Consider the following 56,587-nt stretch of genomic DNA (forward strand, 5'->3'; position numbering starts at 1 on the left):
CCGGCCACCGAGATGTCACCGGGGACCGACAACCCGGCGTTCGGCATCTCGGCAAGCCGCGCCTGGTCGGTCTCCCGGTGCTCGATGTGGGCGATGCGGCGGTGGCCCAGCGCGGCCAGGTGCGCCACCACGAGCCCGGCACCGGCGAAATCGTCGTCGGTGACGGTGTCGTAGCCGAGCGCCGGACCGTGCCGGCCGATGACCACGGTGGGCACGGTGTCCGCGACGGCCCGCAGGCGGGCGCGGGACGAGACCGGGGCGATCAGCACCACGCCGTCCAGGCTCCGATCGATCATCGCGTCCGAGCATGTCCTGCTGCACCTTGGCGTTCGGCCAAAGCTGATCCATGAAGGGCACGGTGCGGCCGCGATTGATATAGGCGGCCAGGTCGGCCAGCGCGGGGTCGATCGTGGCGCCGGTATCGGGCAGAGCCGGCAGGCTGCCTTGCTTCTGGTTGAAAACAGACTCACCAACGTGGCGGCGGTCTTCGACGGACCGGCCGGTTCGCTGCGGGCCGCCGCCGGTGGACGTGACGGGAAGCTTCGGCTGCGGGAGGTGCGGACCGGAGCGGCGGTCGGCGGGCCGCTGCCGGTGGCGGACTGGCAGGCGGACGCGTGGCGCTGAGCCCAGACGGAGCCGTACTGGCGACGGGGTTGGGTGACGGAACCGTGCAGCTGTCGGACCTGCGCACCGGGCGGTCGATCGGTGGTCCGGTGCGCGGCGACAGCGGTCAGCAGCCGGAGATGGCGTTCAGCCCGGACGGCGCGCGGCTGGCGACCGGCGGGGCCGACGGCACCGTACGCCTGTGGGATTCGCGTACCGGTCAATTGCTCCTGGGACCGCTGAAGGGGAACGAGTATTCCGTTGTAGACCTGCTGTTCAGCCCGGACGGGAAGCAGTTGGCCGTCGTCAACGGCGGCAGCCGCGCCATCGCGTGGATGTGGGACGTGCACTCCGGCCGTCTGATCAGTGGGCCGCTGAACTCGCCCGAGGGGATGGTCTCAGCGGTGGCCTTCGGTCCGGACGGTGCGCTGCTGGCCGCGATCGGCGGCATCAATCAGCCAGTACTGGTGTGGAACCCGCGGAACGGTGCCGCCGTCGCCGGACCGCTGGCCGTCTCCACGGTGACGACCGGGGCGTTCAGCCCGGACGGCCGAACCTTGGCCCTCAACGAGGACGGCGTCGTCCGGTTGTGGGACCTCTGGCCGTTCCGGAACCCGCTGACTCACCTGTGCCAGCGTGTCGGCAGCATCAGCGCGGAGACGTGGCGCGACATGGTCCCCGGCGAGCCCGTACCGGACCCGTGTCGGTGACCCGGCGGGTCGGTCAGCGGGCGACGGCCGGACGGACGGTGGTGGTCCTGGAAACCGGGGACCGGCCGCGGCGGGTGAAGCCCCGCGCGGCGGGCACGCGGGTTTCGTCGCGCGGGGTGGCGTCCGATCTGGTGCGGTTGACGGTGCGGCGCAGGCTCGGGTGCCGGGTCTCCCACGCCTCGCGCACCCGGGAGGGCAGGTGCAGGTCGCGCCAGACCCGGCGCAGCGTGGCCGGGTTGATCAGGTCCTCGACCTCGCCGCAGCCGGCCGCCTCGCACAGGACCTGCTGGTAGGCGTGCCGCAGCTGGGCCGGGTCCTCGAGGTCGTAGCGGCGGCGGCTGGCGTGACCGCAGCTCATGTGGTGCGGCACCTCGAGGACACCGAGGCTGCTGCCGTGCAGGTCTTCGATCCGGTCGGGAACGGCGGGGGTGCGGCGTGCGGCGCTGCGGTTCTTGCGGCCGTCACGGGTGGCGACGTACGACATGACCTCAGGCTAGGGCCGCTCGAGGCCGCGGTCCTCCAACTCCCGGCCACCGGTGACGGCGGAGCAGGCTGTGGCCATTGGGTCAGGGAACGAATTTCACCTCCGGGAAGGCCGGGCTCGGACGTTCGAGCAGCCACTGCCGAAGGTGCCGCAAATGCAGATCAAAAAAGGCGAGGGGGTACGCCCGCTGGATGCGCACCGCCCGGGCCGGCGGTAGCGTGCCGATCCAGTCGGTGACCTGCTCGCCGCTCATCCCGTTGACTGCCGCGAGCTGCGGGATCAGCCACGGGTAGTCGCAGTACCCGATGTGGGTCGCGCCGGCGGTGTGCACCTGGAGCCGCCAGCCGTGCAGGAGCGGCCAGAACTCGCCGACGCCGGACTCGTCGGCGCCCGGGGTGAACGCCGCGGTCATCAGCATGAAGGGACGGTCGAGCTCGGCGGGGCGCGGGCCGGACAGCATCGGGCCGTCCAGGCTGAGCCCGGCGCGCACCCGCCGGTCGGTGTTCATCACCAGGGCGGTTGCGGTCGCGCCCTTGGAGAAGCCGAACATGCCGACGCGGTGCGGGTCGAGCGCGGCGCCGAGACCGGCCGGCAGCGGGCGGCCCTGAGCGTCGGGGTTGCGGCCGGCGGCGAGGTCCTCGATGCGGTCGAGGACGAACCGGATGTCGCGGGCGTGGTCCCAGGGCGTGACCGGAACGTCGTCGGCCGGGAGGCGGAGCCGGCCGTCGGGGAACTCGCCGAACGGGTCGTACGGGTGGTCCACGGTGACCACGACGTAGCCGTGGCTGACGAGTTCCTGGACCACGACGGTGGCCTCGGACCGCTGATCGGCGGCGCCGTGCGAGAACACGACCACCGGCCGCCGGCCGGCCGGCCGCAGCACCGGGGCTCCCTGGTGGCCGGCGGTGCGGGGCGGCGCGACGTCGGCGTCGAGCCCGGCGGACTCGAACAGCGCGTGCATCGGTGCGGCGGGCATCCACGCCTTGACGGGATGGCGCCGGGCGTCCCGGGTGGCCGGATACCAGACGTCGGCCATCAGTTCGGGGTGGTGCCCGGGCCCGGCGACGGGATCGAGGCGGGAGGTGTCGATGAGGTGCAGCGGCACGGTGCCGACGGGGTGTGGTCCGGTGGGCGGGGGCAGCATGAGCCGCTTGGGGGACGCCAGGCCGCGGCCGGCACCGAGCGGCACGGCGACGCCGGCGGCGAGCGCCGCGGTGAGCAGGTGCCGGCGGGTCAGAGAGGCGGTCATCGGTCCTCCGGGGTGTCGGTGGTCGTAGTGCCAATAGGTTTCCACAACAAACCTATCGGCGCTAGTGCGAATCCACCGCCTTGCGGCCGCCCCAGCCGGGCCACCCCCAGCCGGGCCGCCCCCAGCCGGGCCGCCCCCAGCCGGGGTGGCCCGGCCGCGATGGGTCAGGGCAGGTCGATGGGGCGCAACACCCGGTCGATGCCGTGTGCGATCTGCCGGTTGCCGCGGTTGATGTCGAACCGGTTGATCCGCGGGTTGCGATCGCTGCGGTCGGCGTCGACGAGGGCGATCCGCTGGTGCCGGCTGTGCCCGTACACCTGGACCTTGATCTTGGATCCGGTGGCCGTGGTGAGCCTGGCGCCGCCGGCCTTGAGGGCTGCCCTGCGGGTGATCGTGTTGCCCGGGACGACGTGGTAGAGCAGGACGGACTCGACGGTGTCGATGCCGAGGCCGGCGACCGCGGTGAAGGCCTTCCGCTCGCCGGGCAGCCGCCTGGTGTGCTGGAGATCGGCGACCAGCCTGCGGAACGCCAGGTCGTCGGGGAGGAACGCGGTCAGTGCGGTCTTGCCGTCGGCGAGCACGGCAACCGGGCTGGACGGCTTGGCCGCGAGTACGGCTTGCACCGCGGCGGTCAGGATGTCGTAGTCACGGCCGTTGCGGTCGAAGCCACCGGTGTCCGCGGTCAGCACGGCGGCGAGCGACCTCGTCTTCAGCGGCTTCGGGCCGTGCGCGGCGGCCGGCGCGGCGGAGAGGGCGGAGGCGACGATGGCGGCGGTCGCGACGGCGGCGGCCCGCTTACCGAGTCGGGTGATCCTCATCGTGGTGCGTCCTTCCGGATACAGGGTTGGTGGCTGCGGTGCCACCCGCCTGTACTTCGCCCGGCGCACGCCAGTTGGATGCGGGGAATCAGCGTCGGCCGCGGTGCGCGGTCGCCGCGGTGGCGGCCGCGCTGCGAACGTTGCCCAGCCACTCGCCGAGCCGCCGGCGGGCCGGCCCGCGGCGGTATCCGCCGTGCACCGCGCCGGTGGGTGGCGGATCGAACAGCGAGCCAGGACCGGGGGGCGCCGCGGCCGGCTGGGTCACGAGGGCTGCGCTCCACCGGGCGACCACCGTCTCGGTGGCGCGCGGGGCGATCCGGTGGGCGACCAGCGCCAGGTGCGAGACCACGCCGGTGGTCACCTGCCGGCGCGGGCGGCGGGCGCACGAGAGGACCGTGGCGGCCAGGCGTTCCGGTGCGTACGCGGGCGGGATCGCGCGGAGCCGGTGGCCCGAGTGGTTGGCGGCCCGCTCGAAGAACGGGGTGTCGACCGGGCCGGGTAGCAGGAGGCTGACGTGTATCCGGGGGTCGCGGGCGACCGCCTGCTGAAGGTTCAGGGCCAGCCCCCGGATGGCGAACTTGCTCATCGAGTAGAGCGGGACCATCGGATTCGGGAACAGCGACAGCAACGACCCGACCAGCACCAGAGTCCCGTGGCCCTGCGCCCGGAAGGTGGCCAACGCGGCGCGGGCGCACAGCGTGGTGCCGAGGACGTTCGTGTCCACCAGCCGGCGGATCTCGTCGACCGGCTCCGAGCCCAGCGGCCCGGCGATGCCGACGGCCGCCGCCTCGACCCAGACGTCGATCCGCCCGAACCGCTGCACCGCCAGCCGGGCCAGCGCCTCGACCGCCGCCGGATCGGCGATGTCGGCCGGTGTGATCAGCACCTGCGCGCCTCGCTCCCGGCAGTCGTGTTCGACCTGCTCCAGCGCCTCCTTGCCGCGCGAGACCAGCACCAGCCGGGCCCCCTCGGCGGCGAAGGCCAGCGCCGTCGCGCGTCCGATCCCGCTCGACGCTCCCGTGATCAACACGACCGCGTCACCGAATGTCGTTCGCCTAGTCATCACCTCCGGCGTCTACCCACTGACGCGCCGGTCAGTCCCGGCCATCCTCCCGGTGGGAGGATGGCCGCGATGGAGTCTTACGTTGAGCGTCCGCCGCTGCCGGGGCTGGCCGGGATGGTGCGGACGGTCTGGATCCAGCGCACCGGTGATACGGCGTACCGCCAGCGGCACCTGCCCACCGGCGGAGTGGAGATCCACTTTCCGATCGGTGGCGATCCGCAGCTGCTCGGACCGCTGACCGGGCCGCGCGTCGAGGTGCTGCCGGCGCGTACCACCATGGTGGGTGTGCGGTTCCGGCCGGGGGCCGCGCCGTGCCTGCCGACCGGGGCCGACGACCTGGTGGGTCAGCGGGTGGGCCTGGCGGAGCTGTGGGGGAGCGCGGTGGACCGCCTCGTCGAGGCGATCGCCCGAGCCGGTACGCCCGAGCGGGCGCTGACCGTGGTGCAGGCCCATCTGGTCCGGGAGTTGCGGGGTGCGGCGCGGGTGGATCCGCTGGTGGATGCGGCCGTGGCGGCGCTGATGCCCTGGCGCCCGGTCACCATCGACGACCTGGCCGCGCGTCTGGCGCTGTCGGTGAGCCAGCTGCGCCGCCGCTGCCTGCACGCGGTCGGGGTGAGCCCGAAGGTCCTGCAGCGTACGTTGCGGTTTCAGGGGTTTCTCGCGATGGCGCAGGCCGGCGCCGCGGCCGGCATCGCCGGGGCGGCGGCCGAGGTGGGGTACGCCGACCAGGCACACCTCGGCCGGGAATGTCTCCGGCTGACCGGCCGCACCCCGCGCCAGCTGCTCGGCGGCGACGTCGACCGGTGCGCCTGCGGGCATGACCACTCCGCCTCCTACCGGCCCTTCCTGGCGACCCGCCCGCGCGCCTGATCGTGCGCGATTTGTTCAAGCCCCGGCCGCCGGGACGCTCGTAGCTTCTTCCGGCATGAGCAAGGTTTTCAGCGCCCTGAGTGTCTCGGTCGACGGCTACCTCACCGGTCGCAACGCCGGCACCGGTCGGGGGCTCGGCGACGCGCCGATGCTGTTCGACTGGTACTTCGACGGCGACACGCCCAGCCAGGTGCTCGACGGGTTCCGGCTCAGCGCACCCAGCGCCGGCGTCTTCGACGCCCTGGCCGCTCGGATCGGTGCCAGCCTGGCCGGGCGTAACACGTACGACGACTCCGGCTGGTCGGCGGGCGGCACCCCGCACCCGGCGGCCCCGCTGGTGGTGCTCAGCCATCGCCCGCCGCCGGAGCGCCACGACCGGCAGATCTTCGTGAGCACCGGCATCCGGGACGCGATCGCCGCGGCTCGCGAGGTCGCCGGCGGCAAGGACGTCGCGCTGATGGGCGGCGGCGTGGTCACCGAGGCGCTCAAGGAGGGCCTGCTCGACGAGGTGGTCCTGCATCAGGTGCCGATCCTGCTCGGCGGCGGCCGGCCGTTCTTCCAGGCGCTGCCGGCGCACGTACGGCTGCACCTGGTCGAAGCGGTGCCGGCCCCCGGCGTGACGCACCTGCACTACGAGGTGGCCCGATGATCCTGGTCACCGGCGGGCTCGGCATGATCGGCGCGCACACCGCACGGGCTCTGGCCGACCTCGGGCACGAGGTCGTCGTCACCGCGCACGACCGGACCGAGGTTCCGCCGTTCCTGGCCGGCCAGGTCACCGTGGAACGGCTCGACGTCACCGACCGGAACGCGTTCCTGGCCCTGGCCGATCGCCACGACATCGGCGACATCGTCCACCTGGCCGGCGGCATTCCCGGTGCGGATCCGGTGTCCTTCCTCGGTGCCGAGCTGGCCGGCCTGCTCAACGCGCTGCACGCCGCCCGTGTCTGGCGAGTTCGCCGGTGCGCGGTGGCCAGCAGCCTCGGGGTCTACCTAGGCCGTACCGAGATTCCCTGGCACGAGGATCTCGCCCTGCCCACCGCACGGCTGCCGCACCTGATCATCGCGTTCAAGAAGGCCGCCGAGCCGCTCGTCACGCACGGCCTCGACGGCAGCGGCGTCCAGCCGGTGGTGCTGCGGATCGGCAGCACGTGGGGCCCGTTGATGGACCCGGAAAGCCCGTTCAACCGCATTCCGCCGTACCTCAGCGCCGTTCTTCGCGGTGAGCAGCCCGGTCCGCTGCACGCCGACGACGGCGGCGACCACTGCTACGCGCCCGACGCCGGCCGCGCGATCGCTCTGCTGATGAACGCGCCGAACCTGCGGCACGACACCTACAACGTGTCCAGCGGCCGGCCGTTCACCAACCGCGAGTTCGTCGGTGCGGTGCGGGCCGGCACGCCGGGGGTGCGGCTCGACCTGCGTCCTGGGCGGCGGGACGGGCCCGGCGACGACCCGTATCTCGACATCACCCGCCTCACCCAGGACACCGGCTTCGTGCCTGCCTTCGATATCGCTGCCGCGGTTGCCGACTACGTCGCCTGGCGAGCCGGCAACCTCCGCTGAGGGTGCGGATCAGCGCAGCGGCGGGTTCGCCAGCCGGACGAGTTCCTCGGCCTGCTGCGGGAACCAGGCGCCGGCGGCCGGGTCGGCGGTGCCGCCGCGGGCCGGGTCGACGCCCGTGCCGGTGCCGCGGTCACACTGGCCGTCGGACTGGCCGGGGGTCTTGACCCACAGGAAGGCGTCGGCCAGCGGGTCGCCGGTCCGGGTGGTCGGGCGCAGGCCCAGTCCGCGGTCCGGCGGGTTGCACCAGGTCTGCGGGTCGGGCCAGGTGACGCCGGCCGGCGCGGCCCACGGTCCCTGTCCGTTGCGGCTGGTGTCCACGATGAAGTGGGCCAGGCGGCGGGGCGAGACGTCGCCGACGTTGGCGGCGTACCAGGCGTCGCTGAGCGGCCAGGTGCTGAAGTCGCCGGGGCTGGCCGGGTAGTACTGGCTGGCGCACTGTTCGAAGTGGCCGCGCGCCTCGGCCGGCCCCTGGGTGCCGTAGTAGACGCACTTCGAGATCCAGTTGCCGAACTTCAGCTGCCGTTCGGTCGTCTCGTAGTTCGACACGTTGAGGAAGAAGCCGTCGGCCTTGCGCACCCCGGCCTTGACCAGGCGGTCGGCGATGTCACCGACGCCGAGCCAGGCACTGTGCGTGCCGTCGAGGTAGACGCTCGTCCGGGGCAGGGCGGCAAGGCGGTCCACCGCGTAGTTGAGCATCGCGAACCGCTCGGCGGCGGCGGTCGCCGGGTCGGCCTCGTCCGGCTGGCACCACTCCTGGTTGCCGTTGATCGTGGTGTACCAGGGGATGATGCCGAGGCCGTCCGGCTCGAGCACGACGGCCGCCCGCTGCCCGCCGAGGCCGGCGGCGAACGCGTCGATCCACGCCTGGTACTCGGCCACCGAGGTGGCGCCGCCGGCGGAGTACTGCGAGCAGTCCCGGAACGGGATGTTGTACGCGACGAAGACCGGCAGCTTCTTCTTGGCGGCGGCCCGGCGCGCCTCCGCCTTGATCGACTGCGTCAGCGTGCGGCCGGAGCCGCCGGTCACCCAGACCGCCTGCGGGGTTTCGATCATGGTGCGGATCTGGCCGGCCAGGGCGCGCTGACCGGCGGCCTTGAGCTGGGCGATCTGCTGGACGGCGCCGGGGTCGGGCCGCGGCGTATAGAACCGGGTGCCGTCCGGAATCACGGCACTCGCCGGGGAGGAAATCAAGATCAAGGCTGCCGCGGAGGCAGCGAGCGCGGTGGTCACCAGCCGCGCGGAACGGGATATCGACACGTCGGACTCCTGATCGGACGACGGTGGGAGCGTTCCCATCCTTACGCCCGCGCGACGCCTCTGGCAACCGGCTCCGCCGATCCCGCAACTTCCGGAATTACTCCGTAAGTTGTTGACATCGTTCCGGCGCGGTATCGATACTTCTGCCCATCGACGGCTGTCGAACGCCGTGGCTCGAGGAGGTCCCGTGAGCAGGAGTCCTGACCAGCGCCGGAAGCGGACGCGAATCGCCTGGCCGGCAGCGGTACTGCTGTTGGCCGGCGGCGCCGCGATCGTCCAGTCGACCACGCCGGCCGCCGCGGCCGAGACCACGCTGCGGGCCGCCGCCGCCAAGGCCGGCCTGTTCTTCGGGGTCGCCGCCTCGCCCGGCCGGCTCAGCTCCATCGTCGGCCAGGAGTTCAACCAGCTGACGCCCGAGAACGACATGAAGCCGTCCACGATCGCCACGTCCAGCGGCGGGCTGCAGAACACCGGCAACGCGGACACCCTGGTCAACCACGCCCAGACGAACAGCATGCTGGTACGCGGCCACACGATGGTCTGGCACTCGCAGGCCGGTGCGCTGCAGGGTGCCAGCCAGGCGACGCTCAATACGTTCATCGGCAACGCGCTGACCCGGTGGGGCAACAAGGTCGCCTACTGGGACGTCGTCAACGAAGCGCTGGACGACAACAACACCGGCAACCGCCGTACCCAGTGGCCGCACAGCCTCAACCGGGACGCGAACGGCGACGGCGACCTCTTCGACGCGACCGACACCGACGTCATCCGGGACTCGTTCACCCGGGCCAAACAGGTCGTCCAGGCCAACGGGCTGACCACCAAGCTGTGCATCAACGACTACGACGTCGAGGGCCTGACGGTCCGGGGCGGCACCGCCAACCGCAAGGCCAACGCGCTGTACGACATCGTCCGGAACTACCGGCAGCTGATCGACTGCGTCGGGTTCCAGGCGCACTTCAACGACAACCCGAACAGCATCATCTCCGACGACCTGCAGGCCAACATCCAGCGGTTCGCCGACCTCGGCGTCGAGGTGCACCTCACCGAGCTGGACATCGACGACGACCTGAGCAACAACGACATCGGCCAGGGTCAGGCGGACAACTACCGCAAGGTCGTCCGGGCCTGCCTGAACGTCGCCAAGTGCACCGGCATCACGGTGTGGGGCATCGCCGACAGCGAGTCGTGGCGGGCGTCCGAGCGGGGCCTGCTGTTCACCGGCAGCAGCGGCAACTACCAGAAGAAGGCCGCCTACACCGCGGTGCTGGACGAGCTGAACAAGGGCCGTGGGGGTTCGTCCTCCACCCCGCCGGTGCCGCCGTCCGACCCGCCGTCGTCGTCGCCCAGTTCCCCGCCCGCTCCGGCCGGCTGCACGGCGACCGTCTCGCTAAACTCCTGGACCGGCGGTTTCGTCGCCACCGTGACGGTCACCGCCGGGTCGGCACCGGTCAACGGCTGGTCCGTCGGCGTGACCCTGCCCAGCGGCGCCACCGTGTCCAACTCGTGGAACAGCTCCGCCACCGGCACCAGCGGCGCCGTGCGGTTCGCCAACGCGAGCTACAACGGCCGCCTCGGTGCCGGGCAGTCCACCGAGTTCGGCTTCCAGGGCACCGGCTCGGCCGGCAGCCTCACGCCCACGTGCACCGCCACCTGACCGGCTCAGTCCAGGCACCGGTCCAGGAGGGCGAGCAGGGCCGGCGGTCCCCAGCAGCACGATGTCACCGAGGCTGATGACCTTACCGATCGGAGCGACCGGCATGACGTCAACAGATCAAGGTACGTGCCGGTGGCGGGATGGAACTACCCTGTGTCCACAGTGTTGGTTGCGCGAACACGGGGGGTTTCGTGCACAGCCGGCTGGGGCTGCGGACCGAGGTGCGCCCGCTCGATGACGCCTGGAGCGTCCTCGAGGCGGGGCGGTGGCTGCCGTCGCCGGGCGCGCTGTCGCCGGGTTCGCTGCGGGCGATCTATCCGGACGCCCGCTGGGACTGCGCGGTGGTGCTCGCCCGGCTCGGCGAGCGGCCGGTCGGATACCTGGCCGTGCACCGGCGCCGCTTCGGTCCGTGCCGGGACGCGGACTACGACCTCACCCGGGTGTTGGGCCTCGACGGCGAGTACGCGTACCTGGGTGGCCGGCACGACCTGGCCGCCGGTGTGGTTCTCGCCGACCGGCCCGGAGCCGACCCCGGCGAGGTGCGGCGGGCGCTGCTGGCCGGCGGTCTGGCCGAGGTCGGGCGCGCGGGGATCGGCGCGGCGGCCCTGTACGTCCCGGACAGCGAGGTCGCCGACTTCGCCGCCGCGCTGGGCGCGGGCTGCGTGGTGCGCCGGCTGGGCAGCGCCGCCGTGCTCGACCTCGCGGAACCGGGCTATCCGGCCGGGCTCCGGCGGTCGCGGCGCAAGCTGGTCCGGCAGGAGCGGCGGCGCCTGGAAGCCCTGGCAATGACCGTGACCGAGGTGCCCGCGGAGGGCGCGGCCGGCGGCGCGGCGCCGCTGATCGCCGCGGTGCGGCGCGGGCACGGACTGCCCGACCATCCCCGGCTGGTGGCCCACCGCCTCGGGCAGTGGCTGGCCTGCGGCACCGGCGAGCACGTGGCGTTCGAGGTGCGCGACCGGGCCGGAATGCTGCTGGCCGTGTCGTTCGGCTGCCGCGCCGGCGACCGGCTGGACATGTACGACATCGGCCTGGTCGCCGAGCACGAGCACCGCCATCTCGCGTACGCGGCGGCCGGCGTGCACGGCCCGATCCGGCACGCGGAGCGGCACGGCTGCACCACCATCCACCTCGGACTCTCCTCGAGCGCGCCGAAGGTGCTGCGCGGCGCCCGCCTGGTCCCGGTCTGGGGTCTCGCGAATCCGGGAAAGGAATGAATGTCATGGATGTCGACCGGATCGTCCGGAACGTCTGGAGGACCGTCCTGGAAACCGACCGGGCGCAGGACGACGACAACTTCTTCGCGCTCGGCGGCGACTCGCTGAGCGCGATGCGGCTGATGGAGCAGGTCGAGGCCGCCCTGGCCATCGAGTTCCCGCTGCGTACGCTGCTCACCGACGGGCGCCTGTCGGCGCTGATCGCGGCCTGCGTGCAGCTCCATGCCGTCCGCTGAGTCGTCGTTCGCTGGGCCGGCGGCCACGCTCGCCGGCCTGGTGGCGGCGACCGTCGCCCGGCACCCGGACGCGATCGCCGTCGAACTGCCGGACGAGGCGGTCACCTACCGCCGGCTCTGGGACCTGGCCGGCGGCGTCGCGTGCCGGTTGGGTGCGGCCACCCGGGTGGGGCTCGAGGCGGGTGGCGGCCTGGCGACGTACGCCGGCTATCTCGGCGCGCTGCGGGCCGGCGCGGCCGTCGTGCCGGTCGATCCGCGCCAGCCGGCCGGGCGGGCCGCGGACATCCTCCGGCGGGCCGGCGTCGACGCGTTCGTGTCCCGGGGCGACGTCGAGAGCTACGGCGGCGAGGCGCGGCAGGAATCGGGCGCGGTCGCCTACATCCTGTTCACCTCGGGGTCCACCGGCGTGCCCAAGGGCGTGCCGATCACCCACCGGAACGCGCTCGCCTTCCTGGCCACCGCCCTGGACCGGTATGAACTCGGGCCGGGCAGCAGGGTCAGCCACACCTTCGCGCTGACCTTCGACATGTCGGTCCTCGATCTGTTCGGGGCCTGGGGTTCCGGCGCGACGCTGGTGGTGCCGTCGCCCGGCGAGCGGCTGCTCCCGGTCGACTACGTGGTGGGCCGCCGGCTCACCCACCTGGCCGCGGCGCCGTCGCTGGTGTCGCTCGCCATGCGGACCCGGATGCTGTCGCCGGGGTCGATGCCCGATCTGCGCTGGAGCCTGTTCGCCGGCGAGGCGCTCCGGCAGGACCAGGCGGCCGCGTGGTCGGCGGCGGCCGCCGGCAGCGTGGTGGAGAACATCTACGGCCCGACCGAGGCCACCGTGGTGTGCCTCGGTTACCGGCTGCCGGCCGCACCGGGTGACCGGCCGGTCACCCGGAACGGCACGGTGCCGATCGGTGCCGCCCTGCCGGGCGTCGACACGCTGATCCTGGACGACCGGGGGCGTCCGGCGGGCGAGGGCGAGTTATGCGTACGGGGTCCGCAGCGCTTCCACGGTTATCTGGACCCGGAGGATGACGCCGGCCGGTTCGTCGAGTTCGCCGGGGACGGTCCGGCCCGCGGGGTCCCGCCCGGCGTCCGGCCCGCGGATCGGCACTGGTACCGCACCGGCGACCAGGTGCGGATCGAGGACGGTTCGATCGTCTACCTCGGACGGCGGGACCGGCAGCGCAAGCTCCGCGGCCACCGGGTCGAACTGGGCGAGGTGGAGGGTGCGCTGCGGACCGTGCCCGGCGTGCTGGACAGCGCCGTCGTCTGGCGGGACACCTTCGACGGTGGTGAGTTGCTTGCGGTGTGCACGGGCGAGGAACGGCCGGAGCCGGTGCTGCGGCGCGCCCTGAAGGAGCGGCTGCCCGCGTACCTCGTGCCGGCGGGCCTGCGCTGGGCCGCTCAGCTGCCGCTCAACGCCAACGGCAAGACCGACTACGCGGCGGTCCGGGCACTGTGGCCGTGACGGCGGAGCCGCGGCTCGGGGTGGTCTTCGACGAAGGCGCCGCGACCATTCAGGACGTCGTGGCCGCCACCCGGGGGCTGGCCGAACCGGTCTTCCTGGCCCCGGACACGCCGTTCAACCGGACCATGGCTCCCATGCTGGGCGCGCTCGGCGCTGTCGACGCGGACATCCGGTCGGCCCGCGCCGCAGGTTTGGCGGGCGTTCTCACGTACAGCGAAACGCAATTGACCTTGACCTGCCGGCTGGCCACCGAGCTCGGCCTGCCCTTTCACCGCCCGCGGACGGTGGAGCAACTGACCAGCAAGCTGGCGCAGCGCCGAAGCCTGGCGGCCGCGGGGGTGGAGACCGTGCGGGTGGCCCGCATCGACCGGGTGGGCGACTGGCCGGCGGCGGTCGCGCAGGTCGGTCTGCCGCTGGTGCTCAAACCCTGCCGCGGTCAGTCCAGCGCGCACACCCACCTGATCGAGGACACCCGCGCGGGGGAGCGGCTGGTCCGGCTGATCCTGGCCGAGTCGCCGCCCGGCACCGTCCTGCTGGCCGAGGAGTTTCTCGCCGGCCTGGACTGTGCGCCGCTCGGCGACTACGTCTCGGTGGAGAGCGTCGTGCAGGACGGCCATCCGGTGCACATCGCGGTGACCGGCAAGCTTCCGCTGGCCCGGCCGTTCCGGGAGACCGGCCAGTTCTGGCCCGCCGCCCTTACCAAGTCAAACCAGGATGCCGTACGCGCGCGGACCAGCGCGGCGATCCGGGCGTTGGGCGTACGCGACGGCGTGACGCACACCGAGCTGAAACTGACCGCCGGAGGTCCACGGCTGATCGAGGTCAACGGCCGGCTCGGCGGCAACATCAACGAGCTGTCGCTGCGCGCCGGCGGCCCGGATCTGGCCCGGGCCGCCGCCTCGATCGCGCTGAGCCGGCCGGTAGTCGTCGCGCCGCACACGCCGGACCGCGTGCACTTCCAGCTCACCCACCCGGCACCGGACCGGGTGGGCGAACTGGTGCGGGTCACCGGCGTCGAGCGGGTCCGCGCCCATCCCGCGGTCCGGCGATACGTACCCCGGATGCGTCCCGGCGACCGGCTCACCGGCGCGGTCGCGACCCGCAACGTCGACCTGATCTGCGGCGACGCCGCCACCGTGCCGGAGATGGTGACCGCGGTGGCGGAGCTTGCCGCCCTGTCCGGGTACGTCTTCGACACCCCGGACGGCCGGGTCACACTGACCGGCGCGCAGCTTGCACAGTGGCTGCCGGGGTAGGCGGATCGCGCACGCGCGGTCCGGCCACGGCCAGTTCGGGTTGTGGAGCTCGCCTCTCGGTGGTCGACGGGTCAAGATCTGTCGGGTGCGACTCGAAACGGGTGCATTTGCGGCGGTCAGCGGCCGCCGCGGCTTCGGCAGCACAAAGGCTGGCCCGCGCCGGTGGGCGAGGATCCACAAAGCGGCACTATGGGAGAAGGTCCGGTGCCGGCGGCGACGCGATTGCCTCGCGGTCGGTGACCGGGGTGGCGTCGCCGGTGAAACTGTCCAGGTCGGTTACCACCTGGCCGGGGAACAGGTCGGCGGCGATCCGGGCGGACAGCTCGGCCACCGGCGGCGGGGTTCGGCCGGCTAGCGCGATCAGGTTGCCGAAGCGGCGCCCGGCCAGCACCGCGGCGCTCGTCAGCAGGCAGGCGGCGGGGAGCGCGGCGCGGATCGTGGCTACCTGGCCACGGGCGTAGCGCAGCGGCGCCGTCGACGAGGATGCGGGCGGGCCCGCTGCCGTGGGTGGGCCGTCGGCGATGTTGGCGATCAGCCAGCCGGGTGGGGTGAGCACCCGGGCGACCTCTCGGGCGAACTCAACCGAGGTCAGATGGGCGGGAGTGCGGGCGCCGGCGAACACGTCGAGGACCACCAGGTCGTACGCGGCTTCCGGGAGGCCGGCCAGGGCGGCGCGCGCGTCTGCCACGCGTACCTGGACCTGGTCCTCTGCTTTTAAGGGCAGCCGGTGCCGGACCAGCTCTACCAGTTTCCCGTCTACCTCCACCACCAGCTGTGCCGAACCGGGACGGGTGGCCGCCAGGTAGCGCGGGAGGGTGAGTGCGCCGCCGCCCAGGTGCAGCGTGCGTATCGCCCGGCCGCGGGCGGCGACCACGTCGATCGCGGCGGCCATCCGCCGGACGTACTCGAATTCCAGGTGGGCGGGGTCGGCGAGGTCGACATGGGACTGCGGGGCGCCGTCCAGCAGGAGGGTGTACGCGGTGGGGCGGCCGGCGTCGGCGATCAGCTCGGCCACCCCGGAATCGACGGTCTCGACCAGCCGCTCGGACGGCTGCCGCAGTCGGTCGAGCCGGCGCTTCCAGGCCAGCAGGTATTCCGCGGCGCCGTCCGGATCCGGCACACCCGTCATGGTTTCCACCGTCGGTCGGTACGTGAAAGGGGCGCCCACCTCGCGGTGAGCGCCCCTCGAACTTACCTACGGACTAGCGGTAGGTGATGTCGCTCTTGTTCACCTTGCAGTTGGCGTCGTTCCAGCCTTCGCCGATGTACTTGGGCTCGCTGCCCTTGGCGACACCCGTGTACTTGCCACAGGCGACGATGGTGCCGCCGATGGCCGTGACGCGGGTGATGGTGGCGGTGTCGCCCCAGTTGCTGTTGATGCCGGCCAGCATGTCGATGTTGTTCACCAGCACGTTGTCGATCTTGACGTGGCGGGTGTACGAGCTGGTGCAGTTACCGCAGCCGCGGTACAGCTTGCCGGAACCGTTCAGGTAGAAGCCCGAGATGTTCACGGTGCCGTTGCCGTTGTGCTGGAACGTCTTGTCGCTACCGTTGCGCGCGCCGCCGCCGATGACGTAGCTGGTGCCGCCGCCGGTGCCCTTGAAGGTCGCGGCGTCCTCGCCGATGTCGTTCCACCACACGTTGCGGATGGTGCAGGTGCCCTCGCAGTGCACGCCGTCACCGGCCGGGGAGCCGAGGATGACGTTCTGCAGGGTGCCACCGTTGGCGATCTTGAACATCGGGTCCTGGGACTCGTCCTGCGAACCGTCACCGATGCAGCAGTAGGTCTTCATGCCACCGTCGAAGGTGCCCGAGACGTTGACCGTGCCGGAGATGCTCACGTTGCCGGTCGAGGACGGCCACTGGCCGGTCGGCGTGCCCGGGTTGCTGGTGGGCGGCGGGGTGGTCGGGCCGGTGGTGGGGCCGGTCGTCGGGCCGGTCGTCGGGCCGGTGGTCGGGGTCGAGCCGCCACTGGAGTAGGTCTCGAACTCGGCGATCCGCGGCGCGCTGGACGCGCTGGTGATGTCGAAGGTGAGCTTCTTCAGCGACGTCGAGGAGAAGTTGATGGTGCTCGGGGTGCCGCTGCCGCTGGCCAGGACGGAACCGTTGTCGGCGTTGAGCACGCGCCAGGCGCTGATCGAGCCGCCACCGGAGGCGGTCCGGATCACGGCCGAGGACACCGAGGTGGCGCTGCTCCATTTGACCGACACGTATCCGGTCGAGCCGTTCGGCGCCCAGTAGGTGCCGGTGTTGCCGTCCTTGACGTTGCCGTAGCTGGTGCCGCTGGCCTTGCTGGAGCCGTCGGCGCCGCCGTTGAGGCTCAGGTTGTCGGCGGCCATGGCTGGGGATTGTGGCAGCGTCAGCATGATCGCGCCGGTGGCAGCAGCGGTGGCACCCGCGGCTATCCAGCGCAGGGCGACTGATCGTCTCATCCGTGTCTCACCTTAATCGTTCAAGTCTGCGGGCTGGCAGGAAAGCGCTTTCCAGCGGAGAATAGAGACGCCTCGATGTGTTTGACAAGGAGTTGCAGGATTTGCAGTAATCCGGGTCCCAGAATGGGCAAGTGTGATGTACATCATGCCCGGGGCTGACCCAATTTGCCGGTATCACCGCGGCGAAGCATTCAACCCGTTCGCACTCAGTTTCGGGCTGTTCAGGTCGATTTGGATGTAGGAGTGCACGTTTATGGTCTGACAGAGGAGTAGTGACGTGCGGCAGAGCGTTGTCAACCGGGCCGCGGCCGTCGCGCTCGCGGTTGTCGCCGGACTGCTGGTGCTGAGCGTGCTGCTGCTCGGCCGGGCGGTCGATCAGCAGCGGGTGGCGCAGGAGCGGCAGGCGGAGTTCAAGGCGCTGGGTCTTCAGTTGCAGGCGGCGTCGGATTTCCTGACCAACCAGGCTCGTGCGTACGCGGTGACCGCGGACCGCAGGCACCTGGACGCGTACTGGCGCGAGATCGACGAGACCAAGACCCGGGACCACGTGATCAACCGGCTGCAGCAGCTCGGCGCCGAGCAGGCGGAGCTGGACCTGGTGGCCGAGGCGAAGGCGAACTCGGACGCGCTGGTGGCCACGGAGACGCGCTCGCAGCGGCTGGTGCTGGAGGCCGGCGGCGCCGCTCCGGCCGAGATGCCGCCGGCCATCGCCGAATACACCCTCGGTGCCGCCGACCGGGCGCTGAGCGGGACCGGGAAGCTGGCGGTGGCGCGCCGGATCATGTTCGACGCCAAGTACGACGCCGACAAGGCGGTCATCTCCGGACCGCTGGTCAAGTTCCAGGACACCCTCAACCAGCGCGCCCAGCAGGAGGTCAACGACAGTGCCGGCCGCATCGGCACGATGGTCCAGCTGCTGTTCGGGCTGGCCGTGCTGGTGCCGGCGGTGATGGGTGCCGTGCTGTACCTGCTGCAGTCCAAGGTCGGCCGGGTGGTGGTCCGGTACACCCGGACGCTGGCGTCACGCGACCCCAACGACCTGCTGTTCCGGATCGAGCCGGCCGGCTCCCGCGAGCTGCAGGAGCTGGGCGGCGCGTTCAACGACGAGCTCGACCGCAGCCTCAACCTGGTGCGGACCGTGGCCGGCAGTGCGCAGGCGCTGGCCTCGTCCGCCAACGAGCTGTCGCTGACCAGCCAGCGGGTCGCGGTCCGGGCGGAGCAGGCCAACACCGGCACGGCCGAGGTCTCCGCCGCGGCGAACCACGTTTCCGCCAACGTGCAGACCGTGTCCGCGGGCGCGGTGCAGATGGGTGCGTCGATCCGCGAGATCGCGCAGAACGCCGACGAGGCGGCCCGGGTCGGTGCCGACGCGGTGACCGTGGCCGCGTCGACCAACGAGACGGTCGCCAAGCTGGGACAGTCCAGCGCCGAGATCGGCAACGTCATCAAGGTGATCACGTCAATCGCCGAGCAGACCAATCTGCTGGCCCTCAACGCCACGATCGAGGCGGCGCGGGCCGGCGAGTCGGGCAAGGGTTTCGCCGTCGTGGCCAGCGAGGTCAAGGACCTCGCCCAGGGAACCGCGCAGGCCACCGAGGAGATCTCGTCGCGCATCCAGGCGATCCAGTCGGACACCAGCGCCGCCGTGGAAGCGATCCGCCAGATCTCCGACGTCATCGAGCGGATCAACGACTATCAGACCGCGATCGCCGGCGCGGTCGAGGAGCAGACCGCCACGACCAGCGAGATGAGCCGCAACGTCACCGAGGCCGCGGACGGCTCCGGGCGCATCGCGGAGAACATCTCGTCGGTCACCGAGGCCACCCAGGCGGCGGTCACCGAGATCGCCGAGGCCAAGCGGGCCGCGGCGGCACTGGCCGGGATGGGCGCTCAGCTGGAGGCGCTGGTCGGCGGCTACCGCTACTAGAGTTCTCCGCAGGAATGCGATGGTTTCGCGGAAGTGTCCGGGTTGCGACGCTAGGTTGTCGGTGTGGATCGACGGCACCTGCTGACCCTCGGGATCGGCGCCGCGATCGGTGGGGCCGGCTGCGACCGGCGGCCGCCGCCCAGCGTTCCCACCGGGCCGGTCGTGGCGAAGCTGGCCGACACGGTCCATCCCTCCAACCCGTCGGTGGCGGCGGAACGCTACTTCGCCGAGCAGGTGGCCACGCTGACCCAGGACCGCTACCGCATCGACGTGGCGGCCGGCGGCCTGCTCGGCGACGACAGCCGGGTCAACGAAATGGTGCGGACCGGTCAGATCGCGTTCGCGAAAACGCTGGTGAACAATCTTTCGGCGTACGACAAAAGGCTTGGTGTGCTGACGCTGCCGTTTGCGTTCTCCGGTGAGCAGGAATGCATGGCGGCGCTGAACGGTGAGCTGGGCCGGCGCTGCACGGCGATTCTCGACGAGTCCGGCCTCATCGTGCTGGCCTATTTCTATGCCGGTGAGCGCAGCCTCTACAACGGCAAACGCCCGATCCACACCCCGGCCGACGTGCAGGGCCTGCGCATTCGGGTGCCGCAGAGCATCGTTTCGATCGACATCGTCAATGCCATGGGCGGCAGTGCGGTGCCGATGGCCAACAACGAGATCCTGTCCGCGCTCCAGGAACAGGTGGTGCACGGGGCCGAGAACAACCCGGTCTTCTATCTCACCGAGGGGCACGCGCTCTATGCGCCGTACTACTCCCGGACCCGTCACCAGCAGAGCATCGACGTGCTGATCGCCAGCCGCAAATGGTTGTCCGAGCAACCGGCCGACGTGCAGGGCGCGATCCGGGAGGCCGGGCGCCGGACACAGACCGAGGAGATCCGGCTCTGGCGCCAGGGGGCGGCGCGCGCCGCGAAACGCGCCAAGGACGAGGGCGCGATCGTGAACGACGTCGACATCGCGGCCTTCCGGCGGGTACTCGCGCCGGTCGTCCGCGAGCACCGCGGAACCTTCGGCGACCTGGCCTCGCTGCTGCCCGACGCTTGACGGCCATCGTGCGCCGGGGTTCTCTTGGGCGTGCGCGTGTCGACGGGGGGATCGGTGCTGGCCCGCCGGTTCGAGGAACGCATCGCCTTCCTGCGGCGGCTGCCGGATGCCGGCTGGCGGGTGCTCTCCGCCTACACCGCGGTCCGGCTGCTGTCGGCGCTGGTGCCGGCCGGCACGGCGCTGGCCACCGAGGCCCTGCTGAACGGGGCGGTACGCGACGCGATCCTGCTGCCGCTGCTCGCGCTCAGCGGGATCCTGCTGGCCGGCCAGTTGGGCACCGTGGCGGAGCCGCCGTTCCGGGCGGTCCTGGAGGGACGGATCAACGGCGCGCACCGCAGCCGGCTCGCCGCCCGGGTGGCCGGTGCCGGCACGATCAGCCGGCTCGAGGACGCGGCGGTCCAGGACCTGGTCCGGACGGCGACCGCGGATCCGATGGACTGGGTGGAGAAGACCCCGGCGGACGGCGCCCTGACCGAGCTCAGCCTGCTGATCCGGTTCGTCGGCCTGTTCTCCGCGGCCGCCGTCGTGGCGCGCTGGTCGCTGTGGCTGGTGCCGCTGATCGTGCTACCGGCCATGCTGGTGCGGCTGATCACCGTACGGCAATGGGTGACCCACTACCGGATCTGGACCGCGGGGATCAGCCACAGCCGGCGTTACCTCTACTGGGGTGAGGTGTCGACCACCGCGGCCGAGGGCAAGGAGCTCCGGGTGTTCGGGCTGGCCCGGTGGCTGATCGGCAAGCACCAGGGCCACATGCATCAGCATCTCGACCCGGTGTGGGCGGACGATGCGCGCTCCGCCCGGGTGGTGAGGCTGCGGCTGGTCGTCACCGCGCTGCCGCTCGGCACCGCGTACCTGGTGGTCGGGATGGGCGCCGCGCGGGGCGAGGGCGCCGTCTCGCTGGCGGCCGCGGTGCTGGCCGCGGCCTGGGGCATCTTCACGACGATGGGGCAGGCCGGGGACGCGGTCAACACCGAGGGCGCCCGGCCGGTGCTGCGGGCCGACCGGGCACTCGACGACGCGCTGGGCCGTCCGCCGGCCGCCGCGCCGGAGACCGGCCGGAGCCCCGTGGCGCCGGGCGCGCCGCTGATCCGGTTCGAGCACGTCAGCTTCCGGTATCCCGGTGCCGACCGGCCGGTCCTCACCGACGTGCACCTGGAGATCCGGCCGGGCGAGATGCTCGCGCTGGTGGGCATGAACGGGGCCGGCAAGTCGACGCTCACCAACCTGCTGGCCGGCCTCTACCCGCCGACGTCGGGCCGGATCACCGCGGACGGGGCCGGCATCGAGACGATCGACCGGTGGCAGCGGCGGATCTCGGTGGTGTTCCAGGACTTCGTGCGCTACCCGCTGTCGCTGCGGGACAACATCGTGCTGGGGCAGGCCACCGCGGTGCCGGACGAGGAGAAGATGCGGATGGCCGCGCACGACGCCGGCCTCGACCCGGTGGTGGAGCGGCTGGCGCGGGGCTGGGACACGCCGATCTCGGTGACCGTCGACGGCGGCGTCGACCTGTCCGGCGGCCAGTGGCAGCAGGTGGCCCTCGCCCGGGCCCTGTACGCCGTGCGGCACGACGCCCGCATCCTGGTGCTCGACGAGCCGACCGCCCACCTCGACGTCCGTACCGAGGCGCAGCTGTTCCAGAAGCTGATCGGCCGGACCGACGGCATCACCACCCTGCTGATCTCGCACCGTCTCTCCACGGTGCGGCAGGCGGACCGGATCATCCTGCTCGACGGCGGCCGTGTCACCGAGTCCGGCACGCACGACGAGTTGATGGCCGGCGACGGCCGGTACGCCGAGATGTACCGCCTGCAGGCCGAGCGGTTCAACCGGGGCCTGGCCGACTGGGCCGAGCCCGAGGCGGCGTCATGACGACGTACCTCCGCCTGTGGACGGAGATGTTCCGGCTGTGCTGGCGCAAGCGCCCGGGCATGACGGCGCTCGTCCTGCTCCTGCAGCTGGTCAACACGGCCGCCTTCGCGGTGGTCGGGCTGGCGCTCAAGGCCCTGGTCGACGAGATGAGCAGCGGTGGCGGCGTCGACGTCGCGGCGCTGACCGTGGCCGCGTTCGGTGCGGCGCTGGCCTTCGCCCTCGACTGGACGATCGGCGAACTCGCCGCCGTGCTGACCGTCCACCTCGTCGACAGCGTCGGCCTGACCGGGGTGGAACCGGAGATCCTCGGCATCTGCGCGGGCCTGGACGGCATCGATCATCTCGAACGCGCCGAGTTCCTGGACCGGGTGACCGCGGTCCGCGGACAGGGGTGGGCCGTCGTGGAGTCGGCCTGGTCGGTGCTGCTGTCCGTGCTCGTGGTGGTGCGGCTGCTGGTCACGGTCGCGGTGCTCGCCTCGGCCGCGGTCTGGCTGCTGCTGCTCGTGCCGGGCGCCGCCGTGCAGTTGTGGCTGGACGCCCGGGGCAAGCGGCGGGTGATCGCCACCGAGGTCGCGGTCGCCGGCGACGTGCGCCTGCAACGCGCCCTGTTCCGCCTGCTCACCGAGCCGGCCTCGGTCAAGGAGATCCAGGTCGCCGGCGTGGGGGACGAACTGCGGGCCCGGCAGCGCGCGGTCTGGGACGGCATCGTCCGCGCGCGCACCTCGGCCTGGATGACCGCCGGGATCTGGTCGTCCGCCGGCTGGCTGCTGTTCGCCGTCTCGTACACCGTGGGGCTGGGCCTGACGGTGGCCCGGGGCGGCTCGGCCGGCGCGGTGGTCCTGGCCGTCACCCTGGGCGCCCAGCTGCGCACCGTGCTGGAGTCGGCGTTGCGCAGCTCGACCGCCGCCGCCGAGTCACGCCGGGTGCTGGAACCGTTCCGGTGGTTGCGGCGGTACGCCGCGGAGCAGCGTCGCCGGCACGGCAGCGGCCAGGCACCGCCGGAGAAGCTCCGCGACGGCATCACGCTGGACCGGGTGTCGTTCCGCTACCACGGCGGTGTCGCACCCGCCGTGCACGAGGTCTCCGTGACGCTGCCGGCCGGGTCGGTGGTCGCCGTGGTGGGCGAGTACGGCTCCGGCAAGACCACCCTGGTCAAGCTGCTGGCCAAGATGTACGAGCCGACCTCGGGCGCGATCCGGGTGGACGGCGCGGACCTCGGCGACCTGGACACCGCGCAGTGGCGGCTCGCGATGAGCGCCGCCTTCCAGGACTTCGGCCGGTACGAGACCACGCTGGCCGAGGCGGTCGGCCTGGGCGACATCACGGCACCGGAAACCGCCCGGCAGGCGGCGATCGAGGCCGCGGACGCGAACGGGCTGGTCGACCAGCTGCCGGACGGACCCGGCACGCTGCTCGGCACCCGGTTCGGCGGTCGCGGGCTGTCCGAGGGCCAGTGGCAGAAGGTGGCCCTCGCGCGCGCGTGCATGCGTACGTCACCTTTGTTGTTTGTCCTGGACGAGCCGACGGCGTCACTGGACGCACCCAGCGAACACCTGATCTTCCAGCGCTACATGCGGCGGGCCGGCGAGATCGCGGCGACCTCGGGTGGCATCACCCTGATCGTCTCGCACCGCTTCTCGACGGTTGCGGACGCCGACCTGATCCTGGTGCTGGAGGACGGCCGGCTGATCGAGTCGGGCTCTCATCAGGAACTTCTCGAGCACGGCGGCACCTACGCCGACCTGTACGGCCTGCAGGCCACCGCGTACGCGCTCGGCAACGAGGGCACGCTGCCGGCGATGTGACCGCGCCGGCGCCGGCCGCGAAAGTCAACCATGGCCTTCGATGTCGCTCCATGCTAGTTTTGCCGCCATGCCCGGCAAAAGTCTCCCTAGGCAGAGGCCGAGGCTCGGGATTTCTCCGGTTATCGGGATGCGACGTCCACGCGGTCCGGTGAGCGGCGAGAGACCCGCACGTCGCCGTCGACGACGCGTGCCCCAGCGCCGCGACGGCCGTCTATTCCAGACCATCCTGATGGGAGAAATATGACTTCCCGCTTCTCCGGCGGCACGTCGCGCCGGACCTTCCTGGAGCTGGTCGGCCTCGGTGCCGTAGCGGCCGCCGCCGGACCGATCCTGGCCGGTTGCAGCTCCAAGCCGACCTCCTCCGGCACGGCTCAGAACCTCGACAAGGTCGCCGGGGTGCTGCCCACGCACAAGGACCTGTCGCTGAGCATCAAGGCCGACGTCATCGGTACCCGCCCCGTGCCGGACGGTTACACCAAGTACCCGACCTCGCTGGTCGACGCGATCACCGAGAAGCCGGGCACCAGCGGGCAGGAGATCCGGGCGATGACGCCGGCGTGGGGCCCGGCCCCGCCCGGGATCGGTAAGAGCGCGTACATCGACGCCGTCAACGCCGACCTGGGCACCCCGGTGAACTTCACCATCCAGGACGGCAACACGTATGCCGACAAGCTGAACGCGATGTTCGGCGCGCGCGACGTGCCGGACCTGCTGTGCGTGCCGAGCTGGGAGGTCGAGAAGATCCCGAGGTTCGCCGACGCCACCAAGGTGCTGTTCACCGACCTCACCGATTACCTCAAGGGTGACGCGGTCGCCAAGTACCCGATGCTCGCCTCGTTCCCGACCGGGTCGTGGCGCAACTCGGTCTGGAACGAGCGGCTGTACGCCGTGCCGAACCCGACCGACGGTCCGTTCCCGTGGGCGCTGTTCACCCGCAAGGACCTGCTCGACAAGAAGGGCCTGACCGTCCCGAAGAGCCTGGACGAGCTGCTCGCCATGGGCAAGGAGGTCACCGACCCCAAGAACAAGGTGTGGGCGTTCAGCGACATCTTCGCCATGGTGCAGATGTTCCACAAGGTGCCCGGTTCCAAGGGCGGCTGGCGTCTGAACGCCAGCGGTGCTCCCGAGTTCAAGTACGAGACCCCGGAGTACAAGGCCGCGCTCGAGGTGATGTCCAAGGTCTACAAGGACGGCCTGATCCACCCGGACATCGTCGCCAGCAAGGGCGCCGACGCCAGCCAGCTGTTCGCCCGCAACGGCGCCATCATCTTCCACCAGGCCGGTGTCGGTTTCTGGCAGGGCGCGCAGGCCGAGCACCAGAAGGTCAACAAGGAGCTGAACATCCAGCCCGTGCCGATCTTCGCGGTCGGTGGCGGCAACCCGCTGGTGTGGGGTGACGACGAGCCGATCTCTTACACCTTCATCAAGGCCGGCCTGCCCAAGGAGCGGGTCGAGGAGCTGCTGCGCATCGTCAACTGGTGCTCGGCGCCGCTCGGCTCCCAGGAGGCTCAGCTGCGCGACTACGGCGTGGCGGGCAAGCACCACACCGCGACCCCGGGCGGCCCGACCAAGACCGACCTGGCCTTCAAGGAGATTGCGAACCAGTACTTCTTCATCAGCGGCCGCAACCCCACGATCGGGCCCTTCCCGGACACCCCGAACTACGTGAACGACCTGCTGGCCTACTCCAACGAGATGGTGAAGAACCTGGAGAAGGACCCGTGGGACGGGCTCAAGCTGGAGATGCCCGCCAAGTACAAGGCCAACGCGGTGCCCACCGAGGAGAAGTTCACCGACGTGCTGCGCGGCCGCCGGCCGCTGACCGACGTCGACGCCATCGTGACCGAGTGGAAGGCCAACGGCGGCGACGAGGCCCGTGCGCTGCTGGCCAAGGCACTTACCGAGGCCGGTAAGTGAGTAGCACCCAGGAAACCGCTGTAGCCGAGCGCGGCTCTGCCGCGCCGGCTCGGCCGGTGCCCCGGGAGCGGCGCAAGCGTGTGCCGTTCAAGGATCGTCTCCGGCGGGACTGGCAGATGCTGGCCATGGTCGCGCCCGGGTTCGTGATCCTGCTGGTGTTCAGCTATGTGCCGATTCTGGGCAATGTGATCGCGTTCCAGGATTACAACCCGTACGCCGGCAGCAATCCGTTGCAGGCGTTCCTGAGCAGTGAGTGGATCGGGTTCGGCCAGTTCCAGTTGCTGTTCGAGGACCCGGCGTTCTGGGACGCGTTCCGCAACACGCTGACGATCACCCTGTTCCAGCTGGTGTTCTTCTTCCCGCTGCCGATCGTGCTGGCGATCATGCTGCACAACCTGATCTCCGGCCGGGTGCGTGGCTTCATCCAGACCGTGGTCTACCTGCCGCACTTCTTCAGCTGGGTGCTGGTGATCACGTTCTTCGTGCAGATGCTCGGCGGCGCCGGGCTGCTCGCGCAGAGCATGCGGGATCTCGGGATGCAGCCGTGGAACATCATGACCAACCCGGACACGTTCATCATCCTGGTCACCGCCGAGGCGGTGTGGAAGGACATCGGGTGGGGCACGATCGTGTTCCTGGCTGCGCTCTCCGCCATCGACCAGAACCTGTACGAGGCGGCCGCCGCCGACGGTGCGGGCCGGTGGCGACGGTTGTGGCACATCACACTGCCCGGCCTGCGCCCGGTCATCATCCTGCTGCTCATCCTGCGGCTCGGTGATGCGCTCTCGGTCGGCTTCGAGCAGTTCATCCTGCAACGCGAGGCGGTCGGCCGGCAGGCGTCCGAGGTGCTGGACACCTTCGTCTACTACTTCTCCATCGCTACCGGCAACTACGGCTACGGCGCCGCCGCCGGTCTGTTCAAGGCCGCGGTCGGGCTCTGCCTGATCCTCATCGCCAACAAGGTGGCGCACGCGATGGGCGAACGAGGGATCTACTCAAAATCATGACCGTTACCATCGCCCCCACGCCGCGCAAGCGCCGCAACCAGCGGTCGTCCTGGGAAGAGCAGCCCACCCGGATCGGCAGCACCCTCAAGGGGATCGTGCTCACGCTGCTGGCGCTCAGCGTGCTCTTCCCGCTGTGGGTAATCCTGATCACGAGCCTCTCGTCCCGCGAGATGCTCGCCGACGCCGGCGGCTTCGTGGTCATTCCGCGGGGGATCGACTTCTCGGCGTACGAGACCATCTTCGCCGGTGGAGCGGTCACCCGGGCGCTGTGGATCAGCACCATGGTCACGGTCATCGGCACGACGGTGGCGCTCACCGTCACCGTGCTGGCGGCGTACGGCCTGTCCCGGCCGCAGACCCTCGGCAACCGCTGGCTTCTCGCGTACTTTCTCCTGCCGTTCTTGATCTATCCGCCGCTCGTGCCCAAGTACCTGGTGGTCACCGGGCTCGGTCTCAAGAACACCATCTGGGCGCTGATCCTCCCGTCCGCGATCAGCGTGTTCAACCTGGTCGTCATCCGCGGCTTCTTCCAGAGCATCCCGCAGGAGCTGCTGGACAGCGCCAAGATCGACGGAGCCGGTGAGTTCCGCATCCTGTGGCGCATCGTGCTGCCGCTGTCCAAGGCCGTGGTCGCGGTGATCGGCCTGTTCTACGCGGTCGGTTACTGGAACGTCTGGTTCGACGCGCTGCTGTTCATCGACCGCAACGACCTGTACCCGATCCAGCGCGTGCTGCAGAGTTACCTGCTGGCCGGGCAGGCACCGAACACGTCCGGCGGCAGCGTCGGCAACACCATGCCGCCGAGCGAGGCGATCAAGATGGCGGTCGTGATCCTCACGGTCCTGCCGATCGTGGCGGTGTACCCCTTCATCCAGCGGCACTTCATCAAGGGTGTGCTGATCGGCGCGGTGAAGGGCTGATGAGCCGTCTCGGCGAGTATCCCGCCCGGAACGGCCCGCCGCCCGAGCGGGCCACCACCGCGGACGTACGAGCGGCCAACCTGGGTGTCGTGCTGCGCCACGTGCGCGGCGCGGCACCCTGCTCCCGGGCCGACATCGTCGCCTCCACCGGTCTCAACAAGGCCACCGTCTCCAGCCTCGTCACCGAGCTGATCCGGCGCGGGCTGCTGCGCGAGACCACCTCGGTGGGCGGGCGCATCGGGCGGCCGGTGACCATGCTGGTTCCGGACGGGCAGGTGTACGCGACCGTCGGCATCGCGGTGGGGGCCGACCAGCTCACCGCGGTGGCGGTCGACCTGTCCGGTGTGGTCCTGCTGTCCTGGCGCCGATCCTTCGCCGAGTACGCGCAGTCGACCGGCCGCGCGGTCGCGGTGATCACGGCGCTCGCCCAGCGGGTGGCGTCCGCGGTCGGGAACCGGGGACGCCAGGTGCTCGGCCTGACCGTCGGCGTTCCCGGCCTCATCGACCCGGACGGCACCATCCTGCGCTCGCCCGGGCTGGGCTGGCACGACATCGACCTGCGCGGCCGGCTGGAGACCGCACTGCGCAAGCCCGGATACCCGATCACCGTGGAGAACGAGGCCAACCTCGCGGTGCTGGCCGAACAGCGCTACGGCCCGTACGCCGAGGTGGCGAACCTGGTCTATCTGACCGGCGGCACCGGGATCGACGCGAGTGTGGTCGTCGACGGCCGGCCGTTGCGGGGCAGCCGCGGCTACGGCCCGCAGATCGCGCACCTGCCGCTGACCGAGGACGGCCCCGACTGCGAGTGCGGCCGGCGCGGGTGCCTGGAGGCGGTGGCCGGCGTGCCGGCCCTGATCCGGCGGGCGCTACCGGTCGCGAACGAGGACCTCAGCCGGGCCGACCTGCTGCCGTACGCGCAGGAGATCCTCCGCCGCGCGGAGGCCAAGGACGTCGCCACGCTGGACGCGCTGGACGAGACCGGGCGCTGGCTCGGTGGCGGCGTCTCGCTGCTGGCCCACCTGGCCGACCCCGAGCTGATCATCATGGGTGGACACTTCGCGCCGCTGACGCCCTGGCTGTCGCCCGCGATACAGACCGGCCTGGCGGAAAGCGCCGGCCCGGTGCCGGTCGGCGGCTGCCGCATCGCCCCGGCCACCCTCGGCACCGAGTCGGCCGCGCTCGGCGCCGCCGCCCGGGTTTTCGACCACCTCGAGTCGGGACGTCTGCCAGCCTGACCGATGCCAGCCTGACCGATCATTGACTAGTATCGATGCCCCGGGATCACCTCGGACGGCATGGAGGTACGGCAATGAGTCGACGTCGCTGGGCCGCCACCGCGGCCAGCCTGCTGGCCGCCGGGGCACTCGTCCTCGCCAACCCGCTGGCGCCGGAGGCGGCCGCGGAGGATTCCTCGCTGTTCGTCTATCGCGTGGCCGCGGCATCCCCGGCCGCCGCGCAGCGGCTGTTCACCGACGGCTACGACGTCCTGGAGAACCGCACGGGCAACGACCTGTTCGTTCTCGGTGACGCCGCGACCGCGGCGCGGCTGCGGGCCGCGGGCTTCCGGCCGATCGTGAGCGAGAAGCTCGCCGCCATGGGCGGCGCGGCGCCGTCGACCCGACTGGTGCCGGACGCGGCGGCGCCCACGGTGGCGGCCATCGACGAGACGTACTTCGGCGGTTACCGCACCGTCCGGGCGCAGCACGCGCACCTCGACCAGGTGGCGGCCGATCACCCCGACCTGGCCACCGTGGTCGACTACGGCGACTCGTATCTCAAGACGCGCAACGCCGCCACCGGCTACGACCTGAAGGCGATCTGCCTGACCAAGCGGGCGAGCGGGGACTGTGCCCTGACGCCGGACGCGCCCAAGCCGCGGTTCCTGTTCATGACGCAGATCCACGCCCGCGAGATCGTCACCGGCGACATCGCCTGGCGGTTCATCGACCACCTGGCCACCGGCTACGGCAGCGACGCGGCGGTAACCGCGCTGCTGGACAGCACCGAGGTGTGGGTGGTGCCGATCGCGAACCCGGACGGGGTCGACGTCGTTCAGCAGGGCGGCACCCGGCCCTACCTGCAGCGGAAAAACCTGAACACGAGCGCGGGCGGCAACTGCGCCAACCCGCCGACGTCGTCCAACCAGGGCGGCGTGGACCTCAACCGCAACTCCGGCACGCACTGGAACACCGCCGGCACCTCGTCCAACCCGTGCGCGCAGACCTATCCCGGCGCGCGGGCCGACAGCGAACCGGAGACGGTCGCCATCGAGCGCCTGTTCCGCCAGTTGTTCGCCGACCAGCGTGGACCGGCCGACACCGACGCGGCGCCGGTCACCACCCGGGGCGCGATGATCACCATGCACTCGTACGCGGGCATGAATCTCTATCCGTGGGGCTGGTCGACCCGCAACTCACCGAACGAGGCCGGCCTCCAGGCGATCGCGCAGCGGATGAGCACCCTCAACGGCTACCGGAACGGGCAGCCGGGAGACATTCTCTACAACGCCGCGGGCGGCACCGACGACTGGACGTACGGCGAACTCGGCATCGCCAGCTTCACCATCGAGGCCGCGAGCTGCAACAGCTTCACGCCCGCGTATTCCTGCACCACCCAGGACTTCAACCGCAACCTGCCGGTCCTGATGTATGTGGCGGGCATCGCCGGCGCTCCGTACCGCACCTCATGAGAAAAGTCGTGGTGAACGAAACCGGGAGGCGTGATGACTAACTGGTGATGGTCCGACCACAAAGGAGATCACCATGCGTCAGCTCACGTTCGGTGCGGTTGTCCTCATCGGCATTGTCGGTGCCGCGGCCGGGCCGGTGCGGGCCGCACCGGCTCACGCCGGCCCGGCTACCGATCGGGTCAGCGTGTCCAGCGCCGGCCGGCAGGCCAACGGCATGAGCGCCGAACAGGCGATCAGCGCCGACGGCCGGTACATCGCGTTCGAGTCGGACGCGTCCGACCTGGTGGCCGGCGACACCAACCGGTCCACCGACGTCTTCGTCCAGGACCGGAGGACCGGCCGCACCAGCCGGGTCAGCGTCGCCAACAACGGCGGCCGAGGTTCCGGTGGCGGATACCCGGCGATCAGCGCCGACGGTCGCTTTGTCGCCTTCGTGTCATATTCCGCGGAGCTGGTTCCGGGCGACACCAACGGGGTGGCCGACATATTCGTCCACGACCGCCGGGCCGGCAACACCAGCCGGGTCAGCGCGGGCAACGCGATCAGCTTTTACCCGGACATCAGCGCCGACGGCCGCTACGTCACCTTCCTGTCGGACGCCTCCGATCTGGTCCCGGGCGACACCAACGACATGACGGACGTCTTCGTCCGGGACCGGCGCACCGGCACCACCCGCCGGCTCAACGTCTCGGCCACCGGCTCGCAGGCCGACAACATCAGCTCCAGCGCGGCGATCAGCGCCGACGGCCGCCGGGTCACCTTCGCCTCCGCCGCGTCCAACCTGGTGCCGGACGACACCAACGGGATCGAGGACGTCTTCGTCCGCGACCTGGGTGCCGCCGCACCCACCCGGATCAGCGTCTCCAGCGCCGGCGCCCAGGCCAACGCGTGGGCGGCGGCACCCACGATCAGCGCGAACGGCCGGTACGTCACCTTCTCCTCGACCGCCACGAACTTGACGCCCGGCCACGACGACCAGACCTGGGACGTGTTCGTCCGCGACCTTCGCACCGGCACCACCACCTGGGTCAGCACCTCCGACAGCACCTCGGGCGACAGCATCTTCTCGGTGATCAGCGCGGACGGCCGCTACGTCGCGTTCATGTCGAACGCGGCAAACCTGGTCACCGGCGACACCAACGGCGTCGACGACGTGTTCGTCCGCGACCTGCGGGCCGGCGTCACCAGGCGGGTGAGCGTCTCCCGCACCGGCGTCCAGTCGAATGGCGAAAGCCGCCTGCCGCAGATCAGCGCCGACGGCCGCTCCATCACCTTTTGCTCGTACGCGTCCAACCTGGTCACCGGTGACACGAACGGCGTGGCGGACGTGTTCGTGCACCGCAATGCCGGCTAACCGGCGTCACCGGTCGTCGGAGCGGTCCTCCTGGTAGGAGGCGCCGCCGGTGGATTCGGCAGTCAGGGGGCGGGCGCCGCCCTCTGGCGGTCCGGCTTCCGACTGTCCACCCGCGGCCAGATGCGGGAACTTGGCGTCGAAGGCCGGGCGCTCGGAGCGGATGCGGGGCATGCGGTCGAAGTTGCGCAGCGGCGGCGGGCTGGAGGTGGCCCACTCCAGCGAGTTGCCGTGACCCCAGGGGTCGTCGACGGTGACCAACTGTCCGTATCGGTACGACTTCCAGACGTTGTAGAGGAAGGGCAGCGTCGAGGCGCCGAGGATGAAGGAGCCGATGGTGGACACCGAATTGAGTACGGTGAAACCGTCCCCGGGCAGGTAGTCGGCGTAGCGGCGGGGCATGCCCTCGGCGCCCAGCCAGTGCTGCACCAGGAATGTGGTGTGGAAGCCGATGAAGGTCAACCAGAAATGCAGCTTGCCGAGGCGGTCGTCGAGCATCCGGCCGAACATCTTGGGGAACCAGAAATAGATGCCGGCGAACACTGCGAACACGATGGTGCCGAACAGGACGTAATGGAAGTGGGCGACCACGAAGTAGCTGTCGTGGACGTGGAAGTCCACCGGGGGCGAAGCGAGCAGGACGCCGGTGAGCCCGCCGAGCAGGAAGGTCACCAGGAAGCCGAGCGCGAACATCATCGGCGTCTCGAAGCTGATCTGGCCGCGCCACATAGTGCCGATCCAGACGAAGAACTTCATGCCGGTGGGCACCGCGATCAGATAGCTCAGGAAGCTGAAGAACGGCAGCAGCACCTGGCCGGTGGCGAACATGTGGTGCGCCCACACGCTCATCGACAGCATGGCGATCAGCAAGGTGGCGGCGACCAGGCCCTTGTAGCCGAACAGCGGCTTGCGGCTGAAGACCGGAATGACCTCGGTGATGATGCCGAAGAACGGCAGCGCCACGACGTAGACCTCGGGATGGCCGAAGAACCAGAACAGGTGCTGCCACAGCATCGGGCCGTTGGTGGCCGGGTCGAACACGTGCGCGCCGAGGATCCGGTCGGCGGCGAGGGCGAACAGCGTGGCGGCCAGGAACGGGAAGACCAGGATGACCAGGAGGCTGGTGACCAGGATGTTCCACGTCATGATCGGCATCCGGAACATGGTCATGCCGGGCGCGCGCAGGGTCAGGATCGTGGTGATCATGTTGACCCCGCCGAGGATGGTGCCCAGACCGGACAGCGCCAGCCCGACCACCCACATGTTGCCGCCGACGCCGGGGGAGTTGACGCTGTCGCTCAGCGGCGTATATCCGGTCCAGCCGAAGTCCGCGGCGCCGCTCGGCGTGAAGAACGCCGCGATCGCGATGATGCCGCCGAACAGATAGAGCCAGTACGCGAACGAATTGAGTCGCGGGAACGCCACATCCGGCGCGCCGATCTGGATGGGCACCACGAAGTTGGCGAACGCGAACACGATCGGCGTCGCGAAGAACAGCAACATGATCGTGCCGTGCATGGTGAACATCTGGTTGTACTGCTCGGGCGAGAGCATCTGCATGCCCGGCCGCGCGAGCTCGGCGCGCATGAGCAGCGCCATCAGGCCACCGACCATGAAGAACGCGAAAGCCGTGGTCATATACATGATCCCGATTTGCTTCGCATCGGTGGTGCGCAGTGTTCGCGCCAGCGCGGAGCCTCTCACCTGGCGCCTTACCGGCCAGGGACGGGCGACGACGGGTTTCGGCTCGACGGCGGTCATGGCAGCCCCCGGGGGGTGACGGGAAAACCGGGCCGGCCTTGACGCTACGCCGACCGACGCCGCCCCGCAGCCCTCGCGGTCAGGCGGATGCCGGCAGCGGCTGTTCCGGCCAGTTGAGAGCCCGCGCACCGAGGACCGCTGCCTGCAGCGTGAACCGGTGCGCCGGGTCGGCGGGATCGTAGCCGGTGAGGGCATGAATGCGGTCGAGCCGGTAGGTGACCGCCCGCACGGACAGGTGGATACGTTTGGCGGTGTCGGTGGCCACCCCACCGGTGTCGAAGTAGGTCTGCAGGGTGGCGATCAGCGGTTCGGCGCCACCGCGGGCCCGGGTCAGGGGACTGAGGACGGCGTTGACCAGCTCGACAATGGCCGGTTGGTCGCGGAGCAGGACCCGGTAGATCAGCAGATCCCGGGCGCTGACCACGGCGGAGGGCAGGCGCAGGCGGGCCGCCATGGTGATGGCCTCCCGGGCCTCCTCATAGGAACGGGCGATGCCGTACAGCCCCGGGTGCGGCCGGCCGACGGCGATCCGCCACGGTCGTCCGCGCGGCAGGCGGCGCAGCTGGTCGTGCATGAGCCAGCCAAGATCGTCGGTGCCGTCGCGGCCGGGTGGTGCGGTGACCGGACCGGCGGCGTCGGCGGGCGCCAGAACGACGAGGCGCCCGTCCTTGGTGGCGACGAGGACATCGCGGTCGCCGAGCCGATCGAAAATGACCGCCTCGAGCGCGGTGATCGCGGCCTCGGTGTCCGGCAACCGCCGGCTCGGCGCGGCCAACGCGACCTGGTGAACGCGGGCGAGGTCGAGACCGAACGGCTCGGCCCGGTCGACCAGGGTGCCCAGATCGGAGTCACCGCGCAGAAGATCGTCGATCAGTTCCCGGCGCAGGGTCTCCTCGCGGCGGACCAGGTCGCGGCGGGCGACGGCGTACCCCTCGGCCAGCGTCGCGACGGCGTCGTCGACGACCTGCAGTACGGCCGCCGCAGCGGCCCGGACGACCTCGCTGTCGCGGCTGCGGGCCACGGTGGGCAGCTCGTGCCACAGGCGGCGGGCGGCGGACAGATAGAGCTGCACCACCCGGCCGGCCGAGATGCCCTGTTCCGCGGCTTGCCGGCCGAGCGCCTCGACCGCATCCAGCTCGGCGCGCTGGGGTTTACGCCCGGTGGTGGCGGCGTCGGCCAACAGCGGGAGGTAGTCGCCGAGCAGGGCCACCGGCACCCCGCCGGCCTCGCGGCTGGCCTCGGCGGCGACCCCGGCAAGCCACTGCTGGTCGGTGCCGGCCGCCGCCGGCCGCGGGTTGCGGCGTGCCCGGCTGCCTGTCACGTGTGCCCTTCCGTCCGGTGATGCCGGCGTTCAGCAGCGCCGATCCGGACCGGGGACGGCGTCATTTGGCGGCCGTCTGGAATATCCGGCCGGCGGCGACCGGCGCCGCCGCCTTGACGGTCACCTCGTTGCGGACTGCGGTTACCCCGGGCACGTCGCGGACCAGCCGCTGGACGAGCGTCGCGGTGCGGGCGTCCGGGACGGTGCCGGCGACGGTGGTCACACCGTCATACACGCCGAGCGCGAGGTCGCGGACCGGCAGGGTCGCGAGAACTTCGCGGACGCCGGCCCGGATCACCTCGTCGGAACGCTGGTGAATCTTGAGCAGGTCGCCGGCGGTGACGATACCCAGCAGGCGCCGGCCCGGCCCGACGACCAGCAGGCGGTTGACCCCCTGGCGGAGCATCAGGCGGCCGGCCTCGGCGAGGGTCGCGTCCGGCTCGACCGTCATGGCCGGCGCGCTCATCATCTGCCCGGCCGAGTGCACGGTCCACGCCGGCCCCTCGATCGGCCGCCGCCAGGGCAGCCGCGAGTGCCGGTCCGGAGCGCGCAGGTCGATGTTGCTGAGCACGTCGGTGCGGGTGACGACACCGACGACCTGGTCGTCGCGGTCGACCACCGCCACCGCGCTGACGTCGTAGCTGGTCATGGCCGTGATGACGTCGGCAGGCGGGGTCTCGTAGGCGACGGTGAGCACCTCGCCGGTCATGACATCGCGTACGGTCGACTGCCGCATGACAATTCCCCTCCGGCACCACGACGGTGCCTGTTCAAGCTGCTCTCTCTCCCTCTCATGGTGGCCGGAACGACCCGCTGACCGACATGGCCTGCGCCGGTCACCTTGACCGGTCGTCATTGCCGGTTGTCGGCAACGAAGGCGAGGCGGCCAGGTTACCGGGGCCCGGCATGGCGTCGGAATTCGTCGTCGACTTCCGGGGACCGGCAACGAACGGGGTCGTACGTCACCGGCCGCCGCTGGGGCATCTCGCTCCGATCACCGGCCAGCTCGTCGCCCAGGCGGTGCTCAAGGGCGAGACGCCGGCCGAGCTGGCGCCGTTGGATCAGCTCCGCTGATTTCGGCGATGGTTGGCGTCCGCCCGGTGGTCAACCTATGGTGGTCCGATGCCGGCCGTGAGTTCCCGCTCGCACTCCGTCACCGCGGTGACGGCGGTTCGTGCTGCCCTCCCGCCGGTGCACCGCATCGTGCCGGGGCGGCCGAGCCCGGCGCCGGCGGGGCGCGGCCCACCGGCGTCCGGGTTCATCTCACCCACGACGCCAGGGGCGAAGCCGTACGAGCTTCGGCCCTTTTCTTTTTGCCCATGCAGGTTGGCACTGCACGATTCCAGGAGGGGACATGAGCGTAGAGACTGAGGTTTCCGATCAGGGCCGGTTCGCCGGGTTGCGCGCATCGCTGAGCGAGGAGTTCGCGGTCCAGACGGCCCGGCTCAAGGAGCTCACCGAGATCTCGGCGGACACCGGCGACCCCGGCGAGGCGCACAACCGGGCGGCGCTGACGGCGGCCACCCGGCACAGCCTCGAGCAGATCACCGGTGCGCTGCGCCGCATCGCCGAGGGCAGTTACGGCCGGTGCGCCGGGTGCGAGGACGCCATTCCGGCCGAGCGGCTCGAGGTCCTGCCGCACGCCCGGTTCTGCGTGCCGTGCCAGCAGAAGCAGAACGGCTGACCGCGTCCGACCGCCGGCTGCCGTACCGGCATTGAGTCTGTCGGTACGGCAGCCCAGCAATGATGGGGATAGATGCACCATGCCCGTGAACCTTGTCTCATCCACCCCGCCGACCGCGCTCGCGGTCGACCTGGGCAGCCACACCGCCGGCGTGTGGGCGGCCCACCGGGGCACCGTCAGCGGACCGTGCGGCGATGCCCTCGCCTCCCGGGGCTCGCTGATGCGACGCGGCCGCGTCGTCGACGCCGACGGTTGCATCAACCTGCTCACCCAGCTGATCCGCCGCTACGGCGATCCGGTGCCGCCCGGCGGAGTGGTCGCCGCGTGCCGCCCGGTGCAGGCCGGCGAACCGGAACAGGCCGCGATGCGGCACGTCCTCGAGTCGGTCTTCGAACCCCGCCGCCTGGTGTTCATCGACACGGTCCGGGCCGCGGCGATCGGCTCCGGTGCGGCGGCGGGCACGCTGCTGGTCGCCGACCTCGGTGCCGAACTGACCGAGACCGCGCTGCTCGACCACGGGCGGGTCGTCGCCGCCCGCCGAGCCGAGGTGGGCACCCGCGACCTGAGCCGCGGCGCGACCCTGGAGCTGATCACCGACGTGGTCGGGCGCCATCTCGACCAGCTGCGCGGTTCCCCGGCCGGGCCCGGCCTGGCGCCCGCGATGGCCCGCGGCATGCTGCTGGTGGGTGACGGCGCCGTCCATCCCGGCCTGTCCGCGGCTCTGTCCGCCGCCCTACGCCTGCGCGTGCATCGCGCCGCGGCGCCGCGCACGGCCGCGCTCAACGGCGCCGGCCTGGCCGCCATGTCGCTGCTGCGGCACCCGGCCGCACGGGCGCGGCCGGCCTGACGGCGTTCGAGGTGTCCGGTCCCGGCCCGCCGGTCGAGCGGTGCCTGCGCGGGCACAGTCACCGTTGATATCGGCAGCGTAATGTGGGCGCAGATGTCGCTCGGCCGGCCCGGAGGGTGACCATGGCGGGTCCGTCGGTGCCTGCGCGACGTGCTGCCACCCCGGCCATCGTCGGCGCTGCCCTGCTGGTGGCGGCCGAGAGCGGACTGCATTTCGGCCTGGAGGCGCCGAAGCCGCCCCGAGCCGGGCCCGCGGACGGCCAAGCCTAGGTACCGGACGCCAGTTGGTCGGCCAGGCGTTGCATCAACGTGGCGAGTTGGGCCCGATCGGTGGCGGACCAGCTTTCGAGGGCTCGTCCGAAGAGGTGCGCACCGGCCTCGTCGATCTCCTCTAGTTTGCGGCTGCCGTCGCCGGTCGGGGTGAGCAGCGCTGCGCGCCGGTCGCCCGGGTCGCCGTGGCGGGTGACGAGGCCGCGTTCCTCGAGGCGCCGCACCTGCGGGGTCACCGTCGATTTGTCGACTCCCTGCCAGGCTGCCAGGTCCGAGACGCGGACCGGCCCGTGCTGGGTGATCAAGCGCAGGAGCGTGATGTCGTTCGGCGGGTAACCCGAATGACCGTCGTCGGCACGGGCCGCTCCGTCCTGATCGGAGCGGCTCTCGGGGCATGGCTGGGAATGCTCACCGGTCTGCTGCTCGGCGTGCTCCTTCCCGGTGCGCCGTGGCTGCTCACCGCCGCGGGCGGCCTGGCGATCGGTGCGGCCGCCGGCGGCATCCTGGGCTTGATCACCTATGGGGCCACCCGGGCACCCGATCAGGAGCCGGGTTATTCCGCGGAGCGGCCGGGTACCTCAGCGCGATCGGAGGCATAGGGGGCTGTGCATGCTGGTGCTGCTGATCGCCCACCTGACTGCCGCGTTAACTGCCCCGGCCCTGGTGCGCGGGCTGGGGCCGCGTGCCTTCTATCTGCTGGCGACGGTGCCGGCCGCCGGACTGGTCTGGGCGCTCACCCACACGTCCGCGATGGCGGAGGGACAGACCGTCGGCGAGGTCTATCCATGGGCCGGGCAACTCGACGCCGACCTGGCGTTGTGGATGACGTCGTTGTCCTGGCTGATGATGCTGCTGGTCGGCGGGGTGGGGGCACTGGCGCTGGCCTACTGTGCCCGGTACTTCCGGGCCGGTGCGGCGGGACTCGGCCGGTTCGCCGGGGTGTTCGTCGGGTTCGCCGGCGCCATGCTGGGCCTTGTCCTGGCGGACAACCTCATCGTGCTGTATGTCTTCTGGGAACTGACCACTGTCTTCTCGTACCTGCTGATCGGACACGACCCGGCCAGCCGGGCCGGCCGGCGGGCCGCTCTGCAGGCGTTGATCGTCACCACGCTCGGCGGGCTGGCGATGCTGGTGGGCATCGTGATGCTGGGCGAGCACGCCGGCAGTTACCGCTGGTCCGAGGTGATGTCCGCGCCGCCCAGCGGCGGCTACGCGGCGGTGGCCGTGATCCTGCTGCTGCTCGGCGCACTGTCCAAGTCGGCGATCTTCCCGTTCAGTTTCTGGTTGCCCGCGGCGATGGCCGCTCCGACACCGGTCAGCGCCTACTTGCATGCGGCCGCGATGGTCAAGGCGGGAGTGTTCCTGATCGGGCTGCTGGGGCCGGTGTTCGCGGACGTCGGGCCGTGGCGTCCGATCGTCCTGGTCGCCGGCACCGTGACCATGTTGTTCGGCGGTTGGACGGCACTGCGGCAGCATGATTTGAAACTGCTGCTGGCGTACGGCACCGTCAGCCAGCTGGGCCTGCTGGCCGTGGCGCTCGGAGCGGGGTTCCGGGATGCGGCACTGGCCGGCGCCATGATGCTGCTGGCGCACGCGATGTTCAAGGCGGCGCTGTTCTTCGTCGTCGGGATCATCGACCATGCCGCGGGCACCCGCGATCTTCGCGAACTCAGCGGGCTCCGGCGTTCGGCCCCGGCGACCGCGGTGGTGGCCGTGCTCGCCGCGGCATCCATGGCCGGCGTGCCGCCGCTGGCCGGCTTCGTCGGCAAGGAGGCCGTGTTCGACGCTCTCCTGAACGGCGGCTGGCCGGAGCGCGTGGTTCTGGCCGGGGTGGTCGGTGGCTCCGTGCTGACGGTCGCCTACACGGTGCGTTTCCTGTGGGGTGCCTTCGCCGACAAACCCGCGGTGGCGCCGCGTACGGTCCATCGGGTCTCCTGGCCGTTCCTCGCGCCTGCCGCGATCCTGGCGGTGGCCGGACTCGTGGCCGGACTGTTCGCGCCGGTGCTCGACCGCCTCCTGACCGGGTACGCCGGCACCTACCCCCAGGCCGGGGAGTATCACCTCGCGCTGTGGCACGGCGTGACCCCGGCGCTGGCGTTGTCCGGCTTGGTGCTGGTGGGCGGAGCCGCGGTGTTCGCCGCGACCGTGCGGGCGCAGCGCTGGCGGCTGCGGTTCCCGGTCGACGGCGGCCACGCGTACGAGCGTGCCGTCGACTGGCTGGGGCGGATCGCGGTGGAGGTCACCGGCGCGACGCAGCGTGGTTCGCTGCCGGTCTACCTGGCGACCATCCTGGTGGTGCTGGTGCTGCTCGGTGGCACCGCTCTGCTGGCCGGCGGTCCACTCCCGGCGGTGCTGCACCGGTGGGATCACCCGCTGCAGGTGGTCGCGGCCGCCGCGCTGGTCATCGCGGCCGTGTTCGCGGTGCGGACCCGCCGCCGGCTGGTGGCGGTAGTGCTGGTCGGGGTCACCGGGTACGCCACGGCGATGTTGTTCGTCCTGCACGGCGCGCCCGATCTGGCGTTGACGCAGTTCCTGGTCGAGACGTGCACGATGGTGATGTTCGTCCTCGTGCTGCGCCGGCTCCCGGGCCATTTCTCGGTCCGGCCACTGGTGTCCGGCCGGTGGCTGCGGGTGGCGATCGGGCTTGCGGTCGGCACCGTGGTGTCCACTCTCGCGTACGTGGCGACCGCCGGCCGCCAGGCCACCGCGATCTCCACCGCGTTCCCCGGTCCGGCCGTGTCGTACGGCGGAGGCCGCAACGTGGTCAACGTGACGCTGGTCGACATCAGAGCCTGGGACACGATGGGCGAGATCTCGGTGCTGCTGGTCGCCGCCGTCGGCGTCGCCAGCCTGGTCTTCGGTGGCTCGCGCCGCCTGCTGCACGGCAGCCGTCGCGCCCCGCTGCCGGATCCGCCGCGCGGGCAGGTGTGGTTGATGGCCGGGCACACACTCGACGCCGGCTTGCGCTCGCCGATCCTCGAGGTGGTCACCCGCCTGATCTTTCACACGATCGTGCTGTTCTCGATCTACCTGTTGTTTGCCGGTCACAACGCACCCGGCGGTGGTTTTGCCGGTGGTCTCGTCGTCGGGTTGGCGCTGGTGCTGCGTTACCTGGCCGGTGGCCGGCACGAGCTGAACGCGGCGGCGCCGGTCGACGCCGGCGTCGTGATGGGAGCCGGCCTGTTCCTGGCGCTCGGCACCGGTCTCGGCGCCCTGATCGGCGGCGGCGAAATGCTGCAGAGCACCATTCTCGACTGGCACCTGCCGGTGCTCGGCGAGGTCCACTTCGTCACGTCGATGATCTTCGACGTCGGTGTCTATCTGGTGGTGATCGGGGTGTTGTTGAGCATCCTGCGCAGCCTCGGCGCCGAGGTCGACCGGCACGAGCAGACCGAACGCGCGGAGGCGGCGACTCAGCGGAAGGACGAACTGGTATGAGCCCGAACCTGGTGCTGGTGATCGTCGTGGGCGTGCTGTTCGCGGCCGGCGTCACGCTCCTGCTCGAACGCAACCTGACCCGGGTCATCCTCGGTATCACGCTGCTGGGCAACGGGGTGAACCTGCTGATTCTGCTGGGCGGGGCGTACGGCGGCCCACCGATCGTGGGCGTCACGCCGGAGGCGGCGATGAGCGATCCGCTCACCCAGGCCATGATCCTGACCGCCATCGTGATCACCCTGGGCATGACCGCGTTCCTGCTGGCGATGGCGTACCGCACGTGGCTGCTGACCGGCCACGACGAGGTGCAGGACGACGTGGAGGACCGGCGGATCATGCAGCTGGCCGAACGCGACCAGGGCCTGGAAGATCAGGACGCGCCCGAGGAGATGTCGCAATGACCTGGCTCGTCCCGGTACCCGTCGTCCTGCCACTGCTCGGCGCCGCGCTCACCCTGCTGATCCGCCGGCACCCCAACCTGCAGCGCGCCGTCAGCCTGCTGGTACTGAGCACGACCGTCGCCGTCGCGATCGCGTTGCTCGCGCTGACCGCCACCGGGGATCCGCTGACCGTCGCCGTGGGCGGGTGGGCGGCGCCCCTGGGCATCGTCCTGGTCGCCGACCGGCTGGCGGCCCTGATGCTGGTGGTCTCCACGTCGGTGACGCTCTGCGTCCTGATCTATTCCATCGGCCAGGGCCTGGCGGACGGCGACGATGCCGTACCGGTGGCGGTCTACCACCCGGCATACCTCATCCTCACCGCCGGCGTGACCAACGCGTTCCTGGCCGGCGACCTGTTCAACCTCTACGTCGGCTTCGAGATCCTGCTCGCCGCCAGCTATGTGCTGATCACGCTGGGTGCCACCCCCAGCCGGATCCGCGACGGCACGACGTACGTGGTGGTCAGCCTGCTGTCCTCGATGATCTTCCTGACCGCCATCGGCATCATCTACGCCGCGACCGGCACCCTCAACCTCGCTCAGCTCGCCGGCCGGCTCGATGCGCTGCCCGGCGGCCTGCAACTGGCGTTGCAGAGCATGCTGCTACTCGCGTTCGGGATCAAGGCCGCCGTCTTCCCGCTCTCGGCCTGGCTGCCGGACAGCTATCCCACCGCCATCGCCCCGGTCACGGCGGTGTTCGCCGGCCTGCTCACCAAGGTGGGCGTCTACGCGATCATCCGTACCCAGACGCTGCTCTTCCCCAACGGTCCCGCCGCCGACCTTCTCCTGGTGGCGGCGCTGCTGACCATGATCGTCGGGATCCTCGGTGCGGTCGCGCAGCAGGACATCAAACGCCTGCTGTCCTTCACGCTCGTCAGCCACATCGGCTACATGCTGTTCGGGATCGGGCTCGCCTCGGCCGCCGGGCTCTCCGGTGCGATCTTCTACGTGGTGCACCACATCGTCGTCCAGACGACGTTGTTCCTGGCCGCCGGCCTGATCGAGCGGCGGGGCGGCACCACGGACCTGGATCGGCTCGGCGGGCTGGCCCGGTTGGCGCCGGTTCTGGGCGTGCTGTTCTTTCTGCCGGCCCTCAACCTCGCCGGGATACCGCCGTTCTCCGGGTTCCTCGGCAAGCTCGGGCTGCTGCAGGCCGGGGTGGCCGCCGACGGCGCCCTGTCCTGGCTGCTCGTCGCCGGCAGCGTAGTGACCAGCCTGCTCACCCTGTACGCGATCGGCCGCGTCTGGAACCTGGCCTTCTGGCGGACGCCGCATCCCGAGATGCCGCCGGACGGGGGTCCCGTCCCGCGCCGGGTGCTGCCGCGGCTGATGGTGGGCTCCACGCTGGCACTCGTCGTCCTGGGCACGGGACTCACCGTGGTCGCCGGGCCACTGTCCGATCTGACCAGCCGGACCGCGGTGGACCTGCTCGATCGTGAACCGTACGTGCATGCCGTCTTCGCCGAGGAGGTGCCATGACCGCGATCCGGAGCTGGCGTGACCGCGCCGTGGCGGCGACCGTGCTGGTCGTCGTATGGATGCTGCTCTGGGGTGTCTTCTCCTGGGCCCATCTGATCTTCGGAGTCCTCGTCGCGGCCGTCGTGCTGACGGTGTTCCCGCTGCCGCCGGTGACCTTCGCGGGGCGCCTGCATCCGATCGGACTGCTGCGTTTCGCCGGCCGCTTCCTCACCGACCTGGTGACCGCCAGCGTGCAGCTGGCCGTGCTGGCCTTCCGGTTCGGTCACCAGCCCCGGAGCGCGATCATCCGGGTGCCGCTGCGAGTCCCGTCGGACCTCGTGCTGACCCTGACCGGGGAGGCGGTTTCGCTGATCCCCGGCAGCCTCATCGTGGACACCGACCAGGCCTCCACCACGCTCTACATCCACGTCATCGCGGTGCGCGACCGCGAGGCCGTGGAACGTTTCCGCCGCGAGGTGTACGAGACGGAGGCCCGCATCGTCCGGGCCATCGGCTCGGATGAGGAGATCAGAATGCTCGGCGCACCGCCGCCGGTGGGGAAGGGAGAACGCCGATGATCGTCGTCGGTGTCGCCGTGTCCACGTTGCTGTTCGCGGCCGTGGCGCTGGTGCTCGTCAAGATCGTGCGCGGGCCGACCACGCTGGATCGCATCGTCGCGGTGGACGTGCTGCTCGCGGTCGTGGTGGGGGCGATCGCTGCCGAGGCTGCCTGGACCCGCGACGCGACGTCGCTGCCGATTCTGGTCGTCCTGTCGATTCTCGGCTTCATCGGCTCGGTCACCGTGGCCCGGTTCTCGCCGAGGAGCCGGCGATGACCCCGCAAGCCGTCGCCGATGTCCTCGCCGGCACCTGCCTGATCACCGGAGCGCTCTTCAGCCTGGCCGCCGGAGTCGGCCTGCTGCGTTTCCCGGACCTGCTCTCCCGCATGCACGCCGCCACCAAGCCGCAGGTGCTGGGCCTGCTGCTGATCCTGACCGGCACGGCGCTGCGGCTGCTCAACACCGTCGACATCACCACCCTGATCCTGGTGGGGATGTTCCAGCTCGGGACGGCGCCGGTCGCTGCGCATATGGTGGGCCGGGCCGTGTACCGGTCCCGGCAGGTCCGGACCGACCTGCTGGTGGTCGACGAACTCGCCGAGGACCGGGCCGAAGGCGTGCCGCACCGCTGATCAGTCGCGGATCACCGCTACCGGGAGGGGCGCCTGCGTGACTGCCCGGGTGGACACCGAGCCCAGCAGCAGACCCTTCCAGCCGCCGTATCCGCGGGAACCGACGACCAGCAGGTCGGCGCCGTCGGCGATCTCCAGCAGGGTGGCGGCCGGCGGACCCTGCACCAGGGACAGTTCCACGCCGGCCCGGGCGTCGTCGATCCCGGCCCCGCGGAGGCTGTCGAGCAGCACCTGCGAGGCCTGGGCGGCCACGTCGTCGATCGCCTCCTGGGGCCAGGCCACCGGACCGGCGAATCCCATGTACGGCACAGTCCAGGTGTGCACCACCTGGAGCACGGCGCCGCGCGCGACGGCGGTGTCGCGGGCGAAGCGCAGGGCCGGTGCCGACGGTGCGGACCCGTCGACACCCACCACTACCCGCCCGGCTGGGTTGTCCCGGCGCGGTCCGCGTACCACGACCACCGGGCCCTGCGCGTACTGCGCACTGCTTTGACCGACCGATCCCAGCAGCGAGCCGGCGACGGTTCCGCGCCCCCGGGACCCGACCACGAGCAGCGTGCCGGCGCCCGCCGCCTGGATCAGTTCCTGGGCCGGATGGCCGTGGCGGATCTCGACGGTCACCGGGACGTCGGTCGCTCCGGCGCGTTCGGCCACCGCCCGTACGCCGGCCGTGACGTCGTGCTCGAGGCGCTCCCGGAGCTCGGCCACGGACGGCAGCGCCGCCGCGCCGTCCTCGTGCCAGACGTGGACCGCTCGCACCGGCAGACTACGCAGCCGGCCCTCCCGCAGGGCCCAGACCAGGGCGTCCTCGGCGGGGGAGGAGCCGTCGACGCCGACCACGATGTTGGTGACGGTCATTACGCACCGCCCGGGAGAGCACCGCCCGGGAGAGCACCGGCCGTGCCGACCCGACTCCACCGGCGCAGCTCGGCGTCCAGATCGAGCCGCTCGATAGTGGCGGCGTTCTCGTACTCGCCCCAGGCCTCGCGCGGCAGCATCCACATGATCTCGAATTCGTTCCCGTCGGGATCGGCACCGTAGAGGCTCTTGGTGGCGCCGTGGCTGGACTCACCGGTGTACGCGCCGGCGTCGATCAGCGTGGTGCGGGCCGCCGCCAGTTCGTCGACCGTGTCGACCTGCCAGGCGAGGTGGTAAAGGCCGATGCCGCCGCGGCGCTTCGGCGCCGCGGCCGGTCCGACGCCGAACAGGCCGAGATCGTGGTGGTTTCCGGAACGGGGCAGGCGCAGGAACGCGGCGTCCGCGCGGGGCTCGCGGGCGACCACCTCCATGCCGAACACCTCGGTGTAGAAGCGTTCGGCGCGTGGCAGGTCGGCGACGAACAACACGGCGTGGTTGAGACGTACCGGAGACACCGTCATGACTCCTCCTCCCATATTTGTTCAAGCTTGAACTAAGCGTATCTGGATTTACTTCAAGCGACAAGTAATATGGGTGTGGTGGAGGACTCAGATCAGCAGTGGCTCACTGCCGGGCAGCGCCTGGCGTGGCTCGACATGGTGCGCGTTCTCACCGTGCTGCCCGCGGCCCTGGACGCTCAGCTCGACCGGGACGCGGGCCTGAGCTTCTTCGAGTACCACGTGCTGTCGATGCTGTCCGAGACGTCCGGCCGCAGCCTGCGGATGAGCCGTCTCGCCCAGCTCACGAGCAGCTCCCTGTCCCGGCTGTCGAACGTCGTCAAGCGCCTGGAGGGGCGCGGGCTGCTGCGCCGCGATCCCGATCCCGCCGACCGGCGGGCCAGCTTCGCCGTGCTGACCGACGCCGGTATGGCGGCCGTCGAGCGGGCCGCGCCCGGACACGTCGCCGTCGTGCGCGGGCTGGTCGTCGACGTCCTCGACCCGGACCGGCTGCGGTGTCTCCACGCCGCCCATCAGCAAATCCTCGCCGGGCTCGATCCCACGGCCAGGACCCGGCCGGAGTGGATCGACTGAGGTCAGCGGGCGAAAAGGGCGGCCCGCCGCGGCCCGCGAGGGCCGGTGCCGAAAATTTGAGTCTCGCCAGTGGGTCGGCGCCACACATAGCATGCGTACCTAGCGGGGCGCAGCGGGCGGCAAAGGTTCGCGTTTGGGAGCGCTCCCATAGCGGGTCGGCAAGGTGCCGGACCCGGCCGTCGGAAGGAAGACCCTGGTGCGCTACGGAAAGTTCGACGACGAGCAGCGTGAATATGTCATCGATCGGCCCGACACGCCGCTGCCCTGGATCAACTACTTGGGCACCGATGAGTACTTCGGCATCGTCTCGAACACCGCGGGTGGGTATTCGTTCTACCGCGACGCCAAGCTGCGCCGTCTGACCCGGTACCGCTACAACAACGCGCCGTTCGACATCGGCGGCCGCTACCTGTATCTGCGGGACGACGCCAGCGGCGACTTCTGGTCGCCGTCCTGGCAGCCGACGCGCAGCACGCTGGACGAGTACGAGTGCCGGCACGGCCTCTCGTACACCCGGATCGCCTCCGCGCGCAGCGGCATCCGCGCCGAGACGCTCTACTTCGTGCCGCTCGGCGAGACCCTCGAGGTGTGGCGGACCAAGGTCACCAACGAGCGGGACACGGCGGCCGAACTGTCGCTCTTCTCCTCGGTCGAGTTCTGCCTCTGGGACGCGCAGGACGACGCCACGAACTTCCAGCGCAACTTCAACACGGGCCAGGTCGAGGTCGTCGACGGGGTGATCTACCACAAGACCGAGTACCGGGAGCGGCGCGACCATTTCGCGTACTTTGCCTGCTCGGAGCCGCTCGCCGGCTTCGACACCCAGCGCGAGACCTTCCTCGGCGCCTACCGCGGCTGGGACCAGCCGGCGGCGGTCGAGCGCGGCGCGGCCTTCGACTCGGTGGCGAACGGCTGGCAGCCGATGGGCAGCCACCACGTCAAGCTCAGCCTCGCGCCGGGGGAGAGCCGGGAGGTCATTTTCGTGCTCGGGTACGCGGAGAACCCGCGCGCCGAGAAGTTCGACCCGCCCGGGTCGCAGACGGTCAACAAGCGGTACGTGCGCCCGGTCATCGAGCGCTGGCTGCGGCCGGAGACGGTCGCCGAGGGCTTCGCGAAGCTCGGCGCCTACTGGGAGCGGCTGCTCGGCAACCTGCAGGTGACGACCCCGGACGCGGACACCGACCGGATGGTCAACATCTGGAACGCGTACCAGTGCATGGTGACCTTCAACATGAGCCGGTCGGCGTCCTTCTACGAGTCCGGGATCGGCCGCGGCATGGGCTTCCGCGACTCCAACCAGGACCTGCTCGGGTTCGTCCACATCATCCCGGAGCGTGCCCGGGAACGGATCCTGGACATCGCGGGCACCCAGAAGGAGACCGGCGGGGCGTACCACCAGTACCAGCCGCTGACCAAGCGCGGTAACAACGACATCGGCGAGGGCTTCAACGACGACCCGCTGTGGCTGGTGCTCGGCGTCTCGGCGTACCTCAAAGAAACCGGCGACCTGAGCATCCTGGACGCGCCGGTGCCGTTCGACAACGCACCCGGCAGCGAGGTGCCGCTGTACGAGCACCTGCGCCGCTCGGTGCAGTACACCCAGGATCGGCTCGGCCCGCACGGCCTGCCGCTGATCGGGCGGGCCGACTGGAACGACTGCCTCAACCTCAACTGCTTCTCCGAGACGCCGGGTGAGCCGTTCCAGACCACCGAGAACGTCAGCGGCGGTTCGGCCGAGTCGGTGTTCATCGCCGGGCAGTTCGTGCTGGCCGCCAAGGAACTGGCCGCCATCGCCGAGTTGCGGGCGCTGGACGGCGAGGCGGCCGAGTACCGCGCCGCCGCCGAGAAGATGACCGGCGTCATCCTCGAGCACGGCTGGGACGGCGCCTGGTTCCGGCGGGCGTACGACTTCCACGGCAACCCGATCGGCTCCGGCGAGAACGACGAGGGGCAGATCTTCGTCGAGCCGCAGGGCATGTGCGTGCTGGGCGGCGTGGGCCTCGACGACGGGCTGGCCGCGCAGGCGCTGCGCAGCGTGGCGGACCGGCTGGCCACCCCGCACGGCATCGTGCTCCAGCAGCCGGCGTACACGAGCTACCGGATCGAGCTTGGCGAGATCTCGTCGTACCCGCCGGGATATAAGGAGAACGCCGGCATCTTCTGCCACACCAACCCGTGGATCATGATCGCCGAGGCGATGGTGGGCAACGGTGACGGCGCCTTCGACTACTACAAGCGGATCAACCCGTCCGCCCGCGAGGAGATCAGCGAGCTGCACCGCTGCGAGCCGTACGTCTACGCGCAGATGATCGCGGGCAAGGACGCGGCCACCCACGGCGAGGCCAAGAACTCCTGGCTGACCGGCACCGCGGCGTGGAACTTCGTGGCGATCACGCAGTGGATCCTCGGCATCCGGCCGGAGCTGGCCGGGCTGCGCGTCGACCCGGTGCTGCCGGGGAGCTGGGAGGGCTTCCGGGCCACCCGCGCCTACCGGGGCGCCACCTACGAGATCACGGTACGCAAGCCGGCCGGGTCGAGCGGCCGGGTCGCTTACCTGATCGTCGACGGCGAGCGGGTGGACGGCACCGTGGTGCCGCCCGCCGCTGCCGGCAAGGTGGTGCAGGTGGAAGCCGTCGTCGAGGGCTGAGAAAGCAGGTGTGGTCACCGCAGTGCGGTGACCACCTCCTGGGCGGCGCGCTGGCCGGTCTCCACCGCGCCGTTCAGGTAGCCCTGGAAGTCCAGCGAGGTGTGCTCGCCGGCGAAGTGGCAGCCGTTCACCGCCTCCTGCTCGACCCCGGTGATGGTGGTGTACTGCCCGGGGGCGTAGTAGGAGTACGACCCCTTGGTCCAGGCGTAGCCGGTCCAGTAGTCGACCGACGCCTTGCCGTTCCAGACGTTGGTGAGGCCGGGCACGGCCGGTTCCGCCTGGGTGAGGAAGCGCCGGGCGTGGGTGGTGGCGGCACCGCTGCCGAAGGCGGCACCGGCCGCCCCTCCGGTGTAGTTGACCAGGACGCCGGTGGTGCCGCTCTGCCCGCGGGTGACCTCCCAGGCGTTCTGGAAGCCCAGGTCGGTGAAGATCTCGCCGTTCAGCCCGGCCTGGTTCCAGATCCGCCTGGTGAACTGGAGATGCAGCTTCGAGTTGGTGCCCATCTTGAGCTGCTGGATGGCGGCGAGCTTGCGGGCCGGGAACCCGGCGTTCGTGAGGTCGACGGCACGCAGCAGGCTGAACGGCAGCGCCAGGATGACGCGGTCGGCGGTCAGCGTGGTGGAGGCGCCCGGACCGGTGCTCGGCCCGACAGTTACCGACCAGCGGCCGGTGCTGGTGCGCGCCAGTGCCCGGAGCGCGGTACCGGTGGTGATCTGACCGGACAGGCCGGCCGCCAATTTGTTGACGATCTGGTCGTTGCCGCCGGCCACCCGGTAGACCTCGTCCGACGGGCCGAACAGGGTGATCTGGTTGCCCGACTGGTAGCCGAACAGGTAGATGAGGTTGAGCGCGGACTGGGCGCTGCTCTCGGCGCCGTACTCGATGTTGTAGGCGATGGAGAGCAACTGCCCGGCCTTGGACGCGGTGCCGCCGGGCACCTGCGCGTTGATCCAGTCGTCGATCGACATCGCGCTCAGCTCCCGGCCGCGCGCGGTGGAACTGGCGTACGTGGTGGGGAACTTGGCGGCCTTCGCGTCGGCGGCGGCCCGCTGGGCGACGATCGCGAGGTCGCTTTGCGCGGCGGCCTGCGAGTAGACGCTGCCGTCGAAGTGGTAAAGCGGCAGGCTGCCGGCCGGCTCGGCCTGGATCAGGTTGGTCGTCGTCAGGCCGAACTCCTTGATCAGACCCAGGATGGCCTTGTGCCCGGTGTCGATGAGCTCGCCGCCGCGCTCGACGAACTGGCCGCCGAACGTGGTCCGGTCGGTGTAGCAGCGGCCGCCGACCCGGTCGGCGGCCTCGATGACGGTGGCCCGGTAGCCGGCCTTCTTGAGCTGGTGGGCCGCGGTCAGCCCGGCCAGGCCGGCGCCGATCACGACGATCTCAGCGTTGGCCGGGGCGGGGGCGGCGCTGGCGGGTTCCGCCACCGCCAGGCCGGCGGCCGCGAGGCCCACGCCTGCGGACGTCTGCAACAGCCGTCGCCGGGTGAGGCCCGCCGGCTCGGCCTCGGTGGCCTGGTTGGCGGTGCGGTGGAGGGCACGGAGCAGAGGAGTACGCGGCATTGATGTCCTTCGTTCGTCTGGGGAAGTGCCGCGCATCACTCTGGATCAAGTCGGACAGGCGGTGGACATCCGTAGGCACATGTTGCGCGATACGGAAAGTCAAAGAATCCGGCCGTTGGTCTAAGATCATCCCGTGCTAGCCTGCCTCGCCGCCGCGGCGGCCACCTGCGCGGCGGCGCTGGTCGCTCCGGCAGCGGCGCCCGGCATCACCGTTCTGAACGTCACCGGGTCGGGCTGCCGGCCGAACACCACCGCGGTCGCGCTGTCACCCGACCGCACCGCGGTCACGATCACCTACAGCGCCTACACCGCCCCGGCCGGGGGCACGGCCACGACCGTCAGCCGCAACTGCCGGATCAACATGAAGATCGACCCGGTGTCCGGCTACGCGCCCACCATCACCTCGGTGGACTACCGCGGGTTCGCGGAGGTGGCGGCGGGCTCCGCCGGTCGGTTGGCGGCCTCCTACCGTTTCCACGGTGCCGGCTGGGCCGAATCGGCGGCCATGCGCCTGACCGGCCCGTTCTCCGACAACTGGCTGCACACTGACGTGGCCGGGGAAGGTCTGGTGACCGGCCGCTGCACCGGCGCCCACGTGCTCGACGTCGACAGCACCCTGACCCTGACCAGCACGGCGGCCGGCGCCGCCACGGACGTCATCACGATGGATTCCACCGACGCCGTGGTGCCCAACACCTTCCACCTCAGCTGGCGGCCCTGCACCCGGTGAGCATCGGCCGAAAACCTTTCGGCGAACGATGGCCGGTCTGTCCCCTGCAACGTGGCTGCTGGCTGGCGATATAGACGTACATCGTTGACACTCGGGTACGCCGCTGACATTATCCCCGAAAAGGTTTTCGCCGGCCGTGAAGGGTGTGCCATGAGGAGACGGGAACTGCTGGCTCTCGGCGGTCTGATGTCGTTGGTCGCCGCCTGCGGTGATGACGAGAGTTCGGCGGATGAGACGCAGCTTCAGTTCATGTACTGGGGCTCGACCTTTGAGCAGAAGGCCGTGGCCAAGATGCTCACGTCCTTCGAGGAACGCAACTCAGGTACCAAGGTCAAACCCCTTTTCACCCCGGACGAGTACGACGTCAAACTGAACACCCTGGTGGCCAGCGGCAGCGTGCCCGACGTCGCCTACGTGCCGATGGCGATGTCCTACCGGCTGGCCGAGCAGGGCAAGCTGGTCAACCTCTTCCCGTACCTGACCAAGTACCCGGAGCTGGCCGGCTATCTGCCGGACGCCTACCTCTGGTACGGCAAGGACCAGCTGCACGGGGTGGCGACCGCCAACGAGATCGAGCTGCTCTGGTACAGCAAGTCGGCGATCGCCGCGGCGGGCGTTCCGGCGCCGCCGGCCCAGGCGGCCTCCGCGTGGACCTGGGATCAGCTGGTGGAGAACGCCTACAAGCTCACCGTCGACCAGAACGGCAAGCACCCGGACGAGCCGGGCTTCGACGCCAAGCGGGTCAAACAGTTCGGCATCTCGATCAGCGTCACGTACGCCGCGGCCTGGTACGGCTTCCTGCGCAGCAACGGCGCGGACTTCGCCGACCCGGCGGGCACCCGGTGCCTGCTGGACACCCCCGAGGCGATCGAGGTCTTCCAGAACCTCCAGGACCTGATCTACAAGCACCGGGTGGCTCCCGGCCCGGGGCAGCTGGCCGCGACCGGCGACGACGTACCGGGCACCAACGTGCTGCTGAAGACCAAGCGGGTGGCCATGATCGTCGACGGCCACTGGAGCCTGCTCGACATGAACCAGAGCAAGGTGGACTACGGCATCGGCGTGCTGCCCAAGTACGACCAGCCGTTCACCACCAGCCAGGTGGCCGGCGCCTCGGCCGTGTTCGCGGGCAGCAAGCACGTGGAGGAGGCGATCGAGCTGTTCGCCTTCCACATCGACCCGCGCTACGTCGACCTCTACCAGCTGGGCCTGTGGATGCCGCAGGAGCGCAAGTACTACGAGGACCAGGCGGCCATCGATTCGTGGACCAAGAACGACAGCCACCCACCCGAGTTCCGCACCGCGGTGGTCGACTACGCGCGCGATCACGGCGTACCGGATCTGCGTGGTCGTTTGAAGAATTTGTCGGTCATCAACAGTGACGTGCTGACCCCGGCGTTGCAGGAGATCGAGACCGGCAAGCGGCCGGCCGCCGCAGTGCTCAAGGAGGTCGCCCCCAAGATCACCGCGAAGATGCAGGGCTGGCAGCACACGCAGGAGCTCTGAGGCGATGGCGGGGCTCTCGGGCCAGCGGCGCATGGAACGGCGCTGGGGCGTGTTCATGGCCGTGCCGGCGATTCTCGGCTTCGTCATCTTCACCGCCGGGCCGATGGTCGCCTCGCTCGTCTTCAGTCTCACGGATTGGCAGGTCGGTGGTTCGCCCTCGTTCGTCGGGCTGGAGAACTACACGGCGATGGCCGAGGACGAGCTGTTCTGGAAGTCCCTGAGCGCCACCACGTACTACACGCTCGGTGCGGTGCCGCTCTCGCTGATCGTGGCGTTCGGCGTCGCGATGCTGCTCAACCAGCGGGTGCGCGGGCTGCCGGTCTGGCGGACGATCTTCTACCTGCCGACGCTGGTGCCCGCGATCGCCAACGTCGTGCTCTGGATCTGGATCTTCAACCCGGACTTCGGCCTGCTCAACTCGATGCTGCGGCAGGGCGGGCTGCCGGGCGGCATGTGGATCTACGACGAGTCCATGGCGGTGCCCTCACTGATCATCATGAGCACCTGGGCGTTCGGCAACACCATGGTGATCTTTCTGGCCGGGCTCCAGGGCATGCCGCAGCACCTGTACGAGGCGGTGTCGGTGGACGGGGGCGGGCCGTGGCACCGGTTTCGCCACGTGACCCTGCCGATGATGACGCCCACCATCTTCTACAACCTCGTGGTCGGCATCATCGGCACGTTCCAGGTGTTCAACCAGGCCTACGTGATGACCGAGGGCGGCCCCAACAACGCCACGCTGTTCTACGTCTACTACCTGTTCCGCAAGGCGTTCGGGGAAAGCGAGATGGGGTACGCGAGCGCGCTCGCCTGGGTGCTTTTCATGATCATCATGTTGGTCACGTTCGTGATGTTCCGTAATGCGCGGCGTTGGGTCTACTACGAAATGGCGAATGCTCGATGAGGGGCCGATTCCTGCTGTACCTGGCACTGGTGGCCGGTGCGATTCCGACCCTGCTGCCGTTCGTCTGGCTGGTGCGCAGCGCGTTCATGCAGGACGCCCAGATGTTCATCGCGCCGCCGCAGTGGATTCCCGACCCGTTCCAGTGGTCGAACTTCACCGAGGCGCTGACCGCGCAACCGTTCGGCCGCTATTTCGTCAATACCGTGGTGATCGCCGTGATCAGCGTCATCGGCACGGTGCTGACCTGTTCGATCGCCGCGTTCAGCTTCTCCCGGCTGCGCTGGCGCGGTCGCAACGTGGTCTTCGCCCTGCTGCTCAGCAGTGTGATGCTGCCGTACGCGGTGACGCTGATCCCGACCTTTGTGATGTGGCAGGAACTCGGCCTGCTCAACACCATAGCGCCGCTGACCGTGCCCAGTTGGTTCGCCGGAGCGGGCGGCGGCGTGTTCAACGTCTTCCTGCTTCGGCAGTTCTTCCTGACCATTCCGTTCGAACTGGACGAGGCCGCCTACATCGAGGGCGCCTCGCCGTTCCGGGTGTTCTGGATGATCGTCATGCCGCTGTCCAAACCGGCCATCGTGGTGGTCACCGTTTTCACCTTCATCGGTACGTGGAACGACTTCCTCGGTCCGCTGCTGTACCTCACCGACGAGGAGAAATACACGCTGTCCATCGGCCTGGCCTCGTTCCAGAGCATCTACATCACCCAGTGGGGCTATCTGATGGCGGCGTCCGCGGCGGTCATCGTCCCGATCATCGCGCTCTTCTTCTTTCTCCAGCGCTACTTCATCGAGGGAGTCACCCTCACCGGCATCAAGAACTGAGCCGCTCAACCGCCGGGCGAGGCATGTTCGTCTGTGTCTCTTTCTGGCCGAGTTGGTTCGGAAGATCGCGCGACCGTTCGCCGGGGATTACCAAAGTGTTGCTGAGGTGTGAACGGGGTCACGTGAGGAAGGACGAGACGAAACCATGAACAAGACTCGACAGGCATGGGGGCGCGTGGTCGGTGCCCTGGCCGCGATCACGCTGGTTCCGATCGCCGCCGTCAGCGGTGCGTCGCCGGCCAGTGCCGCCACCAATCAGTTCCGGGGCATGAACTGGGCTGTGCTGGGTGACAACTTCAGCACCGGCCCGCTCGTCCTGCACGGCCTGAGCCAGTCCGACAGCAACGCGACCGTCCGGGCCAAGGCCAATGCCCTGTACGACGACATGGCCGCGATCGGGGTCAACACGGTCCGGCTGCCGATCAACACGCACACCGTCGGTACCGCGTGGTGGGAGAACTACCGGGGCGCCATCGACGCCGCCACCGCCCGCGGCTTCAAGGTCATCCTGGCCTACTGGGAGGACGGCGCCGCCTCCGGTGGCCGGATCACCAACCTCGCCGCCTGGAACACCATGTGGTCCCGGGTGACCTACCTGTACGGCTCCAACACCAACGTCTACTTCGAGCCGATGAACGAGCCGCACGGCTACAGCTCGGCGGACTGGCGCAACGTCGCGGCGAACTGGATGAGCTACCACTACTCGGCGGTGCCCAGCCGGACGCTGATCGGCGGCACCGGCTACAGCCAGGACCTGCGGGACATCTGCAACGACAGCCGCTTCAGCGGGACGCTGCTGTCCTTCCACCACTACGCGTTCTTCTACAGCGCGATGACGTACGACGCGTTCCGCAGCCACGTACAGACCCGCCTCGGCAACTGCGCCTCCCGCGCGATCGTGACCGAGTACGGCGCGCCGATGTCCACCGGCCTCAACTACGCCAACGCGAGCAGCACCGACAACTTCGTCCGGCACATCCGGGCAGTCACCCAGGTCATGCGGGACAACCAGATGGGCGGCACCTACTGGCCCGCGCTCGGCGGCAAGCCCACCGGCAGCCTCGGCTACGACCACTACTCGATGTTCGGTCTCAGCGGCAGCGGCACCAACCTCAACCTGACCGTCCGCAACGCCTCCGGCCGCGACCGCATCCGGTACGGCTGGGGCCTCTAGCCCCCACCCCCGGCGCCGGGCCACGTGCCCGGTGCCGGCGGTTGGTGCCGGCTCCTACTGTGGACGGCGTGACGAATCGAGACGGCGGCAACGACGACCGCCGAGCCATGCCGCCCGCCGATCCCTGGCTGGAGTCGGCGCCCACCTCATCCTTCGAACCCGTTCCCGACGACACCTACCCCGGCGAGGCACCCCCGCGGCGCGCGCGGGGCTTCTGGTGGCCGGTCGCGGCCGCGGTCGCGCTGCTCGCCTGCGCCGGCGGCGTCCTGCTGAACCCGTTCGACGACGACGATGACCCGGCCGGCCGGGCCCTGCCCACCACGCGCCCGTCGGTGACCGCCGCCTCCGCCGGCCCGGCGCCGCGGGCGAGCACCGCGCCGCTCTCCGGCGACCTGGTGGTCTACCTGGTGACCTCGAACCGCAAGGGCGAGGTGGCCAGCGTGGAGTACACCGACCAGGACTCCGACCACATCCGCAAGGGCGAGGTGTCGCTGCCGTGGCGGCACACCTTCCGGCTCACCGGCGAGAAGCACCCGCTGGTGCTGATCGCCCAGCGCAAGAGCGGCGGCGCCGGGCCGGTGACCTGCTCGATCAGCCTGGGCGGCAAGGAGCTGACCACCGCGGTCCAGCGCGGAAGGTACGCCGCACCGCAGTGCTCGGCTTAGCGGACGCCGGGTGATCCGGGATCTCAGCCCAGGACGACCCCGTCCGTGTTGGCCGGGGCGGGATCGGGCAGGCGTCTCATCCGGACCGAGTTCAGCAGACCCAGCAGCGCGGCCAGCAGCGGGATGAGCAGGGCGATCTGCAGTGACACCGGCCGGGCCTCGGTGTTGATGCGGAGGATCTCGGCGCGCACCGCCGGGGTCTGCTCGGTGAGGTATTCCTCCAGGTGGGTGTTGGTCATCACCTCGGCGTTCTCCGCCAGCACCTGCGCCACCCGGGTCTGTTCGGCGGGGGAGAGGACGTCGCTCGCCTCGGCCTGGGTGGTGAACGAGAAGGCCAGCGTCGCCAGCATGACCGCGCCGGCGAACGCCAGGCCGAACGACAGCCCGAACGAGCCGCCCGCGGAGTTGACGGCGGCGGCCTCGCTCACCCGTTCCTCCGAGATCGGCGCGAGCGTGTAGTCGTTGAGCTGGGACACCAGCAGGCCCAGCCCGGAGCCCGCGATCGCCAGCGGAATCAGCAGGCCCCAGCCGAACTCGGCCCGGGGCACGATCGGGATCAGGATCGCGACGCCGATGGTGACGAGCAGGAAACCGGTACTTACGATGCTCGCCGGGCGCCGCTTTCCGGCCTTCTTACTGGCCAGCAGGGCCACCGCGAACATGCTCAGTGACAGCGGGGCGAGGGAGAGGCCGGCCAGCATCGCGCTGTATTCCAGCACCATCTGGAGATAGATCGGCAGCGCGATCATCAGGCCGCCCAGGGCGATCTGCTGCAGCAACTGCTGGGAGATGCCGACCCG

53 protein-coding genes and 2 pseudogenes (1 of these 55 cut by a window edge) are annotated in these 56,587 nt (G+C 70.5%); 39 read left to right on the forward strand and 16 right to left on the reverse strand.

Going from position 1 to position 56,587, the window contains the following annotated elements; genetic code table 11:
• Positions 1-296 (reverse strand): annotated as a pseudogene (locus tag Ari01nite_RS42280) (hypothetical protein); the annotation flags it as partial.
• Between the two features lie 178 nt (positions 297-474).
• On the opposite strand from Ari01nite_RS42280, the gene Ari01nite_RS42285 reads away from it, so the two are divergent.
• Together Ari01nite_RS42285 and Ari01nite_RS42290 are read left to right on the forward strand one after the other, a co-directional pair.
• A complete protein-coding gene (locus Ari01nite_RS42285) occupies positions 475-624 on the forward strand; it encodes a hypothetical protein (RefSeq protein WP_203789389.1) in 150 nt (49 codons plus the stop codon).
• A 44-nt stretch (positions 625-668) separates the two neighbouring features.
• Positions 669-1,313 carry a WD40 repeat domain-containing protein gene (locus Ari01nite_RS42290; RefSeq protein WP_203789391.1) on the forward strand — a complete coding sequence of 215 codons (645 nt, stop codon included), beginning with the start codon at positions 669-671 and terminating at the stop codon, positions 1,311-1,313.
• 13 nt (positions 1,314-1,326) lie between these two features.
• On the opposite strand, the gene Ari01nite_RS42295 is transcribed toward Ari01nite_RS42290, so the two are convergent.
• The 4 genes from Ari01nite_RS42295 to Ari01nite_RS42310 form a co-directional block, all read right to left on the reverse strand.
• Complete coding sequence (locus Ari01nite_RS42295; RefSeq protein ID WP_203789393.1) at positions 1,327-1,797, reverse strand: hypothetical protein; 471 nt, start codon at positions 1,795-1,797, stop codon at positions 1,327-1,329.
• Positions 1,798-1,879: 82 nt separating this feature from the next.
• Positions 1,880-3,046: an alpha/beta hydrolase family protein gene (locus Ari01nite_RS42300; protein ID WP_203789395.1), complete on the reverse strand. Its 1,167-nt coding sequence runs from the start codon at positions 3,044-3,046 to the stop codon at positions 1,880-1,882.
• Positions 3,047-3,210: 164 nt separating this feature from the next.
• On the reverse strand, positions 3,211-3,864 hold the full coding sequence (locus Ari01nite_RS42305; protein WP_203789398.1) for a fasciclin domain-containing protein: 654 nt from the start codon (positions 3,862-3,864) through the stop codon (positions 3,211-3,213).
• A gap of 88 nt (positions 3,865-3,952) precedes the next feature.
• Positions 3,953-4,894 (reverse strand): SDR family NAD(P)-dependent oxidoreductase, encoded by a 942-nt coding sequence (locus Ari01nite_RS42310; protein WP_239163487.1) that lies wholly within the window; start codon positions 4,892-4,894, stop codon positions 3,953-3,955.
• A 102-nt stretch (positions 4,895-4,996) separates the two neighbouring features.
• Between Ari01nite_RS42310 and Ari01nite_RS42315 the strand changes: the two genes are divergently transcribed.
• Genes Ari01nite_RS42315 through Ari01nite_RS42325 form a run of 3 tightly spaced genes read left to right on the forward strand, consistent with a single transcriptional unit; the run spans position 4,997 to position 7,363 of the window.
• Positions 4,997-5,797, forward strand: coding sequence for a helix-turn-helix domain-containing protein (locus Ari01nite_RS42315; RefSeq protein ID WP_203789402.1), 801 nt, complete (start codon positions 4,997-4,999; stop codon positions 5,795-5,797).
• Positions 5,798-5,852: 55 nt separating this feature from the next.
• Positions 5,853-6,446, forward strand: coding sequence for a dihydrofolate reductase family protein (locus Ari01nite_RS42320; RefSeq protein WP_203789404.1), 594 nt, complete (start codon positions 5,853-5,855; stop codon positions 6,444-6,446).
• Positions 6,443-7,363: an NAD-dependent epimerase/dehydratase family protein gene (locus Ari01nite_RS42325; protein ID WP_203789406.1), complete on the forward strand. Its 921-nt coding sequence runs from the start codon at positions 6,443-6,445 to the stop codon at positions 7,361-7,363. The genes Ari01nite_RS42320 and Ari01nite_RS42325 overlap by 4 nt, the downstream gene beginning before the upstream one ends.
• Before the next feature lie 9 nt (positions 7,364-7,372).
• On the opposite strand, the gene Ari01nite_RS42330 is transcribed toward Ari01nite_RS42325, so the two are convergent.
• A complete protein-coding gene (locus Ari01nite_RS42330) occupies positions 7,373-8,620 on the reverse strand; it encodes a glycoside hydrolase family 6 protein (protein WP_438872286.1) in 1,248 nt (415 codons plus the stop codon).
• Positions 8,621-8,807: 187 nt separating this feature from the next.
• On the opposite strand from Ari01nite_RS42330, the gene Ari01nite_RS42335 reads away from it, so the two are divergent.
• The 5 genes from Ari01nite_RS42335 to Ari01nite_RS42355 all read left to right on the forward strand — a co-directional run bounded on the left by Ari01nite_RS42335 (position 8,808) and on the right by Ari01nite_RS42355 (position 14,442).
• A complete protein-coding gene (locus Ari01nite_RS42335) occupies positions 8,808-10,277 on the forward strand; it encodes an endo-1,4-beta-xylanase (RefSeq protein ID WP_203789408.1) in 1,470 nt (489 codons plus the stop codon).
• Positions 10,278-10,468: 191 nt separating this feature from the next.
• On the forward strand, positions 10,469-11,491 hold the full coding sequence (locus tag Ari01nite_RS42340; RefSeq protein ID WP_203789410.1) for a GNAT family N-acetyltransferase: 1,023 nt from the start codon (positions 10,469-10,471) through the stop codon (positions 11,489-11,491).
• A 5-nt stretch (positions 11,492-11,496) separates the two neighbouring features.
• Positions 11,497-11,727 carry a phosphopantetheine-binding protein gene (locus Ari01nite_RS42345; RefSeq protein ID WP_203789412.1) on the forward strand — a complete coding sequence of 77 codons (231 nt, stop codon included), beginning with the start codon at positions 11,497-11,499 and terminating at the stop codon, positions 11,725-11,727.
• Positions 11,714-13,186 carry an AMP-binding protein gene (locus tag Ari01nite_RS42350; protein ID WP_203789414.1) on the forward strand — a complete coding sequence of 491 codons (1,473 nt, stop codon included), beginning with the start codon at positions 11,714-11,716 and terminating at the stop codon, positions 13,184-13,186. Before Ari01nite_RS42345 ends, Ari01nite_RS42350 begins: the two co-directional genes overlap by 14 nt.
• Entirely contained in the window at positions 13,183-14,442 is a 1,260-nt protein-coding gene (locus Ari01nite_RS42355) for an ATP-grasp domain-containing protein (RefSeq protein WP_203789416.1), read from the forward strand. The genes Ari01nite_RS42350 and Ari01nite_RS42355 overlap by 4 nt, the downstream gene beginning before the upstream one ends.
• 187 nt (positions 14,443-14,629) lie before the next feature.
• On the opposite strand, the gene Ari01nite_RS42360 is transcribed toward Ari01nite_RS42355, so the two are convergent.
• Entirely contained in the window at positions 14,630-15,571 is a 942-nt protein-coding gene (locus tag Ari01nite_RS42360; RefSeq protein WP_203789418.1) for a spermidine synthase, read from the reverse strand.
• A gap of 73 nt (positions 15,572-15,644) precedes the next feature.
• The gene (locus Ari01nite_RS42365) at positions 15,645-16,874 is read right to left on the reverse strand and encodes a pectate lyase (RefSeq protein WP_203789420.1); all 1,230 of its coding nucleotides are present in this window, start codon (positions 16,872-16,874) and stop codon (positions 15,645-15,647) included.
• Positions 16,875-17,151: 277 nt separating this feature from the next.
• Between Ari01nite_RS42365 and Ari01nite_RS42370 the strand changes: the two genes are divergently transcribed.
• The 10 genes from Ari01nite_RS42370 to Ari01nite_RS42415 all read left to right on the forward strand — a co-directional run bounded on the left by Ari01nite_RS42370 (position 17,152) and on the right by Ari01nite_RS42415 (position 31,424).
• Positions 17,152-18,801, forward strand: a complete 1,650-nt coding sequence (locus Ari01nite_RS42370; RefSeq protein ID WP_239163488.1) for a methyl-accepting chemotaxis protein — start codon at positions 17,152-17,154, stop codon at positions 18,799-18,801.
• 63 nt (positions 18,802-18,864) lie between these two features.
• A complete protein-coding gene (dctP, locus tag Ari01nite_RS42375; protein WP_203789422.1) occupies positions 18,865-19,854 on the forward strand; it encodes a TRAP transporter substrate-binding protein DctP in 990 nt (329 codons plus the stop codon).
• Positions 19,855-19,890: 36 nt separating this feature from the next.
• A complete protein-coding gene (locus Ari01nite_RS42380) occupies positions 19,891-21,729 on the forward strand; it encodes an ABC transporter ATP-binding protein (protein WP_203789424.1) in 1,839 nt (612 codons plus the stop codon).
• Positions 21,726-23,534 (forward strand): ABC transporter ATP-binding protein, encoded by a 1,809-nt coding sequence (locus Ari01nite_RS42385; protein ID WP_203789426.1) that lies wholly within the window; start codon positions 21,726-21,728, stop codon positions 23,532-23,534. The genes Ari01nite_RS42380 and Ari01nite_RS42385 overlap by 4 nt, the downstream gene beginning before the upstream one ends.
• A 240-nt stretch (positions 23,535-23,774) precedes the next feature.
• Complete coding sequence (locus Ari01nite_RS42390; protein ID WP_203789428.1) at positions 23,775-25,451, forward strand: extracellular solute-binding protein; 1,677 nt, start codon at positions 23,775-23,777, stop codon at positions 25,449-25,451.
• Positions 25,448-26,458 carry an ABC transporter permease gene (locus Ari01nite_RS42395; protein ID WP_203789430.1) on the forward strand — a complete coding sequence of 337 codons (1,011 nt, stop codon included), beginning with the start codon at positions 25,448-25,450 and terminating at the stop codon, positions 26,456-26,458. The genes Ari01nite_RS42390 and Ari01nite_RS42395 overlap by 4 nt, the downstream gene beginning before the upstream one ends.
• On the forward strand, positions 26,455-27,378 hold the full coding sequence (locus Ari01nite_RS42400; protein WP_203789432.1) for a carbohydrate ABC transporter permease: 924 nt from the start codon (positions 26,455-26,457) through the stop codon (positions 27,376-27,378). Before Ari01nite_RS42395 ends, Ari01nite_RS42400 begins: the two co-directional genes overlap by 4 nt.
• Positions 27,378-28,616 (forward strand): ROK family transcriptional regulator, encoded by a 1,239-nt coding sequence (locus Ari01nite_RS42405; RefSeq protein ID WP_203789434.1) that lies wholly within the window; start codon positions 27,378-27,380, stop codon positions 28,614-28,616. The genes Ari01nite_RS42400 and Ari01nite_RS42405 overlap by 1 nt, the downstream gene beginning before the upstream one ends.
• A gap of 74 nt (positions 28,617-28,690) precedes the next feature.
• A complete protein-coding gene (locus Ari01nite_RS42410) occupies positions 28,691-30,070 on the forward strand; it encodes a M14 family zinc carboxypeptidase (RefSeq protein WP_203789436.1) in 1,380 nt (459 codons plus the stop codon).
• Between the two features lie 73 nt (positions 30,071-30,143).
• Positions 30,144-31,424 (forward strand): TolB family protein, encoded by a 1,281-nt coding sequence (locus Ari01nite_RS42415; RefSeq protein WP_203789438.1) that lies wholly within the window; start codon positions 30,144-30,146, stop codon positions 31,422-31,424.
• Between the two features lie 6 nt (positions 31,425-31,430).
• Here Ari01nite_RS42415 and ctaD read toward each other — a convergent pair whose 3' ends face one another.
• From ctaD to Ari01nite_RS42430, 3 genes are all read right to left on the reverse strand, one after another.
• Positions 31,431-33,182, reverse strand: a complete 1,752-nt coding sequence (ctaD, locus tag Ari01nite_RS42420) for an aa3-type cytochrome oxidase subunit I (RefSeq protein WP_203789440.1) — start codon at positions 33,180-33,182, stop codon at positions 31,431-31,433.
• A gap of 79 nt (positions 33,183-33,261) precedes the next feature.
• A complete protein-coding gene (locus Ari01nite_RS42425; RefSeq protein ID WP_203789442.1) occupies positions 33,262-34,503 on the reverse strand; it encodes a PucR family transcriptional regulator in 1,242 nt (413 codons plus the stop codon).
• A 61-nt stretch (positions 34,504-34,564) separates the two neighbouring features.
• A complete protein-coding gene (locus Ari01nite_RS42430; protein ID WP_203789444.1) occupies positions 34,565-35,239 on the reverse strand; it encodes a CBS domain-containing protein in 675 nt (224 codons plus the stop codon).
• A gap of 170 nt (positions 35,240-35,409) precedes the next feature.
• On the opposite strand from Ari01nite_RS42430, the gene Ari01nite_RS42435 reads away from it, so the two are divergent.
• The 4 genes from Ari01nite_RS42435 to Ari01nite_RS51135 all read left to right on the forward strand — a co-directional run bounded on the left by Ari01nite_RS42435 (position 35,410) and on the right by Ari01nite_RS51135 (position 37,303).
• The gene (locus Ari01nite_RS42435) at positions 35,410-35,577 is read left to right on the forward strand and encodes a hypothetical protein (RefSeq protein ID WP_203789446.1); all 168 of its coding nucleotides are present in this window, start codon (positions 35,410-35,412) and stop codon (positions 35,575-35,577) included.
• A 280-nt stretch (positions 35,578-35,857) separates the two neighbouring features.
• Entirely contained in the window at positions 35,858-36,187 is a 330-nt protein-coding gene (locus Ari01nite_RS42440) for a TraR/DksA family transcriptional regulator (protein WP_203789448.1), read from the forward strand.
• A 79-nt stretch (positions 36,188-36,266) separates the two neighbouring features.
• Positions 36,267-37,034 (forward strand): rod shape-determining protein, encoded by a 768-nt coding sequence (locus Ari01nite_RS42445; protein WP_203789450.1) that lies wholly within the window; start codon positions 36,267-36,269, stop codon positions 37,032-37,034.
• 137 nt (positions 37,035-37,171) lie between these two features.
• Positions 37,172-37,303 carry a hypothetical protein gene (locus Ari01nite_RS51135; RefSeq protein WP_275410928.1) on the forward strand — a complete coding sequence of 44 codons (132 nt, stop codon included), beginning with the start codon at positions 37,172-37,174 and terminating at the stop codon, positions 37,301-37,303.
• Here the strand turns inward: Ari01nite_RS51135 and Ari01nite_RS42450 are convergent.
• A pseudogene (locus tag Ari01nite_RS42450) lies at positions 37,300-37,632 on the reverse strand (MarR family winged helix-turn-helix transcriptional regulator); the annotation flags it as partial. The gene Ari01nite_RS51135 and the pseudogene Ari01nite_RS42450 overlap by 4 nt on opposite strands.
• A 12-nt stretch (positions 37,633-37,644) precedes the next feature.
• On the opposite strand from Ari01nite_RS42450, the gene Ari01nite_RS42455 reads away from it, so the two are divergent.
• The 7 genes from Ari01nite_RS42455 to mnhG are packed head-to-tail and all read left to right on the forward strand — an operon-like array spanning position 37,645 to position 43,829.
• Entirely contained in the window at positions 37,645-37,902 is a 258-nt protein-coding gene (locus tag Ari01nite_RS42455) for a hypothetical protein (RefSeq protein ID WP_203789454.1), read from the forward strand.
• A 10-nt stretch (positions 37,903-37,912) separates the two neighbouring features.
• On the forward strand, positions 37,913-40,741 hold the full coding sequence (locus Ari01nite_RS42460; protein WP_203789456.1) for a Na+/H+ antiporter subunit A: 2,829 nt from the start codon (positions 37,913-37,915) through the stop codon (positions 40,739-40,741).
• Positions 40,738-41,142: a Na(+)/H(+) antiporter subunit C gene (locus tag Ari01nite_RS42465; protein WP_203789458.1), complete on the forward strand. Its 405-nt coding sequence runs from the start codon at positions 40,738-40,740 to the stop codon at positions 41,140-41,142. Before Ari01nite_RS42460 ends, Ari01nite_RS42465 begins: the two co-directional genes overlap by 4 nt.
• Complete coding sequence (locus Ari01nite_RS42470; RefSeq protein ID WP_203789460.1) at positions 41,139-42,659, forward strand: Na+/H+ antiporter subunit D; 1,521 nt, start codon at positions 41,139-41,141, stop codon at positions 42,657-42,659. The genes Ari01nite_RS42465 and Ari01nite_RS42470 overlap by 4 nt, the downstream gene beginning before the upstream one ends.
• Positions 42,656-43,216: a Na+/H+ antiporter subunit E gene (locus tag Ari01nite_RS42475; protein ID WP_203789462.1), complete on the forward strand. Its 561-nt coding sequence runs from the start codon at positions 42,656-42,658 to the stop codon at positions 43,214-43,216. Before Ari01nite_RS42470 ends, Ari01nite_RS42475 begins: the two co-directional genes overlap by 4 nt.
• Positions 43,213-43,473 carry a monovalent cation/H+ antiporter complex subunit F gene (locus tag Ari01nite_RS42480; protein ID WP_203789464.1) on the forward strand — a complete coding sequence of 87 codons (261 nt, stop codon included), beginning with the start codon at positions 43,213-43,215 and terminating at the stop codon, positions 43,471-43,473. Before Ari01nite_RS42475 ends, Ari01nite_RS42480 begins: the two co-directional genes overlap by 4 nt.
• Positions 43,470-43,829 carry a monovalent cation/H(+) antiporter subunit G gene (gene mnhG, locus Ari01nite_RS42485; RefSeq protein ID WP_203789466.1) on the forward strand — a complete coding sequence of 120 codons (360 nt, stop codon included), beginning with the start codon at positions 43,470-43,472 and terminating at the stop codon, positions 43,827-43,829. The genes Ari01nite_RS42480 and mnhG overlap by 4 nt, the downstream gene beginning before the upstream one ends.
• Here the strand turns inward: mnhG and Ari01nite_RS42490 are convergent, their stop codons facing one another.
• Together Ari01nite_RS42490 and Ari01nite_RS42495 are read right to left on the reverse strand one after the other, a co-directional pair.
• Entirely contained in the window at positions 43,830-44,687 is an 858-nt protein-coding gene (locus tag Ari01nite_RS42490) for a universal stress protein (protein WP_203789468.1), read from the reverse strand.
• Positions 44,687-45,208, reverse strand: coding sequence for a VOC family protein (locus Ari01nite_RS42495; RefSeq protein WP_239163489.1), 522 nt, complete (start codon positions 45,206-45,208; stop codon positions 44,687-44,689). The genes Ari01nite_RS42490 and Ari01nite_RS42495 overlap by 1 nt, the downstream gene beginning before the upstream one ends.
• A gap of 78 nt (positions 45,209-45,286) precedes the next feature.
• Here Ari01nite_RS42495 and Ari01nite_RS42500 point away from each other — a divergent pair, with 78 nt between their 5' ends.
• Entirely contained in the window at positions 45,287-45,778 is a 492-nt protein-coding gene (locus Ari01nite_RS42500; RefSeq protein ID WP_239163490.1) for a MarR family winged helix-turn-helix transcriptional regulator, read from the forward strand.
• A 196-nt stretch (positions 45,779-45,974) separates the two neighbouring features.
• The gene (locus Ari01nite_RS42505; RefSeq protein WP_203789472.1) at positions 45,975-48,425 is read left to right on the forward strand and encodes a glycoside hydrolase family 94 protein; all 2,451 of its coding nucleotides are present in this window, start codon (positions 45,975-45,977) and stop codon (positions 48,423-48,425) included.
• Positions 48,426-48,439: 14 nt separating this feature from the next.
• Here the strand turns inward: Ari01nite_RS42505 and Ari01nite_RS42510 are convergent, their stop codons facing one another.
• Positions 48,440-49,984, reverse strand: coding sequence for a flavin monoamine oxidase family protein (locus tag Ari01nite_RS42510; RefSeq protein WP_203789474.1), 1,545 nt, complete (start codon positions 49,982-49,984; stop codon positions 48,440-48,442).
• A gap of 133 nt (positions 49,985-50,117) precedes the next feature.
• On the opposite strand from Ari01nite_RS42510, the gene Ari01nite_RS42515 reads away from it, so the two are divergent.
• The 6 genes from Ari01nite_RS42515 (at position 50,118) to Ari01nite_RS42540 (ending at position 55,787) form a co-directional block, all read left to right on the forward strand.
• Entirely contained in the window at positions 50,118-50,714 is a 597-nt protein-coding gene (locus Ari01nite_RS42515; protein WP_203789476.1) for a DUF4360 domain-containing protein, read from the forward strand.
• Positions 50,715-50,864: 150 nt separating this feature from the next.
• Positions 50,865-52,220 carry an extracellular solute-binding protein gene (locus Ari01nite_RS42520; protein ID WP_203789478.1) on the forward strand — a complete coding sequence of 452 codons (1,356 nt, stop codon included), beginning with the start codon at positions 50,865-50,867 and terminating at the stop codon, positions 52,218-52,220.
• A 4-nt stretch (positions 52,221-52,224) separates the two neighbouring features.
• Positions 52,225-53,124: a carbohydrate ABC transporter permease gene (locus tag Ari01nite_RS42525; RefSeq protein ID WP_203789480.1), complete on the forward strand. Its 900-nt coding sequence runs from the start codon at positions 52,225-52,227 to the stop codon at positions 53,122-53,124.
• Positions 53,121-53,948, forward strand: a complete 828-nt coding sequence (locus Ari01nite_RS42530; RefSeq protein WP_203789482.1) for a carbohydrate ABC transporter permease — start codon at positions 53,121-53,123, stop codon at positions 53,946-53,948. The genes Ari01nite_RS42525 and Ari01nite_RS42530 overlap by 4 nt, the downstream gene beginning before the upstream one ends.
• 145 nt (positions 53,949-54,093) lie before the next feature.
• Positions 54,094-55,122 (forward strand): glycoside hydrolase family 5 protein, encoded by a 1,029-nt coding sequence (locus Ari01nite_RS42535; RefSeq protein ID WP_239163491.1) that lies wholly within the window; start codon positions 54,094-54,096, stop codon positions 55,120-55,122.
• A gap of 68 nt (positions 55,123-55,190) precedes the next feature.
• Complete coding sequence (locus tag Ari01nite_RS42540; RefSeq protein ID WP_203789484.1) at positions 55,191-55,787, forward strand: hypothetical protein; 597 nt, start codon at positions 55,191-55,193, stop codon at positions 55,785-55,787.
• A 23-nt stretch (positions 55,788-55,810) separates the two neighbouring features.
• Here the strand turns inward: Ari01nite_RS42540 and Ari01nite_RS42545 are convergent, their stop codons facing one another.
• A protein-coding gene (locus Ari01nite_RS42545) for an MFS transporter (RefSeq protein WP_203789486.1) crosses the window boundary here: on the reverse strand, positions 55,811-56,587 show its final stretch. The gene runs 801 nt beyond the window's last position; 777 of the gene's 1,578 nt are visible here — the last part of the coding sequence; the start codon falls outside the window, past its right edge; it ends in the stop codon at positions 55,811-55,813.

This window comes from Paractinoplanes rishiriensis (genome assembly GCF_016862375.1).
Lineage (GTDB): Bacteria > Actinomycetota > Actinomycetes > Mycobacteriales > Micromonosporaceae > Actinoplanes > Actinoplanes rishiriensis.

Coding starts and splice junctions, on each gene's coding strand:
- Ari01nite_RS42430 (WP_203789444.1), bottom strand. CDS start 35,239: ATGCGGCAGTCGACCGTACGCGATGTCATGACCGGCGAGGTGCTCACC.
- Ari01nite_RS42490 (WP_203789468.1), bottom strand. CDS start 44,687: ATGACCGTCACCAACATCGTGGTCGGCGTCGACGGCTCCTCCCCCGCC.
- Ari01nite_RS42465 (WP_203789458.1), top strand. CDS start 40,738: ATGAGCCCGAACCTGGTGCTGGTGATCGTCGTGGGCGTGCTGTTCGCG.
- Ari01nite_RS42415 (WP_203789438.1), top strand. CDS start 30,144: ATGCGTCAGCTCACGTTCGGTGCGGTTGTCCTCATCGGCATTGTCGGT.
- Ari01nite_RS42520 (WP_203789478.1), top strand. CDS start 50,865: ATGAGGAGACGGGAACTGCTGGCTCTCGGCGGTCTGATGTCGTTGGTC.
- Ari01nite_RS42365 (WP_203789420.1), bottom strand. CDS start 16,874: ATGAGACGATCAGTCGCCCTGCGCTGGATAGCCGCGGGTGCCACCGCT.
- ctaD (WP_203789440.1), bottom strand. CDS start 33,182: ATGACCGCCGTCGAGCCGAAACCCGTCGTCGCCCGTCCCTGGCCGGTA.
- Ari01nite_RS42435 (WP_203789446.1), top strand. CDS start 35,410: ATGGCGTCGGAATTCGTCGTCGACTTCCGGGGACCGGCAACGAACGGG.
- Ari01nite_RS42295 (WP_203789393.1), bottom strand. CDS start 1,797: ATGTCGTACGTCGCCACCCGTGACGGCCGCAAGAACCGCAGCGCCGCA.
- Ari01nite_RS42350 (WP_203789414.1), top strand. CDS start 11,714: ATGCCGTCCGCTGAGTCGTCGTTCGCTGGGCCGGCGGCCACGCTCGCC.
- Ari01nite_RS42535 (WP_239163491.1), top strand. CDS start 54,094: ATGAACAAGACTCGACAGGCATGGGGGCGCGTGGTCGGTGCCCTGGCC.
- Ari01nite_RS42390 (WP_203789428.1), top strand. CDS start 23,775: ATGACTTCCCGCTTCTCCGGCGGCACGTCGCGCCGGACCTTCCTGGAG.
- mnhG (WP_203789466.1), top strand. CDS start 43,470: ATGACCCCGCAAGCCGTCGCCGATGTCCTCGCCGGCACCTGCCTGATC.
- Ari01nite_RS42495 (WP_239163489.1), bottom strand. CDS start 45,208: ATGACGGTGTCTCCGGTACGTCTCAACCACGCCGTGTTGTTCGTCGCC.
- Ari01nite_RS42360 (WP_203789418.1), bottom strand. CDS start 15,571: ATGACGGGTGTGCCGGATCCGGACGGCGCCGCGGAATACCTGCTGGCC.
- Ari01nite_RS42455 (WP_203789454.1), top strand. CDS start 37,645: ATGACCGTCGTCGGCACGGGCCGCTCCGTCCTGATCGGAGCGGCTCTC.
- Ari01nite_RS42445 (WP_203789450.1), top strand. CDS start 36,267: ATGCCCGTGAACCTTGTCTCATCCACCCCGCCGACCGCGCTCGCGGTC.
- Ari01nite_RS42345 (WP_203789412.1), top strand. CDS start 11,497: ATGGATGTCGACCGGATCGTCCGGAACGTCTGGAGGACCGTCCTGGAA.
- Ari01nite_RS42325 (WP_203789406.1), top strand. CDS start 6,443: ATGATCCTGGTCACCGGCGGGCTCGGCATGATCGGCGCGCACACCGCA.
- Ari01nite_RS42305 (WP_203789398.1), bottom strand. CDS start 3,864: ATGAGGATCACCCGACTCGGTAAGCGGGCCGCCGCCGTCGCGACCGCC.
- Ari01nite_RS42525 (WP_203789480.1), top strand. CDS start 52,225: ATGGCGGGGCTCTCGGGCCAGCGGCGCATGGAACGGCGCTGGGGCGTG.
- Ari01nite_RS42400 (WP_203789432.1), top strand. CDS start 26,455: ATGACCGTTACCATCGCCCCCACGCCGCGCAAGCGCCGCAACCAGCGG.
- Ari01nite_RS42460 (WP_203789456.1), top strand. CDS start 37,913: ATGCTGGTGCTGCTGATCGCCCACCTGACTGCCGCGTTAACTGCCCCG.
- Ari01nite_RS42385 (WP_203789426.1), top strand. CDS start 21,726: ATGACGACGTACCTCCGCCTGTGGACGGAGATGTTCCGGCTGTGCTGG.
- Ari01nite_RS42405 (WP_203789434.1), top strand. CDS start 27,378: ATGAGCCGTCTCGGCGAGTATCCCGCCCGGAACGGCCCGCCGCCCGAG.
- Ari01nite_RS42530 (WP_203789482.1), top strand. CDS start 53,121: ATGAGGGGCCGATTCCTGCTGTACCTGGCACTGGTGGCCGGTGCGATT.
- Ari01nite_RS42470 (WP_203789460.1), top strand. CDS start 41,139: ATGACCTGGCTCGTCCCGGTACCCGTCGTCCTGCCACTGCTCGGCGCC.
- Ari01nite_RS42440 (WP_203789448.1), top strand. CDS start 35,858: ATGAGCGTAGAGACTGAGGTTTCCGATCAGGGCCGGTTCGCCGGGTTG.
- Ari01nite_RS42475 (WP_203789462.1), top strand. CDS start 42,656: ATGACCGCGATCCGGAGCTGGCGTGACCGCGCCGTGGCGGCGACCGTG.
- Ari01nite_RS42320 (WP_203789404.1), top strand. CDS start 5,853: ATGAGCAAGGTTTTCAGCGCCCTGAGTGTCTCGGTCGACGGCTACCTC.
- Ari01nite_RS42410 (WP_203789436.1), top strand. CDS start 28,691: ATGAGTCGACGTCGCTGGGCCGCCACCGCGGCCAGCCTGCTGGCCGCC.
- Ari01nite_RS42315 (WP_203789402.1), top strand. CDS start 4,997: ATGGAGTCTTACGTTGAGCGTCCGCCGCTGCCGGGGCTGGCCGGGATG.
- Ari01nite_RS42300 (WP_203789395.1), bottom strand. CDS start 3,046: ATGACCGCCTCTCTGACCCGCCGGCACCTGCTCACCGCGGCGCTCGCC.
- Ari01nite_RS42510 (WP_203789474.1), bottom strand. CDS start 49,984: ATGCCGCGTACTCCTCTGCTCCGTGCCCTCCACCGCACCGCCAACCAG.
- Ari01nite_RS42480 (WP_203789464.1), top strand. CDS start 43,213: ATGATCGTCGTCGGTGTCGCCGTGTCCACGTTGCTGTTCGCGGCCGTG.